Raw genomic sequence first — 55,997 nt, 5'->3', positions numbered from 1 at the left:
GGTGCGCACGGCGTGAGCGCCACCGTCGCGGCCACCGCCGCCACCGCACCGGCCACCGCGGCCCGCGGGTCGCTGCTGCGCGGGGTGCTGGCCACCTGGCGCGGCCGCACCGCCGGCGCCGTCCTGCTCGTCGTCGTGCTGGCCTGCCTCGTCGGCGCGTTCGTCACCCCGTACGACCCGCTGGCGCAGGACCTCGCCGCGGCCCGGCAGACGCCGTCGGGTGCGCACTGGCTGGGCACCGACCTGCTCGGGCGCGACGTCCTCAGCCGGCTGCTGCAGGGCGGGGCGTCCTCGCTGGTCGCGGTGCTGGTCGCCGTGCTCGTGCGCACCGTGGTCGCGTTGCCTCTCGGCCTCGCCGCCGGCCATCTGGGCGGCCGGGTCGACCAGGTCATCACCCGGGTCGTCGACCTGGTCATGGCCGTGCCGACCATCGTCATCCTGCTCAGCGTCCTGACCCTGTTCGGCAACGACCTGCTCATCGGCATGGCCGTGTTCGGCCTGCTCGGCTCGGCCGGGCTGGTGCGCATCGTGCGCGGCGCGGCGCTGGCGGCGAGCCAGGAGCTGCACGTCACCGCCGGCCGGCTGATGGGCCTGTCCCGCCGGCAGGTCGCCGTGCGGCACGTGCTCTCGCGGGTGCGCGGGGTCGTCATCGTGCAGACGACGCTGTTCGCGACCATCGCCCTCGGCGTCCAGACCGGCCTGTCGTTCCTCGGGCTGGGCGCCCCGCCGCCGGAACCCACCTGGGGCGGCATGGTCGGCGAGGCCGCCTCGGTCGTGCAGAGCTACCCCTGGCTGATGGTGCCCACCGGCGGGGTCATCGCGATCACCGTGCTGGCCCTTGGCGTGCTCGGCGACGTCGTCCGCGACACCACCGCCGACCGGTCGTCGGCCTCCGGCGGGCGCAGCGTGCGGCGCCGCGGACGGGTGCCCGCCGCCGACCCCGGCGACCCCGACGTCCTGCTCGCCGTGCGCGGGCTGGAGGTCGCCTTCGCCACCGCGGCCGGCGAGGTCACCGTGGTCCGCGACGTCGACCTCGACGTCCGGGCCGGCGAGACCGTCGGCCTGGTGGGGGAGTCCGGCAGCGGCAAGAGCGTCGTGGCCAAGGCCGTGCTCGGCCTGCTGCCCCGCAACGGCGCCGTCGTGGCCGGCTCGGCCTGGTGGCGGGGCACCGACCTGACCGGCCTGCGCGGCCGGGGCTGGCGAGGTGTGCGGGGCAGCCAGATCGCCCTCGTCGCGCAGGACCCGCTGCGCGCCCTGGACCCGACCTCGCGGATCGGGGCCCAGCTCGGCGAGCTGGTCCGGGTGCACGACCGGGTCGGCCGCCGCGCCGCGCGGGTCCGGGTGGTCGAGCTGCTCGAGCAGGTGCAGGTGATCGACCCGGCCGAGGTGGCCAGGCGGTACCCGCACGAGATCTCCGGCGGCATGGCCCAGCGCGTCGCGATCGCGATGGCCCTGGCCGGCCGGCCCCGGCTGCTGGTGGCCGACGAGCCCACCACGGCCCTGGACGTGACCGTGCAGGCCGAGGTGCTCGACCTGCTGCGTGCGCTGCAGGCCGAGACCGGCATGGCGATCCTGCTGGTCACCCACGACTGGGGCGTGGTGGCCGACGCCTGCGAGCGGGTGGTGGTGCTCTACGCCGGCGAGGTGGTCGAGCGCGCCGACGCCGCCGACGTCTTCGCCGGGCCGGGTCACCCCTACACCCGGGCCCTGCTCGACTGCAGCCCCGACCAGCCCGCCCCCGACGGCACCCTGCGCACCGTGCCCGGCACGGTGCCGCCGCCGGATGCCTGGCCCACCGGCTGCCACTTCGCCGCCCGCTGCCCGCGGGCCCAGGACGACTGCACCCAGGAGGGCATCCCGATGGTCGAGCTGGCCGGCAGCCGCGTGGCCCGCTGCATCCACCCGCTGGTCCCCGCCGGGCAGCCGGTCGGGCTGACCCTGGAGCGGTCGCGATGAGGGCGACCGGGGCCGCGCCGTTGGTCGAGCTCGACGGGGTGTCGGTGGACTACCGGTGGGGCCGGCGCGGCACCCGCCGGGCGGTCGACGACGTCGGCTTCCGCGTCGAGGCCGGCGCCACCCTCGGCCTGGTCGGCGAGTCGGGCTCGGGCAAGAGCACCCTGGCCAAGGCGCTGGTGGGGCTGGCGCCCGTCGCCGCCGGCGAGGTGCGGCTGGACGGCGTCGTGCAGGACCCGGCCGGCCGCCGCGACCGCGGGTTCCTGCGCGACGTGCAGTACGTGTTCCAGGACCCGAACAGCTCGCTGAACCCGACCCGGACGGTGGGTTGGTCGGTGGCCGAGCCGCTGCTGGCCCTCGGCGACCGCGACGGCCGGCGCCCCGGCGCCGACGGCGTGCGGGCCCGGGTGGCCGACATCCTGGCCCGGGTCGGGCTGCCCGCCGACGCCGCGACCCGCTACCCCGCGCAGTTCTCCGGCGGGCAGCGCCAGCGCATCGCCATCGCCCGCGCCCTGGTCGTGGCGCCGCGGCTGGTGGTCTGCGACGAGGTGGTCAGCGCGCTGGACCTCTCGGTGCAGGCGCAGGTGCTCAACCTGCTCACCGAGCTGCAGCGTGACCTGGGGCTGGCCTACCTGTTCATCTCCCACGACCTCGGCGTGGTCGAGCACATGGCCTCCCAGGTGCTGGTGCTCTACCGCGGCCGGGTCATGGAGTCCGGCGCAGCGGTGGCCGTGCAGGGCGCCCCGGCGCACCCGTACACCCAGGCCCTGCTGGCCGCCGCCCCGGTCGCCGACCCCGACCGGCAGCGGGCCCGCCGCGAGGCCCGGGCCGCCCGCGCCGCCGCGGTGCGCAGCGCCCCGGCTCCGCTGGGGGAGTCCTGCCCCTTCACCCACCGCTGCCTGCTGGCCACCGACGTGTGCCACGAGCAGCGGCCGGCCCTGCGCACCTCGCCGTCCGGGACGCAGGTCACCTGCCACCGCACCGAGGACGCCGTGGCCACGCTGCCGCCGGCGGTGGTCGCGTGATCGCCCGCGAGCTGCCGGTCACCGAGGTGTCCCGGCCGCTGGGGGCCGCCGCGGTCCCCGGGCTGCCCGGCGGCGTCGACCTGGCTGCGCACGGCTACGTCGAGCAGGAGTTCCTCGTGACCGGCGACCGGTGGACCACCCGGGTGCTGGTCCGCCGACCGGCCGACCCGGCCCGGGCCAGCGGGGTGCTGCAGGTCGAGGCGCTGCACCCCGAGTTCGACACCGCGGCCACCTGGCGCGTGCTGCACCCGTGGATGCTGCGCACCGGCGGTGCGTGGCTGGGCGTCACCACTGCGCGGGTCACCGCGGCCTCGATGCGCGAGCAGTTCGACCCCGCGCGCTACGGCGACCTCGACCTGCCCGCCGACGTCGCCGGCCAGGAGGTGCTCACCGCCGTCGTGCGGGCGGTGCGGACCGGCGAGCTGGACCTGCTCGCCGGCCAGCCGGTGGCGCGGGCGCACCTGTCGGGCTGGTCGATGACCGGGTCGTTCGTGCGGGTGCTGCTCGGCGAGGGGTTCCACGAGGCCGTGCGGCTGCCCGACGGCGCCCCGGTGCTGGACGGCTACGTCCTCGGCATCTCCTCCGGCGGCGCGGGGCCGGCCGGCTACCCACCCCCGCCGGGGCAGCCGGTGCCGGCCCCCGACGACCCGCGGCGCACCGTGGGCGGGCACGACGTGCCGGTCGTCGAGGTGCTCAGCGAGACCGAGTCGGCCACCCACGCCCCGGTGCTGCGCCCGGACTCCGACGCCCCCGGGGACCGCTACCGGCTCTACCAGGTCGCCGGCACCGCGCACGACGGCACCGGCCCCTCGGAGGTGCTGGTCAACGCCGCGCAGTACCGGGCGAAGGGGCTGCCGACCGGGAGCAACGAGGTGCTCGAGCAGCGCTCGCGCACCCGGCTGGACCTGGTCGCCCGCGCGGTGGTCGCCGCGCTCGACGCCTGGGTCGCCGACGGCGTCCCCATGCCGCGGGCCGACCGGTTCGCCTTCGCCGAGGGGAGCGACCGGCGGGTCCCGGACGGCGCCCGGGCACTGGCCCGCGACGCCGTCGGCAACGTGCTCGGCGGTGTGCGCACCCCCTGGGTGGAGGCGCCGCTGGCGTCCTACTGGCCCTACGCCACCCCGGCACCCGGCGGCTGCGTGCCCTCGCCGTTCGCGCCCCCGCACCTCGACGCCCAGGTCGTGGCCGACCTCGTCGGCGTGCAGACCCCCCTGGACCCCGCGCCCGACCGGGTGCAGCGGTTCACCGACGCCACCCGGGCCCTCGTGGAGCAGCGCCTGCTGCTGCCCGAGGACGTGCCCGAGCTCCCCGACCCCGAGAACCCCGGAGGACGACCATGACCACCATCCCGCTCGCGGGTGACGCGCACGTGTGGGTCGAGGAGCACGGCACCGGCGACCTGCACGTGCTGTCCTCCGCCATGGGCTTCTCGCGCTACCCGGCGATCCTGGCGCAGCACCCCACCGGCGCCCACGTCGTGACCGTGCAGGCCCGCGGGTTCGGTCGCTCGTCGCGGTCGCCGGAGCCCCCGGCCCCGGGCTGGCTGGACCAGTGGGCCGACGACGTCGTCGCGGTCGCCGACGCCCTGGGCGTCGACCGGTTCGTCTACACCGGCGTCTCGCACGGCGCGGGCATCGGCTGGCACCTGGCCCGCCGGCACCCCGACCGGCTGCGCGCGCTGGTCTCCGTCGTCGGCACCCCGCACGACCGCGACGGCGACACCTCCTCCTCGGCCGGGCGCCGGGAGATCGTGGCCAACCGCCGCGACCCGGCGGTGATCGAGAAGGCCATGCGCACCATCGGCGGCCCCGTCGAGGGCACCGAGCGGGTCGCGCTGCGTGACGCGTTCGTGGCGGAGAAGGTCGCCGCGTTCCTGGCCATGGACGACGAGGAGGCCCGGATCAACCAGGGCATGCCCTACCCCGACGCCACCGACGAGACCGCGCTGCGCGCCGTGCTGGCCGGGATCGACCTGCCGGTGCTGGTGATCGGCGGCATGCGCGACGGCGTCATCTCCCCGCAGTCGACCCTGCGGGCGCTGACCAGCGTGCGCGGCTCGGTCGGCGTGCTGTTCGAGGACGAGGGCCACTTCGTCGCCGACGAGCGGCCCGAGCGGCTGGTCGGCCCGATCACCGAGTTCCTGGCCGGGCTGCCGGTGCTGGAGGTCGCCCGGTGAGCGAGCTGACCGTGCTGGCCGTCGGCGACCTGGTGCTCGACGAGCCCGACCCCGACTCGTTCTTCGACCCCGCCCGCGAGTACCTGCACTCGGCCGACCTGGCCATCGGCCACGTCGAGGTGCCGCACACGACGGCCACGGTGCCCGCCGTCGTCGACGTGCCGGCGCCCCCGGCCGACCCCGCGGCGCTGGCCGCGGTGGCCCGGGCCGGGTTCGCGGTGGCCACGACGGCCGGCAACCACGCGTACGACCTGGGCACCGAGGGCGTGCTGGACACCATCGCGCACGCCCGGGCCGCCGGCCTCGTGGTCACCGGCACCGGGGCCTCCCTGGCCGAGGCCCGGGTGCCCGCGGTGGTCGAGCGGGCCGGGCGCCGGATCGCGGTGCTCAGCTACAACTGCGTGGGACCCAAGGAGTCGTGGGCGACCAGCGGCAAGGCCGGCTGCGCCTACGTCAAGGTGCTCACCCACTACGACCTCGAGTTCGCCAACCCCGGTGGCCCGCCGACGGTCTACACGTTCGCCGCCCCCGAGACCCTGCGCCGCATGCAGGACGACGTCGCCGCCGCCGCGGGGACCGCCGACCTGGTGCTGGTCTCGCTGCACAAGGGCATCGGGCACACCCCGGCGCTGGTGGCCGACTACGAGCGGCAGGTGTCGCACGCGGCGATCGACGCCGGCGCCTCGGCCGTCTTCGGCCACCACGCGCACATCATGCGCGGCATCGAGGTGCACCGCGGCAGGCCGGTGTTCCACGGCCTGGGCAACTTCGTCACCGTCACCCACGCCCTCACGCCGTCGGGGCAGAACTCCGCCGAGGTCGAGGCCTGGGGCCGTCGGCGCAAGGAGATGTTCGGGTTCAGCCCCGACCCGGCCATGCCCACCTACGCCTTCCACCCCGAGAGCCGCAACACCGCCGTCGCGGTGTGCCGGTTCGCCGACGACGGGACCGTCACCGCCGGGTTCCGACCCACCTGGATCGACGACGACGCCCGCCCGGTGCCGCTGACCCGCGGCGCGCGTGCCGAGCAGGTGGCCGCCTACGTCGAGGACATCAGCCGCCGCGCCGGCTTCGACACCCGTTTCACCTGGTCCGGGGACGACGTCCTCGTGACCGCCGCCGACGAGAGGACCCCCGCATGACCGCCCGCCCCCTGGACGGCGTCGTGGTGGTCGACCTGACCACCGCGCTGGCCGGCCCGTACGCCACCCTGCTCCTGGCCGGCCTCGGCGCCCGCGTGATCAAGGTGGAGAACCCGGCCACCGGAGGGGACTCCTCCCGCAACAACTCGCCCTACCTGAGCGCCGAGGGCCTGACCATCGGCCGGCAGGACCCCGAGGACCTCTCGCTGTCGATGCTCGTGCGCGGGCGGGGCAAGGAGAGCGTCACCCTCGACCTCAAGGACCCGCGCGGCCGCGAGGTGCTCGGCGACCTGGTGCGCGCCGCGGACGTCGTCGTGGAGAACTTCAGCGCCGGGGTGACCACCCGGCTGGGCATCGACCACGCCTGGGCGAGGGCCATCAACCCGCGCATCGTCTACACCTCGATCAGCGGATTCGGCGCCCAGGGCGGGCCCGGTTCGGGCAAGGCGATGGACACCATCGTGCAGGCGCTCAGCGGGCTGATGATGACCGCCGGGACGCCGGGGGAGCCGCCGGTGCGCTTCGGCCTGCCGGTCGGCGACCTGGTGGCCCCGCTCTACGCGGTGATCGGCACGGTGTCCGCGCTGCTGCAGCGCGGCAGCGACGGCCCCGGCCAGCACGTCGACGTCTCGATGCTCGGCGCGCTCACGTCGCTGGTGGCCTGCGAACCCTTCGACGCGCTGGAGGAGATCGGCCTGCCGGTGCGCACCGGCGCCACGGTGCCCCGGCTGGCCCCCTTCGGGGTGTTCGAGGTCGAGGACGGCTGGTTCGCCCTCTGCGCGCCGACGAACGCCTTCGCCGCTGGCGTGCTGCGCGCCATCGAGCGACCGGACCTGGTCGAGGACCCCCGCTTCGCCGAGCGCGACGGCCGCGTGGCCAACGCCACCGAGCTGCACGCCCTCATCGCCGACTGGGCCAAGCGGCGCACCCTGGCCGAGGCGCTCCCGGCGCTGACCGCGCACGGCGCACCGGCCGCCGAGGTGCGCGACCCGGCGGCGGCCGTGCGCGACGCCATCGTCGCCGACCGCGGCGAGGTCGTGCCGGTCGTCGACCCCCGGCACGGGCTGTTCCCCGAGCTGCGCGCCACCGGGGTGCCCATCCGCATGTCCGGCGCGGCGACCACCCTCGACCGGCCCGCCCCCCAGCTGGGCGAGCACGTGCGACCGGTGCTGGCCGACCTGCTGCACTACCCGGCCGACCGGATCGACGAGCTGCTCGCCGCCGGGGTGGTCTAGGTGGGCCCGGCCGACCCGGCCTGGTGGGCGCAGCGCTACCGCACCCGCGGGGACGACGTCGGTGACCGCGTGGCCGCCGGCACCCCGGTGGTCGGCGTGGTGGGCGCCGACGTCCCGGTCGAGCTGGTCGAGGCCGCCGGGGCGGTGCCGGTGCGGCTGACCGGCGACCCCGGCCCGCCGTCGGCCGAGGCACGGCACGTGCTCGGTGCGGCCGTCGACGCACCGACGCTGACCCTGCTCACCCGGCTGCTGGGCGGTTCCGCGGCCGGGCTGGCCGGCCTGGTGGTGTCGCGGGACTGCCAGTCGTCGCTGGCGATGTTCTACGCCCTCCGCGAGCTGCGCCGGCTCGACCCCTGGCGAGGCCTGCCGCCGGTGCACCTGCTGGACCTGCTGCACCTGCCCCGGGCGTCCACCACGGCCTACGACACCGCCGAGGTGCTGCGGCTGGCCGACGTCCTCACCGGGTGGACCGGGCGCGCACCGCTGGGCCCCGACGCCCCCGCCGGCGCCCTCGCCGACGCCCTGCGCCCGGCCCGCGCGCTGCGCGAGCGGCTGCTGCTGGTGCAGCAGCGACGCCGGGCCGCCGAGCCGACGGTGACCGGCAGCCTGGCCCTGCACGTGCACGGCGTCGTGTCGACGGTGCCGGCGGCCGAGGCCGTCGAGCTGCTCGACGCCCTGCTGGCCGCCGACCTGCCCGCCCTGTCCGCCGGTCGGCGGGTGTTCCTCACCGGCAGCGTGCAGGACCACGACGCGCACTACGCGGCGCTGGAGGACGCCGGCTGGCACGTCGCGGGGGAGGACCACGACCGGGGCGACCTCGCGCTGACCGTGCAGGTGCCCGCCGAGCCCACGGCCGGCGCGCTCGCGCTGGCCCGGCAGCGGCGGGGCCCGGCGTCCCCGACCGCGTCGGTGCCCGACCGGGCGGCCTGGACGACGGCCGAGGCGGCGCGCTGCGGCGCCCACGTCGTGCTGTCCCTGGTGCGCGCGCACGACGAGGCGCCCGGCTGGGACGTACCCGCCCAGCGCCGGGCCCTGGCCGCCTGCGGGGTGCCCCTGGTGACCCTGGTCGGTCAGCCGCACCGCACCGCGCCCGCCGACCTGCTCGCCGCGCTGGCCGCCCCGGCGGTCGCCGCGTGACCCGGCTGGCCTCCGCGACCGCGGCCACGGCGCACCAGAAGGAGTGGTTCCAGCAGGTGCGCGCCCGGGCGGCCGCCGGCGAACCCCTGGTGCTGGTCAACGCCGACGCCCCCCAGGAGGTGCTGCGTGCCCTGGACCTGCCCTACGTGGTCAACCAGTGGTGGGCCAGCATCGTGTCGGCCAAGCGCCGGGCCGACGAGAGCCTGGACGTGCTGCGGGTGCAGGGCTACCCCGACGACAGCCGGCAGTACGACGCCATCGCCCTGGGCGCGATGGAGCTGCCCGCCGACGGCGCCCCGTGGGGTGGGCTGCCGCGCCCGTCGGTGGTGCTGGCCGAGACCAGCGGCGACGCCCAGCGCAAGGTGTTCGACCTGTGGGGCGAGCACCCGGACACCGAGTTCTTCGCCTTCGAGCGCTCGTCGGCCACCCGGGTGCCCGACCGGTGGTGGGAGCTGGTGCCGCACCGCTGGGAGGAGGCGTTCGGCCCGGCCCGGCTGGACCTGATGGTGGCCGAGATCGAGGAGCTCGTGCAGTTCCTCGCCCAGCGCACCGGCCGGGTGCTCGACCGCGACCGGCTGGCCCACGTGCTCGACCTCGTCGACGAGCAGGCCGGCTGGAACCGGCGCACCCGCGACCTGGTCGCCGCCGCGCGGCCCACCCCGGTGGCGGTGGCCGACTCGATCCCCGCCGTGATGGTGCCGCAGTGGCACCGGGGAACCGAGTGGGGCCGCGACGCCGCCCGCCGGCTGTACGAGGAGGTCGCCGGGCTGGTCGACTCCGGCGTCGCGGTCTGCCCCGACGAGCGCGTGCGGCTCATGTGGATCGGCCGGGGCATGTGGTTCGACATGGACCTCTACCGGCGGTTCCAGGACAGCCACGGTGCGGTGTTCGTCTGGTCCATGTACCTGGCCATCGCCGCCGACGGGTACGTGCGCGCCGGGGGTGACCCGGTGCGGCGGCTGGCCGCCCGGTTCGCCGGGTTCACCGACCAGCTCTACACCCCGCCGTGGTCGACCGACTGGTACGTCAAGGAGGCCCGGCTGCACGGGGTCGACGGCGTCGTGCACCTGGTCGCCGACGACGTCCCGGCCAGCTCGTTCACCACCCGGGGGCTGGAGGCCGCCGGCATCCCGGTGCTGGAGGTGCGGGCCAACAACGCCGACCCCCGTGCGCAGGACCCCGAGGCGCTGACCGAGGCGATCACCGGTTTCCTGGACACCCGCGTGCGGCCGGGATCAGGCCGGTAGTCGCCGCTCGCTGGCCCGCCCGGCGGCCACCGGGTCGTGCGCTGCGACCAGCTGCCGGAACCGCGCGGTCGCCGGGGTGGCCAGGCCGTTGTACAGGCCGACGAACACCTCCCGGGCCTCCGCGCGGGGCCATCCCTCCGGCAGCCAGGCCTGGGGCAGGTCGGGATCCAGGGCGGGGAAGGTGCGCCAGGCCTCGAACACCCGGGTGCGGGTGACCAGCGCGCTCGCGGGGGTGCTGTCGGCCACCCCGTGCAGCAGGGGGCGGTGCTCGGTGACGAACGTGCGGTAGGCGGTCTCGACACCGGTGAGGTCCCAGGCGGTCAGCGGTTCGCGTCCGCAGGGGTCGTCGGAGGTGCGGAACACCGCGAACTGGTCGACCCCGACGGTGCGGAAGACCTGCTCGAGGGTGGCCGTGCTGCCGCGCGGGGCCACCCAGAGGCCGTCGAACAGGCTGGCGAAGCCCAGCCAGCGCAGGTAGCTGCGGAGGTGGTGCCGCAGCTGCCGTTGGTCCTCGGGCACGCTGAACGCCGCCACCGTCCACCGGCCGTCCCAGTCGCGGGGGACGGCGGCGAAGTCGCGGATGGCCCCGCCCTGCTCGCCGACGTCCTGACGGCCGTCGGCGGTCATCCGGTAGCGGGTCAGCCGGCCCACCCGCTCCATCTCGAGCATCCCGCGCTTGGCCAGCCGGGTGACCGTCGCCCGGGCGCTGGTCTCGGAGATGCCGAACTCCTGCAGCAGGTCGACCAGCGCGCCCAGCGGCAGCGCGTCGTCGGTGTCGGACCAGTACTCGCCCAGCAGGGTGCTGAGCAGGCGCTGCGGGGAGTGCCCCGCCCCGGGGCGGGGGAGCAGGTTGCCGGCCGCGGCCCGGCGGAGGACGAGACCTTCCACCGTCGGGACCATGGGCTCCACGCCCGCGATGCTAGTGGCCGTGGAACCGTTCCACCGATGGTCCCGGCCGCCTTCAGGAGCAGAGGGGGACCGCGAAGTCGGTGTTGTGCGTGTAGGGGTAGACCCCGGGCACGTCGCCGTTCCAGAAGGTGTTGGCCGGCGCCCAGCGGCCCGCCCAGCCCTCGGTGTCGAGGAGGTACCAGAAGCCGTCGGGGGCGACGCTGGGGATCGACGGCGCGTAGTAGCGGCAGACCACCTGGACGTCGGTGGCGGCCGGGACGGGGACGTTCCCGTCGGCCAGGGTGCGGGGATCGGCGAAGGTGTTGGAGCCCTGCGACCCGGTCTGCTCGGTGTACAGCGTCCCGTCGCCGGTGGTCGGCAGCGGGGGGAGGCCCGTGGTGGGGGCGGCCACGGTCACCGTGGCGGCGGGTCCGGGGGTCCGGCCCACGACGGCCAGGGTCACCAGCACCGAGACGACCGCGGTGGCCAGCACCAGGGCGGCCGCGCTCGCCGCGAGCAGGGCCCGCCGCCGGGTCGGCCCGGTCTCCGCGACGCGCGGTTCGTCCACCGGCTGCGCACCGGCTGCCGGACCGCAGGCGTCGATCAACCGGGGTGCCCCGGCCGCCTCCGGGTAGCCGAAGCCCTGGGCCAGCGCCCAGCGGTCGAGCTCGCGCACCGCACCGGTGACGGCGGCCCGCGGGTAGTCGCCGCGCACCCAGTTGTCCAGGGTGCGGGCGCTCACCTTCTTCCCGGTGGCCCGGACCAGCGCGTCCTTCCCGCCGGCGTGGTCGACGAGCCAGGTGATCTGCCGGACGAACGGCGCGGAGTCCTGCGCGGTGCCGGGCTGCTGGGTGCCGGGCTGCTGGGTGCCGGGCTTCTGGGTGTCGGTCATGCGGTGGGTCCCCCGTGGGTCACCGGGGCCGGTGACGTCGCCCGGGAAGGTAGTGCAGTCGAGGGCCCGATGGGTGGACATCCGGCGTGGCTGACCCGGTTCAGCGGCCGGGGGACCAGGTGAAGGCCGCCGTGCACACCGGGACGTCGAGGTCGGTCGGGTACCCGCCGTCGTCCCCGGGCGAGCGCCCGCCGACGAAACCGTCCGCCGCGGCCCAGAGCCCGGCCCAGGGGCCGGAGTCGACGAGGTACCACCAGCCGTCGAGCCCGGCCGACGGCATGGGGGCGGCGGCGATGCGGCAGCGGACGTCGACGACGGTGCCGGCCGGGACCGCCCCGCCCCCGACGGTCAACCCGCGTGGGTCGGCGAAGGTGTTCACCCCGTCGGCCCCCACCGTCTGCGGCCGCGGCTCGCCGTCCCCCTGGCTGGGCAGCAGCCCGGGCACGGCGACGGTCGGGGCGGCGGAGGCACCAGCCGCGGCCGGTGCCCCGGTCCCGCCGTCGACCACCGCGAGGGTGACCGCCACGGTGCCGGCGACCACCGCCACCTGCGCGGCGGCGAGCGCCCACCACCGTCGCGCCCGGTGCACCGTCGGGACCCCGGTCGGCTGTCCGCCCGCGACGACGGGCGGGGGGACGACGCGCGCCGTGCCGCAGCTGCTGACCAACCGCGGTGCCCCGGCGGCGTCGGGGTAGCCGAAGTCCTGGGCCAGGGCCCACGCGTCCAGGTCGCGGACGGCTCCCGACACCGAGGTCCGCGGGTAGCCGCCCCGGCTCCAGGTGTCCAGCGTGCGCAGCCCGACCCGGTTCCCGCTGGCCCGGACCAGGGCCTCCTTGCCTCCCGCCCGGTCGACCAACCAGGCGAGCTGCCGCACGAAGGGGTCCCCGTCCCCGTCCCCGTCCTCGGCCACGGGGACATGGTGACCTACGCCACTGCGCGGCGCTGAGCAGGTCTTCTGCGCGGTCCGGCGTCGGCGTGCGCGGACCTGCGCGCGGTCGGCGAGCCGTGCGGGGTGTGCGGTGTGGCTGCATGGGGAGCACGTGCCGGGCTCACCGCCCGGCCGGTCACACGGGGGTGTGCGGTGGACGGAGCGCGGGTGCTGCGGGGTCGGGGGGACGAGGGGCCTCCCGACCCCGCTGCTGCGGCGTTGGTGGCCGCCGTCCTCCCGCTGCTGGGAGAGCCCGGGCGCTGGGTCGTCCCGACGCTGCCCGGCCCCCACGAACCCCCCGGTCCCGGTGCACCGCGGGGGCGCCGGGACCGGTGGTGGCACGACCACGTCTCGGCCGTCGGCGGGGTGCTGGTCCTGGCGGACCCGGAGGTCGACGTCGTCGCCGTCGGCCGGGCGGTCCAGCTGGTCGCCGTCTGCGCCGCCGCTCGGGACCGGGGCACCACGGACCCCGCGGTGGTCGCCCGGGGGGTGCCCGACGTCGTCGTCCGGGCAGCCGTCGGCGCGCCGGTCGGCGGACCGGGCGCCACCGCCGTGGACGCGCTGCGTGCGGTGACCCACCTGTTCCCCACCGCCGGCGAGCGCTGACCCTCGACCGGTCCCCGGTGCCGGCCCGGGATACGGTCCGGGTCGGTACTCCCGACCGTGCGGAGGATGCGTGCTCGAGTTCGACGGCTTGGTCAAGAGCTACGGCGACAACCGGGTGCTGCAGGGGGTCGGCTTCACCGTCGCACCCGGGCAGATGTTCGGGTTCTGCGGCTCCAACGGCGCCGGCAAGACCACCACGATGCGGATCGCGATGGGCCTGGCCCGGGCCGACGCCGGCGAGGTGCGCTGGCGCGGGCAGGCCCTGGACGAGGCCAGCCGCCAGCGGATCGGCTACATGCCCGAGGAGCGCGGTCTCTACCCGAAGATGAAGGTGGCGCAGCAGCTCGCCTACTTCGCCCGGTTGCACGGCCTGAGCAGCGCGGACGCCGCCGTCGCCGCGCAGCACTGGACCGGGCGGCTGGGCCTCGCCGACCGCCGCGACGAGCAGGTGCAGAAGCTGTCGCTGGGCAACCAGCAGCGGGTCCAGCTGGCCGCAGCGCTGGTCGGCCGCCCCGAGGTGCTGATCCTCGACGAGCCGTTCTCCGGCCTGGACCCGGTCGGCGTCGACTCGTTGGCCGAGGCGCTGCTCGAGCAGTGCCGCGCCGGCGTCCCGGTGGTGTTCTCCAGCCACCAGCTCGACCTTGTCGAGCGGCTCTGCGACGCCGTCGGCATCCTCGCCCGCGGCACGATCGTCGCCAGCGGCACCGTGCCCGAGCTGCGCGCGGCCGAGGGCGGCCGGCAGCTGCGCGTGGTCGTCCCCGACGCGCCGACCGGCTGGGCCGGCGCCGTCCCCGGTGTGCGGGTGGTGAGCGAGCAGCGCGGTGACACCCTCCTGGAGCTCGACGCGGGCACCGACGACCAGGCGGTGCTCGCCGCAGCGCTGCGCACCGGCCGGGTGACCCACTTCGGTTGGCGGGAACCCACGCTGGTCGAGCTCTTCCGCGAGGCCGTCGCGGTGCCCCCGGCGGTGGCCGCGTGACCGCCGCCCCGAGCACGGCGGCGCGCATCCGGCTGGTCGCCGGCCGGGAGATCACCACCCGGGCCCGGGACAAGGGCTTCCTGATCAGCTCAGCGGTGATCGTGCTGCTGGTGCTCGGGGTCATGGTGTTCCAGCTGCTCTCCGGCGGGTCGGGGTCCTCGACCGCGATCGGCACCGTCGACGGCGGTGCCCAGGTCGAGCAGGCCCTGGTCCGGTCCGGTGAGCAGGTCGGCACCGAGGTGACCGTCACCGAGTACGCCGACACCGCCGCCGCGCGGCAGGCGGTCACCGACGGGGACGTCGACGCCGTCCTGGTCGGGGCCGCCGGCGAGGACCCCCAGGTCGTGGTCGAGTCAAGCCGGGACGGCGCTGCGTCGGCGATCGCCGAGACGGCGGTCGGCGCGCTCTCGGTGGCCCGGCAGCTCGGCGAGCAGGGCGTGAGCCTGACCCCGCCGCCGGCCATCTCCTACGACGTCCTCGACCCCAGCACCGAGGACCGCGGCCAGGCGGTCGTCGTCGCGCTGCTCGGCGTGGTCGTGCTCTACGCCCTCTACATCCTCTTCGGCCAGTTCGTCGCCCAGGGCGTGGTCGAGGAGAAGTCGTCCCGGGTCGTCGAGCTGCTGCTGTCCACCATGAAGCCCTGGCAGCTGCTGGCCGGCAAGATCCTCGGGCTGGGGCTGCTCGGCCTGGTCCAGATCGTGCTCATCGCGGTGGTCGGGGTGACCGGCGCCCTGGCCCTGGACGTCGTCGACCTGCCCGGCCAGCTGATCGGCACCGTGCTGGTCGTCATCGGCTGGTTCCTGCTCGGCTACGCCCTCTACGCCTCGGTCTTCGCGACGGCCGCCTCGTTGGTCAGCCGCCAGGAGGACCTCCCCAGCGTGCTCACCCCGACCACGCTGCTGCTCGTCGTCGGGTTCATCGTCTCCATCCAGGCCGCCCAGGACCCGGGGTCGACGCTGGCCACGGTCACCTCCTTCGTCCCGGGCATGTCGCCGCTGGTGATGCCGGTGCGGATCGCCGCCGGCGAGGCCGCGGGCTGGGAGATCGCCGTCTCGGTGGTCATCATGCTGCTGGCCATCGCCCTGGTGGTCCGCATCGGCGGCCGGGTGTACGCCGGCGCCCTGCTGCGCACCGGCAGCAAGGTCAAGCTCCGGGAGGCCCTGCGCGCCGAGCGCGTGTGAGCGGTTGGGGGTCCCCGGCCCGGGGGTAGCGGGCTGCGCATGAGCATGCAGCTGGGCTACACGATGATGACCGAGCAGGCGGGCCCCAAGGACCTCGTCGCGCACGTGGTCGGGGCCGAGGAGGTCGGCTTCGACTTCGCGGTCAGCAGCGACCACTACTTCCCGTGGCTGGACTCGATGGGCCACGCGCCCAACGCCTGGGTCACCCTCGGCGCGGCCGCGCAGGCGACCAGCCGGATCGACCTGATGACCTACGTGACCTGCCCGACCTTCCGCTACCGGCCGGCCGTGGTGGCCCAGCAGGCGGCCACGCTGCAGATCCTGGCCGACGGGCGGTTCACCCTCGGGCTCGGTTCGGGGGAGAACCTCAACGAGCACGTCGCCGGCGAGGGCTGGCCCGCGGTCTCGGTCCGGCAGGAGATGTTCACCGAGGCCGTGCAGCTAATCAAGGAGCTGCTCGCCGGCGACGGCTACACGACCTTCCACGGCGACCACTTCCACGCCGACGGCGTGAAGATCTGGGACCTGCCCGACGGCGGGGTGCCCATCGGCATCGCCGTGTCGGGGAAGAAGTCGTGCGAGCTGGCCGGTGAGTACGCCGACGTCATGATCGGCACCGAGCCGAAGCCCGAGCTGGGCGAGATGTTCGACGCGGCCGGCGGGGCCGGCAAGAACCGGGTCGGCCAGATGCCGATCAGCTTCGGCACCGACAAGGCCGCGGCGGTCACCCGCGCGCACGAGCTGTTCCGCTGGTTCGGCCTGGGCTGGAAGGTCAACGCCGATCTGCCCGGCACCGCGGGCTTCGAGGCGGCCAGCCAGTTCGTCCGCGAGGACGACGTCGAGAGCTCCATCCCGTGCGGGGACGACGTCGACGCCGTGATCGAGGCCGCGACGGAGTACGCCGACGCCGGCTACACGCACCTGGCCCTCGTGCAGATCGGCGGCGACCAGCAGCAGCCCTACCTGGAGTGGACGCAGCGCGAGCTCATGCCGGCCTGGCGGAAGGCGTTCTCCTGATGACGCTCGTCGACCCCCGCACGAAGCACCCCACCTCCTCCGACGTGCCCGGTCTGCAGATCGCGCACCCCGGGACGACGGCGGAGCTCACCCCCGCCCCCGACCACGGCGAGGAGTCCTACCGGGGCTCGGGCCGGCTCGAGGGACGGCGGGCGCTGATCACCGGCGCCGACTCCGGGATCGGCCGCGCCGTGGCGCTGGCCTACGCCCGGGAGGGTGCCGACGTCGCGATCTCCTACCTCTCGGAGGACGCCGACGCCGAGGAGACCGCCCGGCTGGTCCGCGACGCCGGCCGCACCGCGCTGCTGCTCCCGGGCGACATCTCCGACGAGGCCGTCGCCAAGGGTCTGGTCGCGCAGACCGTGGAGGGCCTGGGCGGGCTGGACCTGCTGGTGCACAACGCGGCCTTCCAGAACGTGGTCACCGACGTCCGGGAGTTCACCACCGCGGAGATCGACCGCACGTTCCGCACCAACGTCTACGCGTTCCTCTGGCTGCTGCAGGCGGCGAAGCCCGAGCTGGCACCCGGGTCGTCGGTCATCGTGACCAGCTCGGTGCAGGGCTTCACGCCCTCGCCGAACCTGGCCGCCTACGCCGCCACCAAGGCCGCGCTGGTCAACCTCACCGCGTCGATGGCCGAGGAGTTCGCGCAGGTCGGGGTGCGGGTCAACTGCGTCGCCCCCGGACCGGTGTGGACCCCGCTCATCCCGGCGACGATGCCCCCCGACATGGTCGAGGGGTTCGGCGAGCAGTCGAAGCTGCAGCGGGCCGCCCAGCCCGCCGAGCTGGCCGGCGCCTTCGTCTACCTGGCCAGCGAGGACGCCAGCTTCACCAGCGGCGAGGTCATCGGCGTCACGGGCGGCTCGCCGATCAACTGAAGAACCCCGGCATGGGAGCCCATGCACCCATCCACGGGGCTGCTACCTGGGTGCATGGGCTCCCATGCCGGGATCACTCGGCCCGGTGGAGGGCGTCGACCGGGCCGCGGTAGACGCCGGCCGGGCGGCCGGTCACCCCCGGGCGGACGACGAACAGGCGCCCCGCGTCGGGTTGGGCTGCCCGCGCCGCCTCGTCCAGGCCCTGGGTGGACGTGCTGATCACCAGGTGGTCCAGCCCCGGCCCGGCGAAGGCGCAGCTGGAGGTGTTGGCCGCCCCCACCCGGACGACGGCCACCAGCTCGCCGGCGGGGGAGTAGCGGCGCACCTGGCCGGCGCCCCAGAGGGCCACCCACACGTGGTCCTCGTCGTCCATGGTCAGGCCGTCGGGCGGGCCGTCGTCCGACGACAGGTCCAGGAACACCCGGCTCCCGCCGAACTCCCCGGTCGCGATGTCGTAGTCGTGGGCCCGGATCTCCGCCGCCCCCGAGTCGGCCAGGTACACGGTGCGGCCGTCGGCGGTCCACTCGATCCCGTTGCTGATGGTCAGGTCACGCAGGACGACGTGCACCGAGCCGTCCAGGTCGACCCGGTACAGGGAACCGGCGCCCGGGGTCTCGTCGAGGGCCATCGTGCCGCCGAGCACGCGACCCGCCGGGTCGACCGCGCCGTCGTTCATCCGCGTGCCGGCGGCCGGTCCCTCGCCCTCCAGCGCCAGCAGCACGGTGGCCGCCCCGTCGGCCGACAGGTGGGTGAACCCGCCGTCGGCGCCCAGGAGCCACCCGCCGTCCGACGAGGGGACGACGAAGCCGACGGTGCCGCCTCCGGGGTGGATGCCGACCTCGGCCACCACGCCGGCCGGGGAGACGGTCGCGCGGCGGACCTGGCCGGCGTCGATGTCCACCCAGACCAGCTCCCGGCGGGCGGCGTCCCACGTCGGGCCCTCGCCGTGGATCGCGGGTTCGACGTCCAGGACGGGGGTGGCGGTGAGGGTGAGCACCGCCCGATCCTCCCCGGGACACGAGGCCGTCACACCCGGTCGGCACAATGCGCCCCGTGTCTGAAGCCACCGTGGACGTCGCCGACCTGGGCCGCACCGACCCCGACGGGCCGGAGGACGAGGCCCCGCTGAGGGAGGACATCCGCCTGCTGGGGCGGGTGCTGGGCGAGGTGGTGCGCGAGCAGGCCGGCGACGAGGTGTTCGACGTCGTCGAGGCCGCCCGCGTCGAGGCGTTCCGGATCCGCCGCTCCGAGGTGGGCCGCAGCGGGCTGGCGCAGAGCCTCGCCGGGCTCGACGTGCGCAGCGCCAACCACGTCATCCGGGCGTTCAGCCACTTCTCGCTGCTGGCCAACCTGGCCGAGGACGTCCACCACGAGCGGCGCCGCCGGCACCACCGCCGCGAGGGCTCCCCGCCGCAGAAGGGCACGCTGGCGGCCAGCTTCGACCTCCTCGACGCCGCCGACCTCGACGTCGCCGACGTGCAGCGCGAGCTGGCCGGGGCGCTGGTGGTGCCGGTGGTCACCGCCCACCCCACCGAGGTGCGGCGGCGCACGATCTCGCAGGTCCAGCGGCAGGTCACCGAGCTGATCCGCACCCGTGAGACGGCGCCGGACGAGGCGCAGTGGTCGGCGCACCTGTGGCGCGAGGTGCTCACGCTCTGGCAGACCGCCCTGCTGCGCCTGTCGCGGCTGCGGCTCGAGGACGAGATCGACGAGGCGCTGCGCTACTACGACCTGTCGCTGTTCGCCGTCGTCCCGGCGATCAACGCCGAGCTGCGGGCCGCGCTGCACGAGCGCTGGCCCGACGCCGACCTGCTGCCCACCCCGATGCTGCGCACCGGGTCGTGGATCGGCGGCGACCGCGACGGCAACCCCTTCGTCACCGCCGACGCCGTCCGCAGGGCGACCACCCGGGCCGCCGAGACCGCGCTGGGCCACCACCTCGCCGAGCTGGTCGAGCTGGCCGACGAGCTGTCGATGTCCGAGCGCCTGGTCACCCCCACCGCCGAGCTCGAGGCGCTGGCCGACGCGTCGCAGGACGACTCGCCGTTCCGCGCCGACGAGCCCTACCGCCGCGCGCTGCGGGGCATGTACCGGCGGCTGGCCGCGACCGCGCTCGGCGTCGTCGGGCACGTGCCCGGGCCCCTGCCCGACGTCGAGCTCGAGCCCTACGCCGCGCCCGAGGAGCTGCTCGCCGACCTGGACGTCGTCGCGGCCTCGCTGCGCACCCACGGGGCCGGGGCGCTGGCCGACGACCGGCTGTGCCGCCTCCGCGACGCCGTCGAGGTGTTCGGGTTCCACCTCTCGGGCCTGGACATGCGGCAGAACTCCTCGGTGCACGAGGAGGTGCTGACCGAGGTCCTGGCCTGGGCCGGCGTGTGCGAGGACTACGCCGCGCTGGACGAGGCCGCCCGGCGCGAGCTGCTGACCGGCGAGCTGCGGCTGCGTCGTCCCCTCGTGGGCGCCGACGCGCAGCTGTCCGACCTCGCCCGGGGCGAGCTGGACCTGCTGGCCGCCGCGGCCGAGCAGGTGCGCCGGCTGGGCGCGCGGGCCATCCCGAACTACGTGATCAGCATGTGCGAGTCGGTGTCGGACGTGCTGGAGGTCGCCGTCCTCCTGAAGGAGGTCGGCCTGGTCACCCTCGGGGACGACGGCCTGCCCCGCTCCCCGATCATGATCGCCCCGCTGTTCGAGACGATCGGCGACCTGCAGGGCGGCGGCGAGACCCTGGCCGCGATGCTGGCCGAGCCGCTCTACCGCTCGATGGTCGACGGCCGGGACGGCACGCAGGAGGTCATGCTCGGCTATTCCGACTCCAACAAGGACGGCGGCTACCTGGCCGCCAACTGGGCGCTGTACCGGGCCGAGCTGGCGCTGGTCGACGTCGCCCGCGAGGCCGGGGTGGAGCTGCGGCTGTTCCACGGCCGGGGCGGCACCGTCGGTCGTGGTGGTGGCCCCTCCTACGAGGCGATCCGGGCGCAACCGCCGGGGTCGGTCGCCGGGCAGCTGCGCGTCACCGAGCAGGGCGAGGTCATCGCGGCCAAGTACGCCGAGCCGCACCTGGCCCGCCGGAACCTGGAGGCGCTGGTCGCGGCCACGCTGGAGAGCTCGCTGCTGTCGTTGGAGGGTCTGGACGGCGACGCCGAGGAGGTCTACGCGCTCTTCGACGACCTCGCCGCCCGTGCGCAGGCCGCCTACCGGGCCCTGGTGCACGACACCCCGGGCTTCGTGGAGTGGTTCCGCGCGGCGACCCCGATCCGCGAGCTGGCCGAGCTCAACATCGGGTCCCGGCCGCCGTCCCGCAAGGCCGGGGACAAGATCGCCGACCTGCGGGCCATCCCGTGGGTGTTCAGCTGGTCGCAGGCCCGGATCATGCTGCCGGGCTGGTTCGGCACCGGGACGGCGCTGCAGTCGTGGATCGACGACGACCCGGCCAAGCTCGCCCACCTGCAGGAGCTGCACCGGCGGTGGCCGTTCTTCCGCACCGTGCTGTCGAACATGGGCATGGTGCTGGCCAAGACCGACCTGGAGCTGGCTGCCCGCTACGCCTCGCTGGTGCCCGACGAGGAGCTGCGGCACCGGGTCTTCGACGTCATCACCGCCGAGCACGAGCGCACCGTCGCCGTCCTGCTGGCGATCACCGGCGACGACCACCTGCTGGCCGACAACCCGTCGCTGGCCCGCTCGATCCGCAACCGGTTCCCCTACCTGGAGCCGCTGCACCACCTGCAGGTCGAGATGCTGCGCCGCCGCCGCGAGGGTGACGACGACGAGCTGGTCCGCCGCTGCATCCAGCTGGCGATCAACGGCGTGGCCACCGCCCTCCGCAACTCCGGCTGACCACTGCGCTCCCGGCGTGGATCAGCCGGGTGCAGCGGGATCCGTCCTGGCTCGCCGACGCCGGTGAGCCAGGACGGCCGGTGATCAGCTGAGCTCATCCACGCCGGCGCGGGTGCGGCGGACGGCGACGGCCCAGGTGACCAGGTAGGCCAGGTAGACCGCGGCGACGACCAGCGCCACGGTGGGCAACCGGCCGCCGGCGTCCTGGAACCCCTGCACGGCGACGCTGCCCGTCGGGTACGTGTCGCCCCCGCCCGTCCACGACGCGACCGCGATCCCGCCGAGCGCGCCGTAGACCGCGGCGACCTCGAAGGTGAGCATCAGCAGGGTCACCGCAGCCAGGTGGCGCAGCCGGTCCCCGCGCACCGGGTGCCCGGCCCGCGTGAGGACGACGGCCACCACCGCCGCGCCGCCGGCCACGACCAGGGGGACGACGAGCAGGAGCAGCAGCAGGACGCCCGGCGACACCGCGGCCACCGGCTCGCGGGCGAGGTCGAACGCGATCGGCACGTAGCTCGGCAGCGGGATGGACACGAGGACGGACACCACCGCGTGCAGCACGGCCGCGGCGATGAGAGCCACCCCGGTCACCGGCATGGGCTCGGGCTCGGCAGCAGGTGCGACCTCCTCCACCGACGTCCGTCCTCCGCCACCAGATCTCGTGGAGGAGGAGGGAGTTCCGTGCACCCCCCTGATCAACGCTGCATCCCGTGGGCGTGGGCGCGGAGGGTGTCGCGGTCGTGGATCGTCGTCCTCGCGCGGCCCTTCGTGGCGCCCAGGGCGTGCTCGGCCTCGTCGATCGTGCGCCAGTTCTCCAGCAGGACCGGGTGGCACCCGCGGGAGCGCAGGGTCTCCACCAGGTCCGGGCCCTCGACCCGGGGAAGCCCGGCGGCGTCCTCGAGGAGGGCGGCCACGGTCTCGCGGGCGTCGTGCTTGTTGGTGCCGACCACGCCCGTGGGCCCGCGCTTGATCCAGCCGGCCACGTACTCGCCGGGGCTGATGGCGCCGTCGCGGAGCACCCGGCCGCCGGCGTTCGGCACGGTCCCGCCGTCCACCGCCAGGCCCGGCAGGTCGTGGCCGACGTACCCGATCGCGGCGACCACCAGGTCGGCGGGCAGGACGTCGGTCTCCCGGGTGCCGCTGAGCCGGTCCGCGGTGTCGACGGCGGTCCGCTCGACCACCACACCGGTGACCGCGTCGTCCCCGAGGACGCGCACCGGCCGGGCGAAGAAGCGCAGCCGCACGCTGGCCTTGCCGGCCTCCGGGACGTGGTCGGCCCAGTCCCGCAGCGCGGCCAGGTTGCGGGCCACCGCGCGGACCTCCGACTCCTCGTCCAGCCCGTCGGGGTCGACCAGCGCGACGGCGGCCTCGAGGTGACCGAGCTCGCGCAGCTCCTGGGTGGTGAACGTGGCCTGCGCCGGGCCGCGGCGGCCCAGCAGCGTGATCCGCTCGACCGGGGCGGCGGCCAGGACGTCGAGCACGTGCTGGGGCATGTCGGTGTGCTCGAGCTCGGCGGGGGAGCGGGCCAGCACCCGGGCGACGTCCAGCGCCACGTTGCCGACCCCGACCAGGACGACGTCGCGGGCCCGCGCCAGCGCCGCCTCGACCCGCGGTCGGTCGGCGTCGGGGTGGCCGGTGTACCACGCCACCAGGTCGGTGGCGGCGAGGCTGCCGGGCAGGTCCTCGCCCTCGATGCCGAGCCGGCGGGCGCCGGAGGAGCCGTGGGTGAACACGACGGCGTCCGCGTGCGCGCGCAGGTCGGCCACCGACAGGTCCCGACCCACCTCGACGTCGCCGACGAACCGCACCCCCGGGTGGTCCAGGGTGTGCCGCAGCGTCTCGGCCAGCGCCCGCATCTTGAGGTGGTCGGGGGCGATCCCGTGCCGCACCAGCCCGAACGGGGTCGGCAGCCGGTCCAGCAGGTCGACCAGCACGGGGACGTCGTCCTGGTTCGCCAGCGCCTCGGCGGCGTAGATGCCGGCGGGGCCCGCACCGACGACGGCCACCCGCAACGGTCGGTCCATGCCCGCACACTGCCCGACCGCACGCCGGCGCACCAGGGCCGGGACCGCCCCAGGCGTGAGACCCGTCGGCAGCGGGCACGCAGGCACCATGTCCATCACCGTCGTCGCCACCATCACCCCGAAGCCCGACCGCTACGACGTCGTCCGCGACGCGTTCGCCGAGGCCGTCCCGAAGGTCCACGAGGAGGACGGCTGCGAGCTCTACGCGCTGCACACCGGCAAGGGGGTGCTGGTGATGGTCGAGCGCTGGCGCGACGGCGCCGCGCTGAAGGCGCACGGCGCCGGCACGACGTTCAACCAGCTCAGCGAGAGCGTCAAGGAGGACCTGGCCGAGCCGCTGGTCGTGCACATCCTGGAGCCGCTGCCGGCCGGGGACGCCGCCAAGGGCACGCTCAGCTGAGCCGCAGCTCCAGGAACTGGTTGTCCGGTCCACCGACGTAGGTGCCGAACGGGCCCCGGTCGACGAACCCGTGCCGGCGGTACAGCGCCACCGCGGGGGCGAACGCCGGCCCCGTGCCGGTCTCCAGCACCACCTGGTCCAGGCCCCGGGCGCGAGCCCGGTCCAGGACGTGCACGAGCAGCGCGGCGGCCACGCCCCGGCGCAGGTGGTCGGGGTGGGTGCGCATCGACTTCAGCTCGCCGGTGGCCGAGAGGGCGACCATGCCGGCCAGGTCGTGGTCCGCCCACGCCGTCCAGACCGTCATCCCCGGGCCGGTCAGCCCCGTCAGGTCGAGGGCGTACGACGTCCCGGGCGGGGAGTCCGCCAGCATCGACCCCACGTGAAGGGCGACCAGCTCGCGCACGCGGGGATCGGCGAGGTCGTCGACCCGGATGCTCAGACCGCCTGGCACGTGGGGCACCAGAACAGGTTGCGGCCGACCATCACCTCGGTGCGGACCGGGGTGCCGCAGATCCGGCACGGCAGGCCGGTGCGGCGGTAGACGTAGCTGGCGTCGGTGCGGCTGGCCGCCCCGCGCTTGCGGTCCCGGTCCTCGGGCCGGGTGGTGATGATCCGCCCGGACCGGACGCCGGCCTTCATGAGCGTCACGAGGTCCGCCCACATCGCCGTCCACTCGGCCTCGGTGACCGCCTTGCCCGGGCGGAAGGGCGAGATGCGGTGCCGGAAGAGGATCTCGGCCCGGTAGACGTTGCCCACGCCGGCGAGCACGGCCTGGTCCATCAGCAGTGCACCGATGGTCACCCGCGAGCGGCTGATCCGGGCGAACGCCTTCGCCGGGTCCGAGCGCCGCAGCGGGTCGGGGCCCAGCCGGTCCAGGATCAGCCCCATCTCGCCGTCGGTGAGCAGTTCGCAGGCCGTGGCGCCGCGCAGGTCGGTCCACACGCCTTCGCCGTCCTCGCCGGGGCCCTCCCACCGCATGCGCAGCGCGCCCCGGGGCTCCGGGGGCAGGCCGGTGCCCGACGTGTACTTGCCGTAGAGGCCCAGGTGGACGTGGACGACGTCCGGGCCGAAGACGGCGAACAGGTGCTTGCCCCAGCTGGTGACCTCGTCGAGCACGCGGCCGTCGACCAGCTCGGCCTCGGCGGCGAACCGGCCCTGCGGGCTGGTCACGTGCACCTCGCGGCCGGCGAACGCGGCGTGCTGCTGGCGGGCCAGCCGGAACAGGGTGTGGCCCTCAGGCACGCGAAAGGACCCCCGTCCCCCCCGGGCCTCGCAGGCTCGCCCCGGGCCCCTGGACGGGGGCCGACCACCATCGGGAGGAAGACGTGTTCATCGGTTCCCAGTCTGACCGGTGGTGCACGACCGTGCTGCCCGCGGTCGGACGGCGGGGCAGGATCGGGGCATGACCGTCACCCCTGCCCTGGCCCGCCGCGCCTGGGGCACGCTGGAGACCCTGCACGTGACCGGCTTCTTCGCCCCCGAGGTGAACGCCGCCTACGACCGGTTCGGCGTGCCGGCCACCCGCGCCGGGTACTTCGCCGCCCGCGCCTCGGCGTTCGGCCCGTGCGCCCCCGAGCTGGTCGTGTCGACGTTCTACGTCTTCGCCCCGCAGCTGGTGCGGGCCGCCGTCCCGGCCGTCTGGGACGCCGCGCCGCCGGCCGACTGGGCGGCGGCCCGCCGCGAGGGCGTCGCCACCCGGCTGCACGACGTGCTGGGCGAGCCCGACGTCGCCGAGGCCGTCGAGCTGGCCCGCGAGGCGTGCGCCGGCCTGACCCCGGCCGGCCGGCCGATCTTCGCGGCGTGGTCGGCGCAGCCCTGGCCCGAGGACCCTCTGCTGCAGCTGTGGCACGCCGGCTTGCTGCTGCGCGAGCACCGCGGCGACGGGCACGTCACCGCCCTGCTGTCCTCGGGGCTGGACCCGGTCGAGGCCCTGGTCACCGGTGGGTTGGCGTCGGGCTCCACCGACTTCGTGCGCACCACCCGCGGCTGGTCCGACGACGAGTGGACCGCCGGGGTCGATCGGCTGCGCGCCCGCGGGTTGGTCGACGACGACGGGCTGACCGAGGCCGGTGCGAACCTGCGGGACGACGTCGAGACCGTCACCGACCTCCTCGCGATGGAGGGCTGGGTGCACCTGGGCGAGGAGCGGATCGGTCGACTGGTCGAGCTGGTCACCCCGCTGCGCGAGCGGATGCTGGACTCGGGCACGCTCCCCGACTGGATCCGCAGCCGCGGCTGACCGCCACACGGGGGTGGTGTGCCGGGTTGCACAAGACGTGGCACCGCTGCGCCAAGTGCGAACCGCTGCGACCAGGCACCCTGGGGGCACGGACGACGGAGGGGGCACGGTGGAGGGACCCTGTCGCGGGACGACGACCCGCGGGACGACGGTGCGCCGCGCCCTGCTGGCCCACCCGCGCACCAGCCCGCCCGGCACCTCCGTGGCGCAGGCGTGGGCGTTCTTCGCCGACGACCACGTGCACGCCCTCCTCGTCGTCGACGGGGACCGGCTGCTGGCCGTCGTGGAGCGGGACGACCTGGTCGGGGCGGCGCCCACGGCCCCCGTGGAGCTGCTGGGCCGGCTCGGGGACCGCACCGTCGACCCGGCCGCCGACCTGGGCCGCACCCACGACCGGCTGCTGGCCGAGGGGCGTCGCCGGCTGGCCGTGGTCGACGGGGACGGCGTCCTGCTCGGTCTGCTGTGCCTCAAGCGGAGCGGTCGGGGCTTCTGCTCCGACGCCGACGTGCGCGCCCGGGCGGCGGAGCGGTTGGCGCTGGCGGGGTGAGCGCCGCGTCACATCTGCGTGATGACAACGTCACACGGATGCGCGACGATCGGGCATGACCATCAGCAGCATCGACACGGCGACGGTGGCTGCACCCGACCGGCTGGACTTCTGGCGCGAGGCGGTCTGCGACCAGTTCGTGACCCTGGACGTCCGGCCGCTGGAGGACGTCCCGAGCCGGGGGCGGGTGACCGCGGCCGAGGTGGGCGACACGCTGGTCCGCCGGATCGAGGCCGGCCCGCACCGGTTCGCCCGCACCGCGTCGCTGGTCCGCCGGGCCGACGAGGACTACCTGCAGATCGCGCTGGCCCGGCAGGGCAGCACGCTGGTCGTGCAGGACGGCCGCGAGGCGGTCATCGGGCCCGGCGACTTCGTGCTCTACGACAGCAGCCGGCCCTTCGTGTTCGAGACCTCGGGCTCCTTCGCCTACTCGGTGTGCCTGCACCCCAAGCGGCTGCTGCCGCTGTCGTCGGCCGAGATGGAGCAGGCCACCGCGATCCGGTTCGACGGCCGCTACGGCATCGCCGCCACCGTGCCGCCGTTCCTGTCGGCGCTGCACCGCCTCGACGGCGACGAGCTCGCCGGTCCGGTCGCCGCCGCGATGACCCAGACGGTCGGTTACCTGATCGTGGCCCTGGTGCGCAGCGAGGCCCCCTCGGCCCGCAGCACCAACCTGCACCTGCAGCGCGCGCACACCTTCGTCGCGGCCCACCTCGGCGACGCCGACCTGACCCCGCAGCAGGTCGCCGACGCCTGCGCCATCTCGCTGAGCTACCTCAACCGCATCTTCCGGGCATCGGGCACGACCGTGGTCGAGCACCTGCGCGAGCAGCGCCTGCAGCGCTGCTGGCAGGCCCTCGGCGACCCGGGGACGGCGGCCGTGCCGATCGGTGCGGTGGCGGCCCGGTACGGGTTGCCCGACCACGCGCACTTCTGCCGGGTGTTCCGCGCCCGGTTCGGCATGACGCCCAGCGCCCGCCGGGCCCAGCGCGGCGGCTGAGCCCGGGCGGGTCGCTCAGCCGCGCAGGTCGGGGAAGTCGGTGTCGCTGTACTCGGTCGACCCGCCGTCGCCGGCCTCCTCGCGCTGCCGCAGCTCGACCCGGCGGATCTTGCCGCTGATGGTCTTGGGCAGCTCGTAGAACTCGACCTTGCGCACCCGCAGGAACGGCGCGAGGTGGGCCCGGGCGTGCGCCAGGATCGACCGGGCGGTCTCGGCGGTGGGCTCGTGCCCGGCCGCGAGGGCGACGTAGGCCTTGGGGACGGCGGCCCGCACCGGGTCCGGGGCGGGGACGACGGCAGCCTCGGCGACGGCGGGGTGCTCGATCAGCACGCTCTCCAGCTCGAACGGGCTGATCTTGTAGTCGCTGGCCTTGAAGACGTCGTCGGTGCGCCCGACGTAGGTGATGTAGCCCTGGGCGTCCCGGGTCGCGACGTCCCCGGTGTGGTAGTACCCGCCGGCCATCGCGTCGGCGTTGCGCACCGGGTCGCCGGCGTACCCGGTCATCAGCGGGAGGGGGTGCGCGGACAGGTCCAGGCAGATCTCGCCGTCGTCCCCGACCTGGCCGGTGACCGGGTCGACCAGCACCACCGGGCACCCCGGCAGCGGCCGGCCCATCGAGCCCGGCTTGACCGGCGAACCCGGGGTGTTGCCGACGACGGCGGTCATCTCGGTCTGCCCGAACCCGTCGCGCAGGGTGAGCCCCCACGCCTTCTCGACCTGCGAGATCACCTCGGGGTTGAGCGGTTCACCGGCCGCGATGACCTCGCGCAGCGACCCCGGACCGCCGGACAGGTCGGCCTGGATGAGCATCCGCCACACCGTCGGCGGGGCGCAGAACGTGGTGATGCCGGCCGACCGGATCCGCTCCAGCAGGGCCGGGGCGTCGAAGCGGGCGTAGTTGTAGAGGTAGATCGTGGCGCCGGTGATCCACGGGGCGAAGAAGCAGGACCAGGCGTGCTTGGCCCAGCCCGGGGAGCTGATGTTCAGGTGCACGTCGCCGGGCTGCAGGCCCAGCCAGTACATCGTCGACAGGTGCCCCAGGGGGTAGGAGACCTGCGTGTGCTCGACCAGCTTGGGCCGCGACGTGGTCCCCGAGGTGAAGTACAGCAGCAGCGGGTCCCCGGGGGCGGTCCCCGGGTGCTCGACCGGCGCGTCGTCGACGTCCGCGGCGTCCGCGTAGGCCAGCCAGCCCTCGACCGGGCCGCCGACCGCGATGCGCGTGTAGTCGCCCGGGACGGCGTCGAACTTGGCCGTGTCCGCCGTGTTCGCGACCACGTGGGCCGCGCCGCCGCGCTCGATCCGGTCGACGAGGTCCGTCGGGCCCAGCGCGGTCGTGGTCGGCATGATCACCGCGCCGAGCTTCATCACCGCGAGCATCGACTCCCACAGCTCGACCTGGTTGCCCATCATCAGCACCACCCGGTCACCCCGGCCGATGCCCCTCGAGGCGAACCAGCGGGCCACCTGGTCCGACCGGCGGACCATCTCGGCGAAGGAGTACCGCGCCTCGCGGCCGTCGGCCTCGGCGATCCACAGGGCGGTGCCCTGGTCGTCGCGGGCGTAGGCGTCGAACCAGTCGTGCGCCCAGTTGAAGCGGTCACCCAGGTCGGGCCAGGTGAACTCGGCGACCGCGCGCGCGTGCTCACCCCGCAGGCCGAGCAGCTGGTCCCGGGCAGCCCGGTAGATCTCGGTGGCCGTGGTCGTCATGCAGCTCCTCCTCGATGAGGTGCGTGGGTCAGGGGGCCATCGTGCACCGGCTCAGGCGGAGTCGCTGGAGTGCCCCGGGACGACGGCGAGCTCCGGGCGCACCAGCGGGGCCAGGTTGTTCACCGCCAGCGCGGCCTCGCCGAAGCCGACCGAGATCAACCGCACCTTGCCGGGGAAGTCGGTGATGTCCCCGGCGGCGAAGACCCGGGCCCGGTTGGTGCGCATCGACCGGTCGACCGGGATGTGCCGGCGGGTGAGCTCGATGCCCCAGCCGGCCAACGCCTTCAGGTCGGCCTGGAACCCCAGCGCGGCGACCACCTCGTCGACGGCCAGGGTGGTCCCGCCGTCGGGGCCCAGCAGGTCGACCTCGGCGACGGTGTGCTCGCCGCGGACGGCGGACACCTCGTAGGGCGTCAGCAGCCGCACCGACGACGCGCGCAGCTGCTCGACGCTGCGCTCGTGGGCCCGGAAGGCGTCCCGCCGGTGGGCGAGGGTGACGCTGGCCGCCAGCGGCTCCAGCACCAGCGCCCAGTCGACGGCCGAGTCGCCGCCGCCGACGACCAGCACGTGCTTGCCCGCCAGGTCGGCCGGCCGGGGCACGGTGTACCGCAGACCCCGGCCGGCGAACTCGCCACCGGCGGGCAGCGGGCGCGGGGTGAACCCGCCCATGCCCCCGGTGATCAGCAGGGCCCGGGCCCGGACGACGGCCCCGAGGTCGGTGCGCAGGGTGACCCCGTCGTCGTCCTCGTCGAGCTCGACGGCCCGGTGGCCCAGCAGGTACGTCGGGTCGGCCAGGGATGCCTGCGCGACCAGGTCGTCGACGAGGTCCTGGGCACGCACCCGCGGGAAGCCGGCCACGTCGAACACCGGCTTCTCGGGGTACAGGGCAGTCATCTGCCCGCCCGGCGCCGGCAGCGCGTCGACCACCACGACCGACATGCCGCGGAAGCCGGCGTAGTAGGTGGCGTAGAGACCGGCCGGGCCGGCCCCCACGACCACCAGGTCGACGTCGAGCTGCTCGCTCACCCGGGCTGCCGCTCGGCGACGATCGGGTGGTCGGCGTCGGTCACGTCGTCCCCGGCGCCGCCGGAGAGGCCGTGCTCGGCGACGAACTCCGCGTTGGCGGCCACGAACGGCTCGAGCTCCGGGGGCATCTTGTACTCCCAGTGGATCGCGTCGCTGGGGCAGGCGGGCATGCACTTGCCGCAGTCCACGCACTCGTCGGGGTGGATGTAGGCCATCCGGGCACCCGGGTAGATGCAGTCGACCGGGCACTCCTCCACGCACGAGCGGTCCAGGACGTCGATGCAGGCGTCGGTGATCACGTAGCTCATGCGATCTCGACCTCCACCAGGGTGTCGGAGAAGGTGGGCGCGTTGCCCAGGTCGGCGAACGCGGTCGGGTTGACCGCGGCGAGCGTGGCACCGGCCCGGGAGTGCTTGCGCCACGCGCCCATCGCGCTGACCACGACGCCGGGCAGCAGGGTGCGGTCGAGCTTGGCCACCAGGGTGAACCGGCCGCGGTCGTTGAACACCTGCACCTGCGCGCCCTCGGTGATGCCGCGCGCGGCCGCGTCGTCGGGGTGGATGACCAGCGTGGCCTCCTTCTGCACCTTCTGGTGGAACTCGTGGTTGCCGAAGCTGGAGTTCAGGTAGGCGTGCGACTTGGGCGTGAGCAGGTTGAGCGGGTACCGGTTGGACAGCGAGGGGTCGCCGGCGGCGTTCTCGCGCGGCGGGATGTAGTGCGGCAACGGGTCGACCGGCTGCCCGGGCTGGTGGTCGTTCGAGCCCTGCCGGAACAGCGGGACGACGAAGTTGCCGCCGGCCGCCGCGGAGGCGACGAACTCGACCTTCCCCGACCCGGTCGGGAAGCCGCCCTCGGCGTGCGGGGCGTACTCGTCGGGCGAGGGCACGTTCAGCCGCTGCCACCCCTGCTCCTGCAGCGACTCGACGGTGATGCCCTGCATGTGCGGGTGCGACCAGTCGAACGCCTCGGCGATCATCTCGGCGTCGGTGCGCCGGAACACCGGGTCGTCGAAGCCCATCGCGGCGGCCAGCCGGCGGAACATCTCGGTGTTGGGCACCGCCTCGCCCAGCGGTGCGATCGACCGGTGGTTGTAGGTCACGAACAGGTGGCCCCAGCTGAACATGATGTCGTCCTGCTCGAGCTGGGTGGTGGCCGGCAGCACGATGTCGGCGTAGTCGGCGGTGTCGGTCATGCACTGCTCGCTGACCACGGTGAACAGGTCCTCGCGCTGCAGGCCGGCGACCAGCTTGTCCTGGTCGGGGCAGACCACCACCGGGTTGGAGTTGTAGACGAACAGGGCCTTGAGCGGCGGGCCGTCCATCTCCCCGGCCAGCGCCGAACCCAGCCGGTACTGGTTGATGACCCGGGTGCCGGGGGTGAGCATCTCGGGGTGCATGAAGGCACCCCAGTTGACCGGGAAGGCCCACAGCGGGAGCTGCAGGATGCCGCCGCCGGGCTTCCGCCACGCACCGACCAGCCCGGGCAGGCAGGACAGCGCGCGCACGGCCTGGCCGCCACCGGCGTGCCGCTCGACGGCGACGCCGATCCGGATGACCGAGGGCTGGGCGCCGGCGTACTCCCGCGCCAGGGTGCGGATGGTCTCGGCCGGGACGCCGGTCTCGGTCTCGGCCCACTCGGGGGTGTACTGCTCGACCCGCTCGGCGAACTCGGGGTAGCCGACGGTGAAGTGCTCGACGTAGTCGGTGTCGGTCAGGCCCTCGGCGATGATCACGTGCGCCATGGCCAGGGCGAGCGCGCCGTCGGTGCCCGGGCGCAGGGCGATGTGCTGGTCGGCGGCGGCCGCCGTCCGGGTGCGCACCGGGTCGACCACGACGACCTTGGCGCCGCGCTTGCGGGCCTCGGTGATGTAGGGCCACAGGTGCAGGTTCGTGCTCTGGATGTTGCAGGCCCAGATCAGGATGAACCGCGAGTGCACCAGGCTCTCGGGGTCCACGCCGGCGGTGTCGCCGATGGTCATGGCGTAGGCGGTGCACGAGCCGGAGTCGCAGTAGGTGCGCTCGGCGACGGTGGCGCCCAGCTCCGCGAAGAACGGGTCGCCGACGTTCAGCCCGTTGAGGATGCCCTGGGTGCCCAGGTAGCTGACCGGCATGACGGCCTCGGGCCCGTGCTCGTCGACGATGCCGCGCAGCCGGGTGGCGATCTCGTCCACCGCGTCGGACCAGCTGATCCGCTCGAACCGGCCGCTGCCCTTCGGGCCGGTGCGGCGCATGGGGAACAGCACGCGGCCGGGGTCGTAGACCCGGTCCAGGTAGTTGTTGACCTTCACGCACAGGCCACCGGCGGTGTACGGGTGGTCGGGATCGCCCGCGACGTCGACGGCGCGGCCGTCCTCGACGGTGACCAGCATCGCGCAGGTGTCGGGGCAGTCGTGCGGGCAGGCTCCGCGGACGACCGTCGTGGCGGTGGTGGGTTCCGGCGGCGCGATCGTCATGGGGGCCTCCGAGCGTGGGCGGACCGGGGTGTCGTCGTCCACCCTGTCCGCCCCGGGCCCCGGGGGTCTTGGCTCAGCTGACCCGGTCGTTGTCCCAGCGGGGACTACCCACCCCGTCGGGCGCGGGCGAGCTGCCAGTGGTCGACGTCGCACTGCCCGTCGTCGTCGTTCCCGGCGGCGAGGACCGTTCCGTCCGCCCGGAGGCCGAGCGTGTGGGTCGACCCCGCGGCCACCGCCACGACGTCTCGCCACGCTGCGACGTCGCACTGCCCGCGGCTGTCGTCCCCGGCCGCGAGCACCCGGCCTCCGTCGACGACCGCGACCGTGTGGTGGCTGCCCGCCGACACCGCCGTGACGTGGCGCCACGCACGCGCCTCGTCGATGCCTGCCGCGCGGTCCCCGGCCGCCAGCACCGTCCCGTCCCGGGTCACCCCGACCGTGTGCAGGTAGCCGGCAGCCACCGAGCGCAGCCGACGCACCGTGCCACTGCGCACTGGCCCTTCCGGTCGTTCCCGACGGCGACGGCGGTCCCGTCGGCGCGGAGGCCGACGGTGTGCCAGTCGCCAGCCGCGACGGCCACGAGTTCCCGCCACCCCTCGACGTCGGTGGCCCCCTCGTCCCGCCGACCGGCCGCCAGCACCGTCCCGTCGGTGCGGACGGCGAGGGTGCGTCGCCAGCCGGCGGCGATGTCCACGACCTGGGTCCACCCCTCGACGTCGCACTGCCCGGAGTCGTTCCACCCGGTCGCCAGCACCGTGCCGTCGGCGCGCAGCCCGACCGTGTGGGCCCGACCGGTGTTGGCGGCGGTGTGCACGCCGCCGACGGCGACGGCGACGACGTCGGACCACCCGTCGACCCGCCGCTCCTCCGAGCCCGGTCGGCCCGCGGTGAGCACGGAGCCGTCCACCGCCACGCCGGCGGAGTGCCGGCGGCCCGCGGCGACGAGACCGTGCGTCGGCTGGTGGCCCTGGTCGCGCAGCACCGGTCCATGGTCCCGGCCAGCGCGTCGGGGGGCTACCGGCCGCGGGCCTTCGCGTAGCGGTCGAGGGCGACCTCGCGCTCGTGCTTGTGGTCCACCATCACCTCGGGGTACCCCTCGGGGACGCCGTCCGGGGCCTTCCACGGCTCGTGCACCAGCTTCGCGTCCAGGTCGCGCAGCTCGGGCACCCAGCGGCGCACGTACTCGCCGTCCGGGTCGAACTTCTTGCCCTGGGTGATCGGGTTGAAGACCCGGAAGTAGGGCGCGGCGTCGGTGCCGGTGCCGGCCACCCACTGCCAGCCGTGGTTGTTGCTGGCCAGGTCGCCGTCGACCAGGTGCTGCATGAAGTACCGGGCGCCGCGGGTCCACTCCTGGTGCAGGTCCTTGACCAGGAAGCTGGCGGTGATCATGCGCATGCGGTTGTGCATCCAGCCCTCGGCCAGCAGCTGGCGCATCGCGGCGTCGACGGCGGGGAAGCCGGTGCGACCGGTGGCCCAGGCCTCGAAGTCCTCGTCGGCGTGCTTGCCGGACGCGTAGGTCATGCCCTTGAGCTCGTCGTTGTAGTACTCGCGGGCGGTCTCGGGCCGGTGCCAGAGCACGTCGGCGTAGAACTCCCGCCAGCACAGCTCGGTGACGTAGGTGTCGACGCCCGGGCCCTTCTGCCCCGACTCCGCGATGTCGTGCAGCAGGGTGCGCGGGTGGACGGTGCCGAAGTGCAGGTGCGCCGACATGCGGCTGGTGGTGTCCAGGTCGGGGCGGTCGCGCTGGTCGTCGTAGTCGGCGATCCGCTCGTCGAGGAACTGCTTCCAGCGCTTGCCTGCTGCTCGCTCACCGGGCTCGAGCAGCTCGGTGTCGCCCAGGTCGGGCGCCTCGGGCAGGTCCTCGGAGTCGGCGCGGGCCCAGCTGACCTTGCGGGGCCGGGGCGCCGGGTCGGGCCAGCCGTGCTCGCGCCAGCGGCGGGAGAAGGGGGTGAACACCTTGAACGGGGTGTCGTCGTCCTTCCGGATCGTGCCGGGGGCGATCGCGTAGGCCGAGCCGGTGCGCACCAGGTCGACGTCCCCGAGCGCCTTCTCGACCGCGGTGTCGCGCGTGCGGCCGTACGGGCCGGTGTCGCCGGCGACGTGCACGCTCACCGCGTCGACCTCACGGGCCAGGGCCGGGACGACGTCCTCGGGTTTGCCGTGGCGGATGACCAGCTGGCCGTCGGTGGCCTCGTGCAGGTCGGCGAGGCAGCCGGCCAGGAAGTGCTTGCGCGGGTCGCCGGACTTCTCCCAGAGGGCTGGGTCCAGGACGAACAGCGGCAGCACGTCCCCGGCGTCGCGCGCGGCGAGCAGGGCCGGGTTGTCGGCCAGGCGGAGGTCACGTCGGAACCAGTGGATCGCGGTCGGCACCGCCCGAACCTACGGAGTGCGCGTCATCGCTGCGCGGTGAGCGGCAACCCGAAGTGCGGGCGGTCGTCGGGGCGCACGAGGTCCTGGTCGGCCGGGTGCGTCTGCAGGTAGTGCCGCACGAAGGAGCAGTAGGGGAGGACGGCGAGGTGCCGTTCGCGGGCGCTGGCGAGGACGGCGGCCACCAGCGTGGTGCCGATGCCCCGGCCGGCGACGGCGGGGGAGACCTCGGTGTGCGGGAGGGTCATGACGTCGCCCTCGACGTGGTAGCTCGCCATGCCGACGACCTGGCCGTCGACCACGACCTCGAACCGCCCGCGCATGGGGGCGTCCTCGACGTGCACCTGCTGCGTGCTGCTCATGCTGCTCGTTCCACCTCCTGCCCGGCGTCGGTGCCGGGACCTGGTTCGGGTGATCACCCGACTCCGGACAGACACCGTAACCGGTTCGTCTCGGTTCCGCTCTGCCCTGATCCACGATCTTCCCCCTCCGGGGGTTCCCGTCCATCTGCGGACCGGGCGCGTCGCCGGACGGTTTCGTTCCGCCACCCCGGGCGCCGGGGCGGTGGGGCTGCCGGGGACCGGGGTGGCCGCCCGCTAGCCTCGTGCTGGTCCCGAGCCCCCGTAGCTCAGGGGATAGAGCATCGGTTTCCTAAACCGTGTGCCGCAGGTTCGAATCCTGCCGGGGGCACAGGTAACTATCATGCGAGACAGTATCCCGTATGATAGTGTTACTCCGTGCTCGGGTCGTTCGTCGGTCGTGATGACCAGCTGGCGCTGCTCGACCGGGAGCTGGAGCTGGTCCGGGCAGGCGGCCAGCGACCTGGGCGGGCGTTGCTGGTGCGCGGACGGCGACGGGTCGGCAAGTCGCGGCTGGTCGAGGAGTTCATCGCCCGTTCCGGTGTCCCCGCGGTCTACTTCACCGCATCCATGCAGGCGCCCGAGGAGGAGCTGCGGCTGTTCGCCGCAGAGGTGGCCGCCTCCGACCTCCCTGGCGCGGCCATCTACGCCGAACTCGGGCCGACGACCTGGGACGCCGCGCTGACGGTTCTCGCGACCGCGCTGCCCGACGACGGGCCCAGCATCGTCGTCATCGACGAACTGCCGTACCTGACCGGTACGGACGGCGCTCTCGAGGGCACCCTCCAGAAGGTCTTCGACCGGGTGCTGTCCCGCCGCCCGGTGCTGCTCATCGGGGTGGGGTCCGACCTGGCGATGATGGAGGCGCTGAACGCCTACGGTCGCCCGTTCCACCAGCGGGCCGTCGAGATGGTGGTGCCCCCGCTGAACCCGGCCGAGGTGGCAGCCATGCTCGACCTGCCGCCCGCCGATGCCTTCGACGCCTACCTGGTGACCGGTGGCCTGCCCCTGGTCTGCCAGGAGTGGACGCCCGGCGCACCGCTGATGCAGCACCTCGCGCAGGTGCTCGCCGTCCCCACGTCTGCCTTGCTGGTGAGCGGCGAACGTGCCCTGGCAGCCGAGTTCCCCGGCGAGACGCAGGCGCGACGAGTCCTGCGGACGATCGGCGCCGGCGAGCGGACCTTCACCACGATCGGCCAACGGGCCGGTGGACTGCAGCAGGCCTCGCTGAACCGGTCGCTGTCGGTGCTGCGGGAGAAACGGGTGGTCGCCGTCGACACGCCGTTGTCGACCAGGCCGTCGCGGGAGAGCCGCTACCGCGTCGCCGACCCCTACCTCCGGTTCTGGCTGACCTTCCTCGGACCGCACCTCGCCGAGGTCGAGCGCGGGCGGGGTGACCGGGTGCTCGCCCGGATCGAGGCCTCGTGGTCGGCATGGCGGGGCCGAGCCGTCGAACCCGTGGTCCGGGAGAGCCTGGTCCGGTTGCCCGCCGAGGCCCGTGCCGGAACCCGTGGTGTCGTGGGCGGGTACTGGACCCGGTCGAACGACCCGGAGATCGACCTCGTCGTCGCCGACCGCGAACCGGTCGCCGGGCGGATCGAGGCGGTCGGCTCGATCAAGTGGCTCGACGACGCCCCGTTCGACCAGCGGGACCTCGCAGTGCTGGTCACCCATCGGGGGCAGTTGCCGGGCGCGGTGGCCGACCTCCCGCTCGTGGTCGTCTCCCGATCCGGTGTCGCCGTCGACGGCGTGACCGCCATCGGGCCGGCTGATCTCCTCCAGGCCTGGGGCGGGCGGCCGTGACGTCGTTGCGCCGGCTCCTCCGGCGACGTCCCGCGCCCCGGCGTGCGAGAACCCGAGCTGTCCGACGTGTTGCCTTGCTGTCGGCCGCTGGACTGGCGGCCGTCGTCCTCTCGGGCTGCTCGACCTTCGGCTCGGTCGGCGACCAGGACACCGTGGACGCCAGCACCGAGGCGGCATCGCAACTGCAGGACCGGTTCGAGGACCTGCCCGGGGTTGCCCTCGCCGAGGTGCGCTACCAGGACGACCTGACGGTCGGGGCGCAGCTGCGCGCTGCCGTCGAGGTCGAGGTCGGTACCGATGTGCAGTTCACCCTGGACGCGGTCGAAGAGGCGTGCTGGCGGTCGGAGGTCGATCCGCTCGACGAGCTGGTCATCGTGGTGAGCACCCGCACCGAGCCGCTGACCTCGGAGACGCGGAGCTACGACCTGGACATCGGGGCGGACGTCTCGGGCCTGACGGAGCGGTGGGGCGAGCGGCCGTGATCCCCCCTGCCGGCAGCTGCAGACGGGTCGAGCAGGTCGTAGGGCACCGCTGACCCAGCGGTACCGGTCAGGCCGCGCGGGGCGTGGCGCGGACGACGAAGCGGTGGCCGCGAGCCTGGGCGCGGCGGGCGCACTGGTCCAGCGCCAGGCGGGCGCCGGGTGGCCAGGAGTCCAGCCGGGCGGCGTCCACCTCGACGTCCCCGCGGAAGACGGCCAGCCGCAGCTGCCGCAGCACCCGGGCGATCTCCGGCCCGTTCGACACGTTCTCCATGCCGACGAGTCTGCTGATCACGAGGTCCCCGCACATCGGCCGCGAGGCCCATCCCCTGTCCACCCCAGGGTGGAGAACGGCCGCCGCGGGAGGTCCCCTGACCCGCCCTCGCCGGAGGAGTCGACACGTGGTGGTGGTGCGTGCTGGCTGCGCCGTGACCGGTGCGCGGTTCCGGGCTGCGTCGTGATCGAGGGAGTCGAACCCCCAGGCTGCCCCTCGCCTGCCATCGGTGGACCGGGTTGCCCGCCGGCCCTCGGGTTCGTGTCCGCCCTCCTGCGGCTACCGACTCCCGCGGCGGCCGTGCTCAGTCCAGCAGGTCGTGCATCCAGTTGGCCTGCTGGATGCGGACGTCGAGCTCCCGCAGCTCCCGGGCGACGTCGTCGGCGCGCGACCGCAGCTCGCGCACCGGCAACGACGTGAGCTGGCGCAGCTCGCTGCGCAGCTGCCGGAACCCGGTGCCCGCAGCCGCGTCTGCCGCCGACGTCAGCAGCGCGTGCCGCAGGCGCAGGACGTCGCGGCGCGCGAGGGCGGCGGTCATCGTGCCGTCGGCACCCAGGTCGACCACGGCATTCGTGCGGTTGATGCGGGCGATCCACGTCTCGAGCTCGTCGAGCGCCCGCTCGGCCTCCACCAGCAGGTCGGCCGAGCTCTCGGTGGGCTCCTCGCCCTCCTGGTAGCGGGCGTTGGCGGTGATCCGGGCCCGCAGCTGGTCGACCCGGCGGCGTGCGTCGGTGCGCAGCGACAGCGCCTCGGCGATCTTCATGCCAGCACCGTAGGAGGCCCGGCGGTACTCCTGGCGGCGTACCCCGTCCCGCGCAGGTGACGTCCTGCGGACGACGACGGGCGCCGCCGCGCGCAGCAGGCTGGGCGGCATGATCGAACTGCGTGGGTTGACCAAGCGCTACGGCGACCGGCTCGCCGTCGACGACGTGACCGTGACCGTCCAACCGGGCGTCGTCACCGGGTTCCTGGGCCCCAACGGCGCCGGCAAGTCCACGACCATGCGGATGGTGCTGGGCCTGGACCGGCCCACCGCCGGCACCGCCCTGGTCAACGGCAAGCCCTACGCCGAGCACCGCGACCCGCTGCGCCAGGTCGGTGCGCTGCTGGAGGCCCGGGCCCTGCACCCGGGGCGCACCGCCCGCGCCCATCTGCAGTCCCTCGCCGCCACGGCGGGTCTGCCGAAGGGCCGGGTGGACACCGTGCTGGAGCTCTCCGGCCTGACCGGGGTGGCCGGCAAGCGGGTCGGCGGGTTCTCCCTCGGCATGGGCCAACGGCTCGGGGTGGCCACCGCGCTGCTCGGCGACCCCGCGACCGTCGTCCTCGACGAACCGGTCAACGGGCTGGACCCCGACGGCGTCCTGTGGATCCGCACCCTGGCCCGCCGACTGGCCGCCGAGGGCCGCACCGTCTTCTTCTCCTCCCACCTCATGGCCGAGATGGCGGTGACCGCCGACCACCTGGTGGTCATGGGCCGCGGCCGGTTGGTCGCCGACGTGTCCACCGCCGAGTTCCTGCGCCGGGCCGGTGGGGACGGCGTCCGGGTGCGCAGCCCCCGTGCCGCCGAGCTCGCCGCGCTGCTGGCCGGGCCGGACATCACCGTCGAGTCCGCCGAGACCGGCGTGCTGCTGGTCCGCGGTGTCGCCACCGAGGTGATCGGCGACCGGGCCGCGGCGGCCGGCATCGCCCTGCACGAGCTGACCGCCGTCCAGGCCTCCCTCGAGGAGGCGTTCATGACCCTCACGGCCGACGACCGCGAGTACCGCACCGAGGAGCAGCCGGCATGACCACCACCCTCGAGACCCCGACCCGACCGTCCACGGCCGGCCTGCTCCGCGGCGAGTGGATCAAGGCCCGCTCGCTGCGCTCCACCTGGTACGTCCTGGCCGGGTCGCTGGTCGGGATGGTGTTGCTCGGCCTGCTGTTCACCAGCACGGCGGGCGACGGCGGACCCGGCGGCAACGGCGGCGGCCCGCCCAGCGTGGACTTCGCCCAACCGCTGACCCTCGCGCTGGCCGGCTACAACCTGGCCCAGCTCGCCCTCGGCGTGCTCGGCGTCCTGCTGGTCACCGGCGAGTACACCTCCGGCACGATCCGCAGCACCTTCGCGGCCACCCCGCGGCGCTGGCCGGTCGTCGCGGCCAAGGCCGCCGTGCTGGGCGGGGTCGTCCTGGTCACCTCGACCGTGGCCGCGCTGGCCTCGTACGCCGTGGGCTCCGCCGTCACCGACGGCATGCCCGGGCTGGGTGACGACGGCGTCCTGCGGGTGGTCCTGGGGACGGCGCTCTACCTGACCGCGATCACCCTGCTCGGCTCCGCGCTGGGCTGGCTGCTCCGCTCGACCGCCGGCGCCGTGGCCACCCTGTTCGGGCTGGTCTTCCTGCTGCCGATCCTGGGCAACCTGCTCCCCGCGGACTGGGGCCCGGACGTCGTCCGCTGGCTGCCGAGCTCGGCCGGGGGCAGCCTGCTGCGGTTGACCACCACCGCCGACCAATTCGCGCCGTGGACCGGGTTCGCCGTCCTGGTCGGCTACGTCGCCGTCGGGCTCGGCGCGGCGGTGTGGCGGCTGGGCACCCGCGACGCGTGAGCGGGACGATGACCGGCATGACCCCGCGGCTCCGCCTCGTCGTGCCGGTCGTCGTGCTGGCCGTGGTCTCGCTGGGCCCGCTGGCCCGGCTGGGCGGCATCACCCCGGCGGCGGTCGCGGTCTCGGTGCTGCTCGCGGCCACCGCGCTGGCCCGCCACCGCGCCCCGCTGCCCGCCCTGGGTGCGGCCGCCGTCCTGCTCGCCGTCTGGTGGGTCGGGCACGGGCTCGACCCGCAGCGGCTGCTCCCGGCGGGTGCGGTGCTGCTGTGGCTGCTCGCGTCGGTAGCCGACCGGCGCCCGGTGCGGGAGGTCGTGGTGGCCACCGCCCTCGTCGCGGCCCTGCCGGTCACCCTGGCCGTCCTCGGGTTGCTGGGCCGGCCCGGGGGCGAGGCGGTGGTGCCGCTGACCGCGGTCACGGTGGTCGCCGTCGTGGCCGGGCGGAACCGGCGCACCCGGCGGTCGCTGCTGGTGGCGCTGGAGGAGCGGGCGGTGCGCGCCGAGCGCGAACGGGACGCCGGTGCCCGGGCCGCCGTCGCCGAGGAGCGCACCCGGATCGCCCGCGAGGTGCACGACGTCGTGGCGCACAACATCTCGGTGATGACCGCGCTCGCCGACGGCGCCGGCTACGCCCTCGACGCCGACCCCGAGCGGGCCCGCGGGGCGATGGCCCAGGTCGCGGCCACCGGGCGCGAGGCCATCGCCGAGATGCACCGCCTGCTCGGGGTCCTGCGGGCCGACGGCGAGACCGACCAGGACGCCCCGGCACCCGGTCTGGCCCAGCTCGACCAGCTCGTCGAGCAGGTCCGCGCCGCCGGGCTCGCGGTCACGCTCACCGTGCGCGGCGCCCCGGCGGCGCTGCCGGCCACCGCGCAGCTCGCCGTCCACCGCCTGGTGCAGGAGGCCCTGACCAACACGCTCACCCACGCCGACGGTGCCCGCACCGCGCGGGTCTCGCTGCAGTGGCGCCCCGACGACCTCCTCGTGCAGGTCACCGACGACGGGCGCGGGGGACGCCGCGACCCCGAGCGGCCGCCGGGGCACGGGCTGGTCGGCATGCGCGAGCGGTTCGGCGCCTGGGGCGGGACGGTCGAGACCGGCCCGGGGGACGGCGGGGGCTGGCGGGTGCGGGCCGTGCTGCCCCTGGATGCGCCGGTGCCGGCATGACCACCGTGCTGCTGGTCGACGACGAGCCGCTGGTGCGGGTCGGGTTCGGCATGGTGCTGGACAGCCAGCCCGACCTCGAGGTGGTCGGCCAGGCCGGCGACGGCGCCGCCGCGGTGACGCTGGCCCGGCAGCTGCGGCCCGACGTCGTGGTGATGGACGTGCGCATGCCCGTGCTGGACGGCGTCGCGGCCACCGCGCAGATCGTGGCGGCGGGCCTGCCCAGCCGGGTGCTGGTGCTCACCACGTTCGACCTCGACGAGCACGCCTTCGCCGCACTGCGCGCCGGGGCCAGCGGGTTCCTGCTCAAGAACACCGAGCCGGCCGACCTGCTGGCCGCCATCCGCACCGTCGCGGCCGGCGACGCCGTGGTCTCCCCGCGGGTCACCCGCCGGCTGCTGGAGACCTTCGCCGGCCAGCTGCCCGCACCCGGCGCCCGCGACACCCGCCTCGATGCCCTGACCGACCGCGAGCGCGAGGTGCTGGTGCACGTCGCCGGGGGCAGCTCCAACGCCGAGATCGCCGCCGCGCTGGTGCTGTCGGAGCTGACCGTGAAGACCCACGTGGGCCGGATCCTGGGCAAGCTGGGCCTGCGCGACCGGACCCAGGCGGCGGTGCTGGCCTACGAGACCCGGTTGGTGCGCCCCGATCCCGACCGCCGGTGACGTCGTCCCTAGCCTTGCCGGTGACCGCGACCCCCAGCCCGTGAGGATCCCCGTGGCCCGCAGCGTGTACGTCGCCTCCGTCGAGGGCCACTCCGGCAAGTCGGTGGTGGCCCTGGGCCTGCTCGCCACCCTGACCCGCGAGGTCGGCCGGGTCGGGGTCTTCCGGCCGATCGCCCGCGGCGCCACCGACCCGGTGCTGGACACCCTGCTGCGGCACGCCACCGCCGAGGTCGGGTTCGCCGAGGCCGTCGGCGTGACCTACGACGACGTGCACGCCGACGGCGACGCCGCGCTGGCCCGCATCGTCGAGCGGTACAAGGCGGTCGAGGCCTGCTGCGACGCGGTCGTCGTCGTCGGGTCGGACTTCACCGACGTCAGCTCGCCGACGGAGCTCTCCTTCAACGCCCGCATCGCGGCGAACCTCGGCACGCCGGTCGTGCTGGTGCTCGGCGGCCGCGACCCGGCGGGCGCCGAGCAGCTGGGCCAGGCCCCGGCCCGCACGCCCGCCGACCTGGCCGCGGTGGCCGAGCCCGCCCTGCGCGAGCTGGCCGTCGAGCACGCCGCGGTCGTCGCGGTGGTGCTGAACCGGGCCGACCCCGGGCAGCTCGCCGACGGGATCGCGGCGGTCCGGGCGGTGACCGACCGGCCGGTCTGGGCCATCCCCGAGGAGCCCTTCCTCATCGCCCCCACGTTCGCCACGGTGGCCGAGGCGGTCGACGGCGAGCTGATCGCCGGCGACCCCGAGCTCATGGACCGCGAGGCGATGGGGGTCGTCGTGGCGGCGATGTCGATGGTGAACGTGCTGCCGCGGCTCACCGAGGGGTCGGTCGTCGTCGTCCCGGGCGACCGGCCCGACGTCGTCCTCGCGGTGATGACCGCGCACGCCGCCGGCACCTACCCCTCGCCGACCGGCATCCTGCTCAACGGCGGCATCGCGCTGCCCGAGCCGGTGCTGCAGCTGATCGCCGGCATCGGCTCGTCGCTGCCGATCGTCGCGACGACGCTGGGCACCTTCGACACCACCGCCCGGGTCATCCACACCCGCGGCCTGATCGCCTCGGACTCCCCGCGCAAGACCGACACCTCGCTGGCGCTGTTCGAGGAGGCCGTCGACACCCGGCAGCTGCTGGACAGCCTGGACGTCGGCCCCTCCGCCGTCGTCACCCCGCTGATGTTCGAGCACCTGCTCACCGAGCGCAGCCGCGCCGCCGAGAAGCACGTCGTCCTGCCCGAGGGGGACGACGACCGGATCCTGCGCGCCGCGGCCACCGTGCTGTCCCGGCGGGTGGCCCGGCTGACCATCCTGGGCGACGAGGCCAAGGTGCGCGCCCGCGCCTCGGAGCTGGGCCTGGACATCGCCGCGGCCGACGTGGTCAGCCCGTTCGACGAGGAGCTGCGCCGCCGGTTCGCCCGGGAGTACGCCGCGCTGCGCGCGCACCGGGGCATGACCGAGGAGCTGGCCTGGGACGTCGTCCCGGACGTGTCGTACTTCGGCACGCTGATGGTGCAGCTGGGCCTGGTCGACGGCATGGTCTCGGGCGCCGCGCACACCACGGCGCACACCATCCGGCCGGCCTTCGAGATCATCCGCACCCGGCCCGACGTCTCGGTGGTGTCCAGCGTCTTCCTCATGGCGCTGGCCGACCGCGTGCTGGTCTACGGCGACTGCGCGGTGAACCCGCTGCCCGACGCCGCTCAGCTGGCCGACATCGCGATCTCCTCGGCCGCCACCGCCGCGCAGTTCGGCATCGAGCCGCGGGTGGCGATGCTCTCGTACTCCACCGGCGACTCCGGCTCGGGTGCCGACGTCGACAAGGTGCGGGAGGCGACCCGGCTGGTCCGCGAGCGGGCACCGGAGCTGGTCGTGGACGGTCCGATGCAGTACGACGCCGCGGCCGACCCGACCGTCGGCTCGTCGAAGATGCCGGGGTCGGCGGTCGCCGGCCGGGCCACCGTGTTCGTGTTCCCCGACCTGAACACCGGCAACAACACCTACAAGGCGGTGCAGCGATCGGCCGGCGCGGTCGCCATGGGGCCGGTGCTGCAGGGCCTGAACAAGCCGGTCAACGACCTGTCCCGGGGGGCCACCGTGCGCGACATCGTCAACACCATCGCCCTCACCGCGGTGCAGGCGGCCGGGGCATGACCGCCGTCCTGGTGGTCAACAGCGGCTCGTCGTCGCTGAAGTACCAGCTCCTGGACGGCGACGAGCAGGTGCTCGCCACGGGCCTGGTCGAGCGGATCGGCGGTGCCGGGTCCATCCGGCACCGCGGTCCCGGTGGCGAGGTCGTGGTGGATGCCGAGCTCCCCGACCACACCGCGGCGCTGACGCTGATGATGCGCACCTTCGCCTCCGCCGGGGTGGAGCTCGCACCCGACGTCGTGGGTCACCGGGTGGTGCACGGCGGTGAAAGGTTCAGCGCGCCGGTGGTGATCGACGCCGAGGTGGAGGCCGCCGTCGAGGAGCTCGCGGCGCTGGCGCCGTTGCACAACCCGCCCGGGCTGCTGGGCATCCGCGCCGCCCGGCAGGCGTTCCCCGGTGTCCCGCAGGTCGCCGTGTTCGACACCGCCTTCCACGCCACGATGCCGCCCGAGGCCAGCACCTACGCGATCGACACCGAGCTGGCCGCCGAGCGCGGCGTCCGGCGGTACGGCTTCCACGGCACCTCGCACGAGTACGTGTCGCAGGCCGCCGCGGCGTTCCTCGGGCGCGCGGGCCGGTTCGTGGTGCTGCACCTGGGCAACGGGGCGTCGGCCTGCGCGGTGTCCGGTGGTCGGTCGATCGCCACGTCGATGGGGCTCACCCCGCTCGAGGGCCTGGTCATGGGCACCCGCGGGGGAGACCTGGACCCCGGCGCCGTGCTGCACCTGCTGCGCACCGGGTCCTCGGTGGACGAGGTCGACACCCTGCTCAACCGGCGCAGCGGGCTGGCCGGGCTGACCGGTAGCGGCGACCTGCGCGACGTGCTGGCCGCCGCGGCCGCCGGCGACGAGCGGGCCGAGCTCGCCCTCGGTGTGTACGCGCACCGCATCCGCGGCTACGTCGGCGCCTACCTCGCCCACCTCGGCGGCCTGGACGCGCTGGTGTTCACCGCCGGCGTGGGCGAGAACAGCCCCGAGGTGCGCGCGCGGGTCGTGGACGGCCTGGCCCACCTGGGGCTGCAGCTGGACCCGGCGCGCAACGAGGCGCGGGAGCGGGGCGCGCGCGTCATCAGCCCCGACGACGCGCAGGTGCCGGTGCTCGTGGTCCCCACGGACGAGGAGCTCCAGATCGCCCGCCACGCCGTCGCCGCGGTCGGCTGACGTCGACCCTGCACCACCGCAACGGCGCCACGCGTGTGCACGGCGCGCCACCGTTGCCGAACTGCGAGGTCGGCGGCCGAGGCCAGGTCAGCGGCCGAGGGCGCGGTCGACCAGTGCGGCCAGGCGGCTCGGGCGGTCGCCGCGGCGCTCGGCGGCGTCGGCCCAGGTCATCGCGCGGAGCCCGGCGTTGGCGCCCAGCCAGCGCAGCGGCTCCGGCTCCCAGGACGGCGAGCGGTGGCCCACCCACGGCAGCGTCGTCCGCGGGGAGTCCGCGCCGGTGACCAGGTCGGCGAGGGTCTGCCCGGCCAGTGCGGCGGTCGAGACGCCGTCGCCCACGTAGCCGCCGGCCCAGGCCAGGCCGGTCGCCCGGTCCAGGCCCACCGAGGGGTGCCAGTCGCGGGTGATGCCCAGCGGGCCGCCCCAGCGGTGGGTGATCGGCACCCCGGCGAGCACCGGGAACAGCTCGACCAGGGTGCGCTCCAGCGCCGCGAAGACGGCGGGCTCCCGGTCGTACCCGGGCCGGATCGAGGAGCCCAGGTGGTACGGCGCCCCGCGGCCGCCGAACACCAGTCGGTCGTCGGCGGTGCGCTGGCCGTAGACGATCAGGTGCCGGTGGTCGCTGAAGGTCTCCCGCTCGCGCAGCCCGATCCGCTCCCACACCGCGGGCGGCAGCGGGGCGGTCGCCACGACGAGGGAGTACACCGGCACGACCGCGCGACGCAGGCCCGGCAGCAGCGGCGTGTACCCCTCGGTCGCCCGGACGACGACGCCGGCACGCACCTCGCCGTCCGCCGTCGCGAGCCGGCCGGGCTCGATCCCGGTGACCCGGCTCCGCTCGAACAGCTGCGCCCCGCGGCCGGTCACCAGGTCGGCCAGTCCGCGGACCAGCTTCGCCGGCTGCAGCACCGCGCAGTGCGGCGTGTACGTCCCGCCGACGACGTCGGTGGCGGCCAGCCGGGCCCGGGCGGCGTCGGCGTCCAGCAGGTCGACGTCGAGGCCGAACTCCGCCGCCTCCGTGGCCTCGGCGCGGGCGCGCGCGAGCTGGGCCGCCGAGCGGGCGACGACGACGGTGCCGCCCACCGCCACGTCGGCGTCGATGCCCTCGGTCGCGGCGACCGACACGACCCCGGCCACCGCCTCGCGCATCGCGGCGTACTGGGCCAGCGCCGCCGGGCGGCCCACCTCGGCGGCCAGCCGCGCGATGCCCACGGGGTAGAGGGCGGAGCACCAGCCGCCGTTGCGCCCCGAGGCACCGAAGCCGGCCACCCCGGCCTCGACCAGCGCGATCCGCAGCGAGGGGTCGGCCCGCTGCAGGTGGTAGGCCGTCCAGAGTCCGGTGAACCCGGCACCGACCACGGCGACGTCGGCCTCGACCCGGCCGCGCAGCGCGGGCCGGGCGGGGCGGACCGGGAGCTGGTCGTGCCAGAGCGAGAGCGGGCGGACGTCCACGGGCTCAGTCTCGCGCGTCGACCGACCTGCGGGACGCGTGCCGGCGACCGGCGGCCCAGAACCCGACGGCGATGGCGACGAACACCGCCAGCGGCACCAGCTCGGTGAACAGGTAGACCCACTTCTCCGACGCCGCCCAGCCGTCCAGCCGGTAGTCGTCGCCGAACCAGCCGTCGCCCAGCCCGGGGAACAGCAGCTGCACGGTGCAGAAGGCGATCCAGGCCATCGACACGACGGTGAGCAGCCCCAGTGCCGGTGCCCGGTAGGGGAGCGGGTGGTCCGGGCGGGTGCGCCGCAGCTTCCAGGCCGCCGGGAAGATGCCCAGGTAGGAGATCAGCGTGGTGGAGATGGCCAGGCTGAGCGCGACGCCGAAGAACTTCGCGATGTCACCGCCGGTGATCTCGGTGACCCCGACGAAGACCACGGTGCTGATGATCCCGGACAGGACGTTCACCCGGGTCGGGGTGCCGAAGCGGGCGGAGAACCGCCCCAGCCAGCGGGGGCCGGCGCCGTCGTAGCAGGAGACGGCGAGCGTGCGGTCGGACCCCATGATCCAGGTCAGGCCGCTGGTGAAGGCGACCAGCGCGACCAGGGCGCCGAGCACCCAGCCGACGGCGGTGGAGAAGGGGGTGAGCGTGGCGGTGACCGTGCCGTCGGCGGCCGTGGCCACCTCTCCGCCGAACACCGTCAGCGCCTGACGGATCGCCTCGGGGAACCCGGCCAGCCCGCTGGCCTGCTCGGTCGGCAGCACGAGCAGGATGCCCAGCACCGGCACGGCGTACAGCAGCCCGGTGGCCACCACCGACTTCGCGATCCCGGCCGGCACGTCCTTGGCGGCGTCGCTCATCTCCTCGCCGGCCGCGCTGGGCAGCTCGAACCCGACCAGGCTGAACAGCACCAGCGGCACCAGCGCGACGAAGCCGGCGAAGGTGGGTGCGTAGGCGCCCAGGCTGGGGCCGTGGAAGCCGTGGTCGAAGCCGTAGGCCAGCACGAGCACGCTGAACAGGCCCAGCAGCAGGAACCGGGCGATCGCCCCGATCGTGGCGACCCACTTGCCGACCCGGAAGGACAGGACGGCGAAGAGCACCCCGGCCCAGATGAACACCAGGGCGAACACGTAGGTGGTCGCCTTCGAGTACTCGGCCCCGTCGTTGAAGAAGACGATCAGCCCGCCCAGCGCGGTGCCGACCAGCGTGCCGCCCATCCACACCGGGTTGGTCACCCAGTAGAAGAAGTTGTTGACCGCCCCGGCCAGGTGCCCGAAGGCCATGCGGACCCAGACGTAGGGCCCGCCCTCGTCGGTGTAGGCCGCCCCCAGCTCGGCCAGCACCATCGCCGAGGGGACGGCGAACAGCAGCACGCAGACCACCAGCCAGGTGAACCCCTGCCCGCCCTCGGTGGCCAGCGTGCCGAGGCCGTCGATCCCGACCAGCGTGCAGACCAGGAAGAAGAAGACGTCGGCCCGGCCGAAGTGCTTCTGCAGCTTGGACTTCTCGACCGCGGCGTCCTCGGTCGCGGTCGGGGGCGCGTCGGTGATCGCCATGGCTGCCTCGGCTCGCTCGGGACCCCGGACCCGGGGACCGTTCGCGGTGCAGCCTGGCCAGGTCGGGTTTCGGCAGGGTCACGGCCACCTGTCAAGAACCTGGGAGTGGGTCCGCTTTCCGTCGCGCGGGAGCGGTCGGGCCACCGAATCCGTCGCCCGGCGTCGCCGCCGCGATCGGGTTGACCAGGTCGCCGACCAGCTGCAGGGCACCCGACGGATCGGCCAGGTCGACCATCTGCCGGTTGTCCCGCAGCTGCAGCCGGTTCAGCGCCGACAACGGGAAGGTCGGCGCGAACAGGTCGACCCGGACGTCGTCCAGCTCCGGGGTGGCCGCCTCGTGGGCCCGCAGGCAGGCGGCCACCTCGGCCCAGAACTCGTCCTGGGGCAGCACGCCGTCGTCGTCCAGCAGTGCGGCCAGGAAGCGGAAGAAGCAGTCGAAGACGTCGGTCTGCACCGACAGCGGCACGTGCTCGGCCGGCACCTGCACCCGGATCCGCTCGACGTCGGCGGGCAGCTCGCGGGAGCTGTTGAGCAGGGCGACCTCCTCGCCGATGTCCTTCATCACCGCGCGCACCGGAACGCCGTCCTCGAGCACCAGGACGACGTTCTCCCCGTGCGGCATGAACGCCAGCGAGTGCGCGGTCAGGCAGTGCACGACCGGTACGAGGTAGACGTCGAGGTAGCGGCGCAGCCAGGCGCGGGCGGGCAGCCCCGACCGGGCCACCAGCGCCGAGACGAACGGCCGGCCGTCGGCGTCCACGTGCAGGAGGGAGGCCATCGTGGCCAGCTGCTGGCCCGGGCCCAGCGCCGGCACGGGGCTCTCCCGCCACAGCGCGGCGAGCATCTTCCGGTAGGGCGACCCGGGCGCCGTCGCCTGCTGCACCCAGTCGGAGCGGAACCCGCCCGCGGCCCGCTCGCGGAGGATCGAGAACCCGCAGCCGGCCAGCACGGGGTCACCGGCCACGAGGTCGTGCACCCAGTCGTTGATCGCCGGGGTGACCGCCATGTACTCCGTCGAGAGCCCGCGCAGGAAGCCCATGTTGAGCACCGACAGCGACGTCTTCACGTAGTGCCGGTCGGGCCGCGTGGTGTTGAACGCCGTGCGGATCGACTGCTGGGCCAGCATCTCGTCGTCGCCCTCGCCCAGGTGCACCAGCTGCCGGGTGGCCAGCTCGGCGGCGAAGGTGACCGCGACCCGGTTCTCCCACTGCCACGGGTGCACCGGCAGGTAGCGGTGGTCGGCCGGGTCGAGGTCCAGGTCGCGCAGCGCGGCGGCGAACCGCTCGCGGGTGGCCGGGTCGAGCTCGCCGGCCAGGAGCTCGTCCTCGGTGAGCCCGGCCGAGCAGACCAGGAGCGACCGGTCGCGCCGGGCGGCGACCCACACCAGCCGGAACGGGGCCGCCGCCTCGGGGGCGAACCGCCGGTACTCCTCCGCGGAGAAGCCCAGCCGGCCGTTGTTGGCCACGAAGCACGGGTGGCCCTCGGTCATCGAGCTCTCCACCGCCTGGAACCCGGCGTCCACCAGCTCGGCCGAGGTCGGCAGCCCGCGCGTGGCCTTGAACGCGCGCGAGGCCAGGGTCGAGGTGATCTCCTCCAGGTACACCGGCAGGACGTCGTCGGAGAGCCCCAGGGCGTGCCGCAGGTCCAGCACGAACTGGACGGCGTCCAGCGGCCGCCCCGACCCCCCGACCAGCCGGACGACGCTGCCCGGGTCGACCAGCCAGTGGTCCAGCGCCAGCCGGCGCGCGGTGAAGCAGTAGGCGGTGCCGCCGTCGTCGCTGCGCACCCGGTACCGGCCCTCGCCCAGCTCCTCCGGGTCCAGCAGCCGCTCGTGCGCGAACTCCGACAGCGCCTTGGTGACCAGGTGCCGGCCGGCATCGGCCCAGGCCTCGGGGGTCAGGTGGTCGATCACCGCAGCGACGCCAGGAACTGGTCGCGCGTGCAGGTCGACAGCAGCGCCCGCTTGGTGGGCAGCTCGACCTCGCCGTGGACGACGAAGCCCGCGCGGGCGTTGAGCCGGTGGATCGCGGTGTTCGCGGCGTCGGGCTCGACCACGACCCGGTGCACGACCGGGTCGTCGAACAGCCAGGCCAGCACGGTGCGCATCACGGCGAGGGTGAACCCGGGCACCGGCGCCGTCGGCGGGCCGACCAGCAGGTGCATGCCGACGTCCCCGAGCTCGACCTCGAGCACCTGGCCCACCGGGTCGGCGGCGGGGTCGTAGCGCTCGGTGAGGAAGACCGGTTCCCCCTCGACCCGGCCGAGGAACGCGTCGTGGTGGGGCGAGGCGTCGATCTCGGCGTAGGCGGCGACGACGTCGGCGAGCGAGGCGCCCTGCATCTGCCAGAACACCGCGCGCTCGGCGGTGACCCACTCGTGCAGCAGCGGGCCGTCGGCGACCGGGTCGACCCGGGTGAACGCGACGCTCATGCCCGGGCCTCCTCGCGGGCGGGTGCCCCGAAGGTCTGGAAGGCGATCGACCGCTCGACCGGGTAGACCTCGCGACCGGTGACCGAGCGCAGGATCGCGGAGTTCCGGTGCGCGGCCATGCCCAGGTCCGGGGCGGTGAAGCCGTGCGTGTGCGCCTCGCCGTTCTGCACGAACGCCGTCCCCTCGTGGTCGACCGTCCAGTCGCGGCGGACGTCGAACCGGCCGCGGTCGTCCCACCGGAACCGGTCGGCTACCGGCGCGAGGAAGTCGGGCACCTGCTGCCGGTACCCGGTGGCCAGCACCAGGGCGTCGGTGGTGGTGCCGAACTCCTCGCCGGTCTGCACGTGCCGCCAGGCCAGGTCGACCCGGTCGCCGTCGCGCTCGGCGCCGACCAGCTCGGTGCTGGTCAGCAGCCGGGTGGGCGGTGGTCCGTCCAGGTCGAGCTCGTAGAGCAGGTCGTAGAGCTCGTCGACGACGTCGCCGTCGATGCCCTTGTAGAGCGAGGCCTGGGCCGCCAGCAGCTCGTCGCGGGCGCCCGGGGGCAGGCCGTGGAAGTGGTCGACGTGGTCGGGGGAGGTGATCTCCAGGGTCAGCTTCGTGTACTCCAGCGGGAAGAACCGGGGCGAGCGGGTGACCCAGTCGACCCGGTACCCCTCGCGCCGCGCGTCGGGCAGCAGGTCCCGGTACACCTCGGCGGCGGACTGCCCGCTGCCCAGCACGGTGATGGTGCCGCCGCGGGCGGCGGCCACCAGACGGTCGCGGGACGGGAGGTAGCCGCTGGTGTGCACCACGGGCGCGCCGTCCCGGCCGAGCCCGGCGCAGACCGGCGGGACGTGCGGCGGGGTACCGGTACCCAGCACGAGGTGCCGGGCGGTGTCGGTGTGCCGGTCGCCGGTGCGGGTGTCGATCGAGTGCACCTGCCAGTGCGGGCCGTCGTGGGTGACCGCCTGGACGTGCCGGCCGAACCGCACCGAGGGCAGCTCGTGCGCGGCCCACCGGCAGTAGCGGTCGAACTCCGCGCGCAGCGGCGCGAACTCCTCGCGGATGTAGAACCGGTAGAGCCGGCCGGTCCGCTTGAGCCAGTTCAGGAACGAGAACCGCGAGGTCGGGTCGGCCAGGCTGACCAGGTCGGCGAGGAAGGGCACCTGCAGGGTCGCGCCGGGCAGCAGCATGCCGGGGTGCCAGGCGAAGTCCTCGCGCTGCTCGAGGAAGACGGTGTCGAGCTCGGTGAGGGGGTCGGCCAGCGCGGCGAGCCCGAGGTTGAACGGGCCCACGCCGATGCCGATCAGGTCCCGGGTCATCGCGCGGCCAGCCAGGTCTCGGCGTGCCGGATGACCAGGCCCAGCACCGCGACCAGCTGGTCGGCCGTGGTGGTCGGGTTGAGCAGGGTCATCTTGAGGAAGGCCCGGCCCTGCACCGTCGTCCCGCCGAGCACGGCCTCGCCGGTGGCCGCGATCGCCGTCCGGACGTACCGGTTGAGCTCGTCCACCTCGGCGTCGGGCAGCCGCTCCTCGGGCACGTACCGGAAGACCAGGGTGGACAGCTCAGGCCGGACGACGACGTCGAACACCGGGTGCACGTCCAGCAGCGGCCACGTCTCGGCGGCCAGGTCCACGACCCGGTCGACCATCGCGCCGATGCCGTCGGCGCCGAGCACCCGCAGCGTCGTCCAGAGCTTCACCGCGTCGAACCGGCGGGTGGTCTGGATCGACTTGTCGACCTGGTTGGGCTCGGGGGCGTCGGCCGGGTTGAGGTAGTCGGCGTGGTGGGTGACGTGCCGCAGGGTGCCGCCGTCGCGGACCAGCAGCACGCTGCAGGCCACCGGTTGGAAGAACGTCTTGTGCGGGTCGACGGTCACCGAGTCGGCGCGCTCGATGCCCGTCAGCAGGTGCCGGCGGGTGGGGGAGACCAGCAGCCCGCCCCCGTAGGCGGCGTCCACGTGCAGCCAGGCGCCGTGCTCGGCGCACAGGTCGGCGATGGCCGGCAGCGGGTCGATGCTGCCGAAGTCGGTGGTGCCGGCGGTGCCCACGACGGCCATCGGCTCCAGCCCCTGCTCGCGCAGGTCGGCGAGCGCGGCGGCCAGGGCGTCGACCCGCATCCGGCAGGCGTGGTCGGTGGGCACGGCGACCACGGCGTCGTCCCCGAGACCGAGCAGCCGGGCCGCGGTGACCACGCTGAAGTGCCCGACCTCGGAGGTGAGGACCCGCAGGCCGGCCAGCAACTCGGGCACCCGGGCGCCCGGCCGGTCGCGGCGGAGCCGGGCGCAGGCCTCGTCGCGGGCCAGCAGCAGCGCCTGCAGGGTGGACTGGGTGCCACCGGGGGTGAGGACGCCGTCGGCCAGCGGTCCGAGCCCGGCCCGGTCGGCCAGCCAGGTCACCAGCTTCTGCTCGATCAGCGTGGCGCCGGTGCTCTGGTCCCAGGTGTCCAGCGAGCTGTTCACCGCGCTGGCCAGTGCGTCGGCGGCCAGCGCGGGCAGCACCACCGGGCAGTTGAGGTGGGCGAGGTAGGCCGGGTCGTGGAACCAGACGGCGTCACGCAGCCACAACCGGGACAGCTCGTCCAGCGCGGCGGCGGTGTCGGGCAGCGGGCTGCCCAGGTCGACCGCGGCGATCTCCGCGGCCAGGTCGGCCGGTCGGATGCCGGTCTGCGGTCGGTCGACGGCGGCCAGCCGGTCGGTCACCAGGTCGACCGCGTGGGCCATCCCGGCGCGGTAGGCCTCCCGGGTCGGGCCGGTGAGCAGGTGCTGCTCGGCGGTGGTCAGGGCGGTGGGTGCAGCGGGGTGCACGGTGGTCATCGGTGGTCCTCGAGTGCTCGGGTGCGGCCCGTCGGTGGGCGGCTCGTGGGGGCTCGGGTGCCGGTCGGATTCAGGTAAGCCTCACCTAACTGGTACTGCCGGTCACGTGCAAGCGGACCGCCGGGTCCGTTCCGTCCCCGCAGGTCGGTGGGCCGCGACGTGACGGGTCGCACACCCGTCGGCCCGCCCCGGCGCGGGTCGGGGGTGCCGGGCAGACTGGTCGCCATGGGTCAGGTCGTCGCCACCGCCGAGCAGGTCGTCCACGCTCCCGCCGACCGGGTGCGTGCCGCACTGGGTGACTACGCGGGCACCCGTGAGCGCATCGCCGGCCCGCAGTTCAGCGAGTACCGCGTCGAGCAGGGCGGCGAGGGCGCCGGCACCCGCCTGCACTGGAAGTTCGCGGCCACGGAGAAGCGCGTGCGCGACCAGGTCATCTCGGTGAGCGAGCTGCCCGACGGCGGTGGGTTGGTCGAGAGCGACACGAAGTCCTCGATGGTGACCACCTGGACGCTGCACCCGGCCGGCGACACCACCACCGTGCGGGTGCGCACCACCTGGGACGGCGCCTCGGGCATCGGCGGCTTCTTCGAGCGGACCTTCGCGCCCAAGGGCCTGCGCCAAACCTACGACGGCATGCTGCAGCGGCTGGACGCAGAACTGCGCTGAACCGGGGACCATGGGAGGGGTGACCGCCCCGCCCACCGTCGTCCCCGAGCTGGACGAGCTGACCGCGCTGGTCGGCAACGGCAACGCCGTCGTGCTCTCCGGGGCGGGGTTGTCCACCGACTCCGGCATCCCGGACTACCGCGGCGCCACCGGCTCGCTGCGCCGGCACACCCCCATGACCTGGCAGACCTTCACCCGCGACCCGCGGGGCCGGCACCGCTACTGGGCGCGCAGCTTCGTCGGGTGGCGGCAGATCGCCGGCGCCGAGCCGAACGACGGGCACCGCGCGGTCGCCGCGCTGCAGCAGGCCGGTCTGGTCGGCGGCATCGTCACGCAGAACGTCGACGGCCTGCACCAGGCCGGGGGTGCCACCGACGTCCTCGAGCTGCACGGCGGGCTGGACCGCACCGTGTGCCTGCAGTGCGGCGACGTGGCCTCCCGGGCTGCGCTCGACGTCCGGCTGCGGGCGGCCAACCCGGGCTTCCGGCCCGAACCGGTCGACGACGAGGTGAACCCGGACGGCGACGTCGAGCTCCCCGAGTCGGTGCTCGACGGGTTCGTGATGGTCGACTGCCTGGCCTGCGGCGGCGGCCCGCTCAAGCCCGACGTCGTGTTCTTCGGCGAGACGGTGCCCCCGGAACGGGTGGCCGCCGCCTACGACCTGGTCGGCTGCGCGCGCTCGCTGGTGGTGCTCGGGTCGTCCCTGACGGTCATGAGCGGATACCGCTTCGTGCTGCGCGCGGCGAAGGACGGCATCCCGGTGGCCATCGTGAACGCCGGCCCGACCCGGGGCGACGAGAAGGCCGACGTGCGGGTCGACGCCCCGCTCGGCCGGGTGCTGCCCGAGCTCGCCGCCCGGCTGGCCCGGTGAGCCGGGAGGTCGAGCACACCGACGACGGCCGCTGGATCGTGGTCGACGGCCGCCGGTGGCGCGCCCAGGACCCCCGGCTGCCCGACGACGTGCGCACGCAGCTGCTCCACCACCTCGGCGTCGGCCGCAGCGGCGTGCGGGCCGCGAAGGGCGACCCCGACGCCGTGGCCGCCGCCCGGGCGCGGGTGCAGCTGGCCAAGACCGGGCTGGGGGAGCGCGGTGCCCGGTGGTGGGAGCAGACCGACGCCGAGCGCCGCGAGCGCTGGGAGGCCGCGCTCACCGCGCTCGAGGCGGCCGACTGAGCTCACCCCATCGTCTTCACCCCATCGTCTTCACCCCATCGTCTTCGCCCCGTCGATGCCCTCGCGGACGACGTCGGCGTGGCCGGAGTGCTGGGCGAGCTCGGCCAGCAGGTGGACCAGCACCTTGCGACGGGACCAGCGCGCCCCCTGCGGGAACCAGGGCGCGGTGGGCAGGGCGATGTCGGTGTCGAGGTCGGCGAAGGAGCGCACCAGCGCCTCGGTGGCCGCGGCGACCTCGTCCATCTCGGCGAGCACACCGGCCAGCGTCTCGTCCTGGCCCAGCACGAACTGGGCGGCGAACGCGTCGGGCTGGAGGTCGTGCGCGGCAGCGCCGCGGACCAGGAAGTCGGTCCAGATCCGCTCCTGGGCGACGCAGTGCTTGATCGTGCCGCCCACGGTCAGCTCGCTGGCCCCGGTGCGCAGCCGCGC

Annotated in this window: 55 protein-coding genes and 1 tRNA gene (2 of these 56 cut by a window edge); 31 read left to right on the top strand and 25 right to left on the bottom strand. The window is 74.8% G+C overall.

Annotated features, from left to right (window positions below; translation table 11 throughout):
- The 9 genes in view from BLS67_RS09745 to BLS67_RS09705 are tightly spaced (each overlapping or abutting the next) and all read left to right on the top strand, a layout consistent with a single transcriptional unit that may run on beyond the window.
- Positions 1-16, top strand: partial view of an ABC transporter permease gene (locus BLS67_RS09745; RefSeq protein WP_091243912.1) — the 3' portion only. Its footprint begins 926 nt before the window's first position; the window shows 16 of its 942 coding nt (coding positions 927-942); its start codon lies off the left edge, out of view; the stop codon is at positions 14-16.
- On the top strand, positions 13-1,956 hold the full coding sequence (locus tag BLS67_RS09740) for a dipeptide/oligopeptide/nickel ABC transporter permease/ATP-binding protein (RefSeq protein WP_091243908.1): 1,944 nt from the start codon (positions 13-15) through the stop codon (positions 1,954-1,956). Before BLS67_RS09745 ends, BLS67_RS09740 begins: the two co-directional genes overlap by 4 nt.
- Positions 1,953-2,978 (top strand): oligopeptide/dipeptide ABC transporter ATP-binding protein, encoded by a 1,026-nt coding sequence (locus BLS67_RS09735; protein ID WP_091243905.1) that lies wholly within the window; start codon positions 1,953-1,955, stop codon positions 2,976-2,978. Before BLS67_RS09740 ends, BLS67_RS09735 begins: the two co-directional genes overlap by 4 nt.
- Positions 2,975-4,318 (top strand): alpha/beta hydrolase domain-containing protein, encoded by a 1,344-nt coding sequence (locus tag BLS67_RS09730; RefSeq protein ID WP_091243901.1) that lies wholly within the window; start codon positions 2,975-2,977, stop codon positions 4,316-4,318. Before BLS67_RS09735 ends, BLS67_RS09730 begins: the two co-directional genes overlap by 4 nt.
- Positions 4,315-5,154, top strand: a complete 840-nt coding sequence (locus BLS67_RS09725) for an alpha/beta fold hydrolase (RefSeq protein WP_091243898.1) — start codon at positions 4,315-4,317, stop codon at positions 5,152-5,154. The genes BLS67_RS09730 and BLS67_RS09725 overlap by 4 nt, the downstream gene beginning before the upstream one ends.
- Positions 5,151-6,296, top strand: a complete 1,146-nt coding sequence (locus BLS67_RS09720; RefSeq protein WP_091243895.1) for a CapA family protein — start codon at positions 5,151-5,153, stop codon at positions 6,294-6,296. Before BLS67_RS09725 ends, BLS67_RS09720 begins: the two co-directional genes overlap by 4 nt.
- Positions 6,293-7,531, top strand: a complete 1,239-nt coding sequence (locus BLS67_RS09715) for a CaiB/BaiF CoA transferase family protein (RefSeq protein ID WP_091243892.1) — start codon at positions 6,293-6,295, stop codon at positions 7,529-7,531. Before BLS67_RS09720 ends, BLS67_RS09715 begins: the two co-directional genes overlap by 4 nt.
- Positions 7,532-8,668, top strand: coding sequence for a 2-hydroxyacyl-CoA dehydratase family protein (locus BLS67_RS09710; RefSeq protein WP_091243888.1), 1,137 nt, complete (start codon positions 7,532-7,534; stop codon positions 8,666-8,668).
- Positions 8,665-9,915 (top strand): 2-hydroxyacyl-CoA dehydratase family protein, encoded by a 1,251-nt coding sequence (locus tag BLS67_RS09705; RefSeq protein WP_091243885.1) that lies wholly within the window; start codon positions 8,665-8,667, stop codon positions 9,913-9,915. The genes BLS67_RS09710 and BLS67_RS09705 overlap by 4 nt, the downstream gene beginning before the upstream one ends.
- Here the strand turns inward: BLS67_RS09705 and BLS67_RS09700 are convergent.
- The 3 genes from BLS67_RS09700 to BLS67_RS09690 form a co-directional block, all read right to left on the bottom strand.
- Positions 9,904-10,815, bottom strand: a complete 912-nt coding sequence (locus BLS67_RS09700) for a PaaX family transcriptional regulator (protein ID WP_091243882.1) — start codon at positions 10,813-10,815, stop codon at positions 9,904-9,906. The genes BLS67_RS09705 and BLS67_RS09700 overlap by 12 nt on opposite strands.
- A gap of 61 nt (positions 10,816-10,876) precedes the next feature.
- The gene (locus BLS67_RS09695) at positions 10,877-11,695 is read right to left on the bottom strand and encodes a hypothetical protein (RefSeq protein ID WP_091243879.1); all 819 of its coding nucleotides are present in this window, start codon (positions 11,693-11,695) and stop codon (positions 10,877-10,879) included.
- Between the two features lie 100 nt (positions 11,696-11,795).
- A complete protein-coding gene (locus tag BLS67_RS09690) occupies positions 11,796-12,605 on the bottom strand; it encodes a hypothetical protein (RefSeq protein WP_091243876.1) in 810 nt (269 codons plus the stop codon).
- A gap of 171 nt (positions 12,606-12,776) precedes the next feature.
- Here BLS67_RS09690 and BLS67_RS09685 point away from each other — a divergent pair, with 171 nt between their 5' ends.
- The 5 genes from BLS67_RS09685 to BLS67_RS09665 all read left to right on the top strand — a co-directional run bounded on the left by BLS67_RS09685 (position 12,777) and on the right by BLS67_RS09665 (position 17,284).
- Complete coding sequence (locus BLS67_RS09685; protein WP_131801712.1) at positions 12,777-13,229, top strand: hypothetical protein; 453 nt, start codon at positions 12,777-12,779, stop codon at positions 13,227-13,229.
- Positions 13,230-13,299: 70 nt separating this feature from the next.
- The gene (locus BLS67_RS09680) at positions 13,300-14,208 is read left to right on the top strand and encodes an ABC transporter ATP-binding protein (RefSeq protein WP_091243870.1); all 909 of its coding nucleotides are present in this window, start codon (positions 13,300-13,302) and stop codon (positions 14,206-14,208) included.
- Positions 14,205-15,389, top strand: coding sequence for an ABC transporter permease (locus BLS67_RS09675; RefSeq protein WP_091243868.1), 1,185 nt, complete (start codon positions 14,205-14,207; stop codon positions 15,387-15,389). The genes BLS67_RS09680 and BLS67_RS09675 overlap by 4 nt, the downstream gene beginning before the upstream one ends.
- A 39-nt stretch (positions 15,390-15,428) precedes the next feature.
- The gene (locus BLS67_RS09670; RefSeq protein ID WP_091243865.1) at positions 15,429-16,406 is read left to right on the top strand and encodes a TIGR03557 family F420-dependent LLM class oxidoreductase; all 978 of its coding nucleotides are present in this window, start codon (positions 15,429-15,431) and stop codon (positions 16,404-16,406) included.
- Positions 16,406-17,284 carry an SDR family oxidoreductase gene (locus tag BLS67_RS09665; protein ID WP_091243862.1) on the top strand — a complete coding sequence of 293 codons (879 nt, stop codon included), beginning with the start codon at positions 16,406-16,408 and terminating at the stop codon, positions 17,282-17,284. Before BLS67_RS09670 ends, BLS67_RS09665 begins: the two co-directional genes overlap by 1 nt.
- A gap of 73 nt (positions 17,285-17,357) precedes the next feature.
- Here the strand turns inward: BLS67_RS09665 and BLS67_RS09660 are convergent, their stop codons facing one another.
- On the bottom strand, positions 17,358-18,281 hold the full coding sequence (locus tag BLS67_RS09660; protein WP_091243859.1) for an SMP-30/gluconolactonase/LRE family protein: 924 nt from the start codon (positions 18,279-18,281) through the stop codon (positions 17,358-17,360).
- A gap of 56 nt (positions 18,282-18,337) precedes the next feature.
- On the opposite strand from BLS67_RS09660, the gene ppc reads away from it, so the two are divergent.
- Positions 18,338-21,121 carry a phosphoenolpyruvate carboxylase gene (ppc, locus tag BLS67_RS09655; RefSeq protein ID WP_207500458.1) on the top strand — a complete coding sequence of 928 codons (2,784 nt, stop codon included), beginning with the start codon at positions 18,338-18,340 and terminating at the stop codon, positions 21,119-21,121.
- Positions 21,122-21,205: 84 nt separating this feature from the next.
- On the opposite strand, the gene BLS67_RS09650 is transcribed toward ppc, so the two are convergent.
- Positions 21,206-21,754, bottom strand: coding sequence for a hypothetical protein (locus tag BLS67_RS09650; RefSeq protein WP_091243851.1), 549 nt, complete (start codon positions 21,752-21,754; stop codon positions 21,206-21,208).
- Positions 21,755-21,816: 62 nt separating this feature from the next.
- Positions 21,817-23,145: an FAD-dependent oxidoreductase gene (locus BLS67_RS09645; RefSeq protein ID WP_091243847.1), complete on the bottom strand. Its 1,329-nt coding sequence runs from the start codon at positions 23,143-23,145 to the stop codon at positions 21,817-21,819.
- An 88-nt stretch (positions 23,146-23,233) separates the two neighbouring features.
- On the opposite strand from BLS67_RS09645, the gene BLS67_RS09640 reads away from it, so the two are divergent.
- Positions 23,234-23,545: a putative quinol monooxygenase gene (locus BLS67_RS09640; protein ID WP_091243844.1), complete on the top strand. Its 312-nt coding sequence runs from the start codon at positions 23,234-23,236 to the stop codon at positions 23,543-23,545.
- Here BLS67_RS09640 and BLS67_RS09635 read toward each other — a convergent pair.
- The gene (locus tag BLS67_RS09635) at positions 23,538-24,005 is read right to left on the bottom strand and encodes a GNAT family N-acetyltransferase (protein WP_207500456.1); all 468 of its coding nucleotides are present in this window, start codon (positions 24,003-24,005) and stop codon (positions 23,538-23,540) included. The genes BLS67_RS09640 and BLS67_RS09635 overlap by 8 nt on opposite strands.
- Complete coding sequence (locus BLS67_RS09630; protein WP_091243842.1) at positions 23,981-24,787, bottom strand: Fpg/Nei family DNA glycosylase; 807 nt, start codon at positions 24,785-24,787, stop codon at positions 23,981-23,983. The genes BLS67_RS09635 and BLS67_RS09630 overlap by 25 nt, the downstream gene beginning before the upstream one ends.
- A gap of 160 nt (positions 24,788-24,947) precedes the next feature.
- Here BLS67_RS09630 and BLS67_RS23755 point away from each other — a divergent pair, with 160 nt between their 5' ends.
- From BLS67_RS23755 to BLS67_RS09620, 3 genes are all read left to right on the top strand, one after another.
- Entirely contained in the window at positions 24,948-25,784 is an 837-nt protein-coding gene (locus tag BLS67_RS23755; protein ID WP_165617537.1) for an SCO6745 family protein, read from the top strand.
- Positions 25,785-25,893: 109 nt separating this feature from the next.
- Entirely contained in the window at positions 25,894-26,331 is a 438-nt protein-coding gene (locus BLS67_RS23750) for a CBS domain-containing protein (protein WP_165617536.1), read from the top strand.
- Between the two features lie 55 nt (positions 26,332-26,386).
- Positions 26,387-27,331, top strand: coding sequence for an AraC-like ligand-binding domain-containing protein (locus BLS67_RS09620; protein ID WP_091243835.1), 945 nt, complete (start codon positions 26,387-26,389; stop codon positions 27,329-27,331).
- A gap of 15 nt (positions 27,332-27,346) precedes the next feature.
- On the opposite strand, the gene BLS67_RS09615 is transcribed toward BLS67_RS09620, so the two are convergent.
- The 8 genes from BLS67_RS09615 to BLS67_RS09585 form a co-directional block, all read right to left on the bottom strand.
- Positions 27,347-29,038: an AMP-binding protein gene (locus BLS67_RS09615; RefSeq protein WP_091243832.1), complete on the bottom strand. Its 1,692-nt coding sequence runs from the start codon at positions 29,036-29,038 to the stop codon at positions 27,347-27,349.
- A gap of 51 nt (positions 29,039-29,089) precedes the next feature.
- A complete protein-coding gene (locus BLS67_RS09610; RefSeq protein ID WP_091243829.1) occupies positions 29,090-30,064 on the bottom strand; it encodes an NAD(P)/FAD-dependent oxidoreductase in 975 nt (324 codons plus the stop codon).
- Positions 30,061-30,372 carry a ferredoxin gene (gene fdxA, locus BLS67_RS09605; protein ID WP_091243826.1) on the bottom strand — a complete coding sequence of 104 codons (312 nt, stop codon included), beginning with the start codon at positions 30,370-30,372 and terminating at the stop codon, positions 30,061-30,063. The genes BLS67_RS09610 and fdxA overlap by 4 nt, the downstream gene beginning before the upstream one ends.
- Positions 30,369-32,516 (bottom strand): molybdopterin-containing oxidoreductase family protein, encoded by a 2,148-nt coding sequence (locus BLS67_RS09600; protein WP_091244228.1) that lies wholly within the window; start codon positions 32,514-32,516, stop codon positions 30,369-30,371. Before BLS67_RS09600 ends, fdxA begins: the two co-directional genes overlap by 4 nt.
- Before the next feature lie 104 nt (positions 32,517-32,620).
- A complete protein-coding gene (locus BLS67_RS24070; RefSeq protein ID WP_207500455.1) occupies positions 32,621-32,977 on the bottom strand; it encodes an RCC1 domain-containing protein in 357 nt (118 codons plus the stop codon).
- The gene (locus tag BLS67_RS24065) at positions 32,944-33,498 is read right to left on the bottom strand and encodes an RCC1 domain-containing protein (protein WP_207500452.1); all 555 of its coding nucleotides are present in this window, start codon (positions 33,496-33,498) and stop codon (positions 32,944-32,946) included. Before BLS67_RS24065 ends, BLS67_RS24070 begins: the two co-directional genes overlap by 34 nt.
- 32 nt (positions 33,499-33,530) lie before the next feature.
- Entirely contained in the window at positions 33,531-34,886 is a 1,356-nt protein-coding gene (locus tag BLS67_RS09590; RefSeq protein WP_091243823.1) for a cryptochrome/photolyase family protein, read from the bottom strand.
- 23 nt (positions 34,887-34,909) lie between these two features.
- Positions 34,910-35,245 (bottom strand): GNAT family N-acetyltransferase, encoded by a 336-nt coding sequence (locus tag BLS67_RS09585; protein WP_091243821.1) that lies wholly within the window; start codon positions 35,243-35,245, stop codon positions 34,910-34,912.
- 255 nt (positions 35,246-35,500) lie between these two features.
- On the opposite strand from BLS67_RS09585, the gene BLS67_RS09580 reads away from it, so the two are divergent.
- From BLS67_RS09580 to BLS67_RS09570, 3 genes are all read left to right on the top strand, one after another.
- A tRNA-Arg gene (locus BLS67_RS09580) sits at positions 35,501-35,573 on the top strand.
- A gap of 47 nt (positions 35,574-35,620) precedes the next feature.
- The gene (locus BLS67_RS09575; RefSeq protein WP_091243817.1) at positions 35,621-37,045 is read left to right on the top strand and encodes an ATP-binding protein; all 1,425 of its coding nucleotides are present in this window, start codon (positions 35,621-35,623) and stop codon (positions 37,043-37,045) included.
- Positions 37,046-37,119: 74 nt separating this feature from the next.
- Positions 37,120-37,527: a hypothetical protein gene (locus BLS67_RS09570; protein ID WP_091243814.1), complete on the top strand. Its 408-nt coding sequence runs from the start codon at positions 37,120-37,122 to the stop codon at positions 37,525-37,527.
- Between the two features lie 67 nt (positions 37,528-37,594).
- On the opposite strand, the gene BLS67_RS09565 is transcribed toward BLS67_RS09570, so the two are convergent.
- A complete protein-coding gene (locus tag BLS67_RS09565) occupies positions 37,595-37,798 on the bottom strand; it encodes a hypothetical protein (RefSeq protein WP_131801711.1) in 204 nt (67 codons plus the stop codon).
- A 304-nt stretch (positions 37,799-38,102) separates the two neighbouring features.
- The gene (locus tag BLS67_RS09560) at positions 38,103-38,561 is read right to left on the bottom strand and encodes a DIP1984 family protein (protein WP_091243808.1); all 459 of its coding nucleotides are present in this window, start codon (positions 38,559-38,561) and stop codon (positions 38,103-38,105) included.
- Positions 38,562-38,670: 109 nt separating this feature from the next.
- Between BLS67_RS09560 and BLS67_RS09555 the strand changes: the two genes are divergently transcribed.
- The 6 genes from BLS67_RS09555 to BLS67_RS09530 are packed head-to-tail and all read left to right on the top strand — an operon-like array spanning position 38,671 to position 45,513.
- Positions 38,671-39,585 carry an ATP-binding cassette domain-containing protein gene (locus BLS67_RS09555; protein WP_091243804.1) on the top strand — a complete coding sequence of 305 codons (915 nt, stop codon included), beginning with the start codon at positions 38,671-38,673 and terminating at the stop codon, positions 39,583-39,585.
- Positions 39,582-40,385, top strand: coding sequence for an ABC transporter permease subunit (locus BLS67_RS09550; protein ID WP_091243801.1), 804 nt, complete (start codon positions 39,582-39,584; stop codon positions 40,383-40,385). The genes BLS67_RS09555 and BLS67_RS09550 overlap by 4 nt, the downstream gene beginning before the upstream one ends.
- A 17-nt stretch (positions 40,386-40,402) precedes the next feature.
- Positions 40,403-41,548: a sensor histidine kinase gene (locus BLS67_RS09545; RefSeq protein ID WP_165617535.1), complete on the top strand. Its 1,146-nt coding sequence runs from the start codon at positions 40,403-40,405 to the stop codon at positions 41,546-41,548.
- Positions 41,545-42,210 (top strand): response regulator, encoded by a 666-nt coding sequence (locus BLS67_RS09540; RefSeq protein WP_091243794.1) that lies wholly within the window; start codon positions 41,545-41,547, stop codon positions 42,208-42,210. The genes BLS67_RS09545 and BLS67_RS09540 overlap by 4 nt, the downstream gene beginning before the upstream one ends.
- A 40-nt stretch (positions 42,211-42,250) precedes the next feature.
- Entirely contained in the window at positions 42,251-44,356 is a 2,106-nt protein-coding gene (pta, locus tag BLS67_RS09535) for a phosphate acetyltransferase (RefSeq protein ID WP_207500450.1), read from the top strand.
- Complete coding sequence (locus BLS67_RS09530; RefSeq protein ID WP_091243789.1) at positions 44,353-45,513, top strand: acetate/propionate family kinase; 1,161 nt, start codon at positions 44,353-44,355, stop codon at positions 45,511-45,513. Before pta ends, BLS67_RS09530 begins: the two co-directional genes overlap by 4 nt.
- 87 nt (positions 45,514-45,600) lie before the next feature.
- Here BLS67_RS09530 and BLS67_RS09525 read toward each other — a convergent pair whose 3' ends face one another.
- From BLS67_RS09525 to BLS67_RS09500, 6 genes are all read right to left on the bottom strand, one after another.
- Positions 45,601-46,962: an NAD(P)/FAD-dependent oxidoreductase gene (locus tag BLS67_RS09525; RefSeq protein WP_091243786.1), complete on the bottom strand. Its 1,362-nt coding sequence runs from the start codon at positions 46,960-46,962 to the stop codon at positions 45,601-45,603.
- 4 nt (positions 46,963-46,966) lie between these two features.
- A complete protein-coding gene (locus BLS67_RS09520) occupies positions 46,967-48,505 on the bottom strand; it encodes an APC family permease (protein WP_091243783.1) in 1,539 nt (512 codons plus the stop codon).
- A 91-nt stretch (positions 48,506-48,596) separates the two neighbouring features.
- The gene (locus BLS67_RS09515) at positions 48,597-50,417 is read right to left on the bottom strand and encodes an IucA/IucC family protein (protein WP_278247122.1); all 1,821 of its coding nucleotides are present in this window, start codon (positions 50,415-50,417) and stop codon (positions 48,597-48,599) included.
- The gene (locus BLS67_RS09510) at positions 50,414-50,935 is read right to left on the bottom strand and encodes a GNAT family N-acetyltransferase (RefSeq protein WP_091243780.1); all 522 of its coding nucleotides are present in this window, start codon (positions 50,933-50,935) and stop codon (positions 50,414-50,416) included. The genes BLS67_RS09515 and BLS67_RS09510 overlap by 4 nt, the downstream gene beginning before the upstream one ends.
- Positions 50,932-52,236, bottom strand: a complete 1,305-nt coding sequence (locus tag BLS67_RS09505) for a lysine N(6)-hydroxylase/L-ornithine N(5)-oxygenase family protein (RefSeq protein ID WP_091243777.1) — start codon at positions 52,234-52,236, stop codon at positions 50,932-50,934. Before BLS67_RS09505 ends, BLS67_RS09510 begins: the two co-directional genes overlap by 4 nt.
- Positions 52,233-53,729: a pyridoxal phosphate-dependent decarboxylase family protein gene (locus tag BLS67_RS09500; protein WP_091243774.1), complete on the bottom strand. Its 1,497-nt coding sequence runs from the start codon at positions 53,727-53,729 to the stop codon at positions 52,233-52,235. The genes BLS67_RS09505 and BLS67_RS09500 overlap by 4 nt, the downstream gene beginning before the upstream one ends.
- Before the next feature lie 225 nt (positions 53,730-53,954).
- On the opposite strand from BLS67_RS09500, the gene BLS67_RS09495 reads away from it, so the two are divergent.
- The 3 genes from BLS67_RS09495 to BLS67_RS09485 are packed head-to-tail and all read left to right on the top strand — an operon-like array spanning position 53,955 to position 55,568.
- The gene (locus tag BLS67_RS09495; protein ID WP_091243769.1) at positions 53,955-54,395 is read left to right on the top strand and encodes an SRPBCC family protein; all 441 of its coding nucleotides are present in this window, start codon (positions 53,955-53,957) and stop codon (positions 54,393-54,395) included.
- 10 nt (positions 54,396-54,405) lie between these two features.
- A complete protein-coding gene (locus BLS67_RS09490; protein ID WP_091243765.1) occupies positions 54,406-55,266 on the top strand; it encodes an NAD-dependent protein deacetylase in 861 nt (286 codons plus the stop codon).
- Positions 55,263-55,568: a biopolymer transporter Tol gene (locus BLS67_RS09485; RefSeq protein WP_091243763.1), complete on the top strand. Its 306-nt coding sequence runs from the start codon at positions 55,263-55,265 to the stop codon at positions 55,566-55,568. Before BLS67_RS09490 ends, BLS67_RS09485 begins: the two co-directional genes overlap by 4 nt.
- Positions 55,569-55,598: 30 nt before the next feature.
- On the opposite strand, the gene BLS67_RS09480 is transcribed toward BLS67_RS09485, so the two are convergent.
- On the bottom strand, positions 55,599-55,997 hold the 3' portion of the coding sequence (locus BLS67_RS09480) for a DinB family protein (RefSeq protein ID WP_091243760.1). The gene runs 96 nt beyond the window's last position; only the last 399 of its 495 coding nucleotides appear in the window; the start codon falls outside the window, past its right edge; the stop codon is at positions 55,599-55,601.

This window comes from Klenkia soli, from assembly GCF_900103975.1.
Classification (GTDB): Bacteria; Actinomycetota; Actinomycetes; order Mycobacteriales; family Geodermatophilaceae; genus Klenkia; species Klenkia soli.
The sequence above is the reverse complement of the archived record's forward strand: the minus strand, read 5'-3'. Positions and strand labels throughout refer to the sequence as shown.

What these genes read in the sequence shown, in the direction of transcription:
- BLS67_RS09735 (WP_091243905.1), top strand. Translation starts at nt 1,953, where the DNA reads ATGAGGGCGACCGGGGCCGCGCCGTTGGTCGAGCTCGACGGGGTGTCG.
- BLS67_RS09725 (WP_091243898.1), top strand. Translation starts at nt 4,315, where the DNA reads ATGACCACCATCCCGCTCGCGGGTGACGCGCACGTGTGGGTCGAGGAG.
- BLS67_RS09715 (WP_091243892.1), top strand. Translation starts at nt 6,293, where the DNA reads ATGACCGCCCGCCCCCTGGACGGCGTCGTGGTGGTCGACCTGACCACC.
- BLS67_RS09700 (WP_091243882.1), bottom strand. Translation starts at nt 10,815, where the DNA reads ATGGTCCCGACGGTGGAAGGTCTCGTCCTCCGCCGGGCCGCGGCCGGC.
- BLS67_RS09695 (WP_091243879.1), bottom strand. Translation starts at nt 11,695, where the DNA reads ATGACCGACACCCAGAAGCCCGGCACCCAGCAGCCCGGCACCCAGCAG.
- BLS67_RS09670 (WP_091243865.1), top strand. Translation starts at nt 15,429, where the DNA reads ATGAGCATGCAGCTGGGCTACACGATGATGACCGAGCAGGCGGGCCCC.
- BLS67_RS09665 (WP_091243862.1), top strand. Translation starts at nt 16,406, where the DNA reads ATGACGCTCGTCGACCCCCGCACGAAGCACCCCACCTCCTCCGACGTG.
- BLS67_RS09645 (WP_091243847.1), bottom strand. Translation starts at nt 23,145, where the DNA reads ATGGACCGACCGTTGCGGGTGGCCGTCGTCGGTGCGGGCCCCGCCGGC.
- BLS67_RS09640 (WP_091243844.1), top strand. Translation starts at nt 23,234, where the DNA reads ATGTCCATCACCGTCGTCGCCACCATCACCCCGAAGCCCGACCGCTAC.
- BLS67_RS23755 (WP_165617537.1), top strand. Translation starts at nt 24,948, where the DNA reads ATGACCGTCACCCCTGCCCTGGCCCGCCGCGCCTGGGGCACGCTGGAG.
- BLS67_RS09620 (WP_091243835.1), top strand. Translation starts at nt 26,387, where the DNA reads ATGACCATCAGCAGCATCGACACGGCGACGGTGGCTGCACCCGACCGG.
- BLS67_RS09615 (WP_091243832.1), bottom strand. Translation starts at nt 29,038, where the DNA reads ATGACGACCACGGCCACCGAGATCTACCGGGCTGCCCGGGACCAGCTG.
- fdxA (WP_091243826.1), bottom strand. Translation starts at nt 30,372, where the DNA reads ATGAGCTACGTGATCACCGACGCCTGCATCGACGTCCTGGACCGCTCG.
- BLS67_RS09600 (WP_091244228.1), bottom strand. Translation starts at nt 32,516, where the DNA reads ATGACGATCGCGCCGCCGGAACCCACCACCGCCACGACGGTCGTCCGC.
- BLS67_RS09585 (WP_091243821.1), bottom strand. Translation starts at nt 35,245, where the DNA reads ATGAGCAGCACGCAGCAGGTGCACGTCGAGGACGCCCCCATGCGCGGG.
- BLS67_RS09565 (WP_131801711.1), bottom strand. Translation starts at nt 37,798, where the DNA reads ATGGAGAACGTGTCGAACGGGCCGGAGATCGCCCGGGTGCTGCGGCAG.
- BLS67_RS09560 (WP_091243808.1), bottom strand. Translation starts at nt 38,561, where the DNA reads ATGAAGATCGCCGAGGCGCTGTCGCTGCGCACCGACGCACGCCGCCGG.
- BLS67_RS09555 (WP_091243804.1), top strand. Translation starts at nt 38,671, where the DNA reads ATGATCGAACTGCGTGGGTTGACCAAGCGCTACGGCGACCGGCTCGCC.
- BLS67_RS09550 (WP_091243801.1), top strand. Translation starts at nt 39,582, where the DNA reads ATGACCACCACCCTCGAGACCCCGACCCGACCGTCCACGGCCGGCCTG.
- BLS67_RS09545 (WP_165617535.1), top strand. Translation starts at nt 40,403, where the DNA reads ATGACCCCGCGGCTCCGCCTCGTCGTGCCGGTCGTCGTGCTGGCCGTG.
- BLS67_RS09540 (WP_091243794.1), top strand. Translation starts at nt 41,545, where the DNA reads ATGACCACCGTGCTGCTGGTCGACGACGAGCCGCTGGTGCGGGTCGGG.
- BLS67_RS09530 (WP_091243789.1), top strand. Translation starts at nt 44,353, where the DNA reads ATGACCGCCGTCCTGGTGGTCAACAGCGGCTCGTCGTCGCTGAAGTAC.
- BLS67_RS09520 (WP_091243783.1), bottom strand. Translation starts at nt 48,505, where the DNA reads ATGGCGATCACCGACGCGCCCCCGACCGCGACCGAGGACGCCGCGGTC.
- BLS67_RS09510 (WP_091243780.1), bottom strand. Translation starts at nt 50,935, where the DNA reads ATGAGCGTCGCGTTCACCCGGGTCGACCCGGTCGCCGACGGCCCGCTG.
- BLS67_RS09505 (WP_091243777.1), bottom strand. Translation starts at nt 52,236, where the DNA reads ATGACCCGGGACCTGATCGGCATCGGCGTGGGCCCGTTCAACCTCGGG.
- BLS67_RS09500 (WP_091243774.1), bottom strand. Translation starts at nt 53,729, where the DNA reads ATGACCACCGTGCACCCCGCTGCACCCACCGCCCTGACCACCGCCGAG.
- BLS67_RS09495 (WP_091243769.1), top strand. Translation starts at nt 53,955, where the DNA reads ATGGGTCAGGTCGTCGCCACCGCCGAGCAGGTCGTCCACGCTCCCGCC.
- BLS67_RS09490 (WP_091243765.1), top strand. Translation starts at nt 54,406, where the DNA reads ATGGGAGGGGTGACCGCCCCGCCCACCGTCGTCCCCGAGCTGGACGAG.